The 56,899-nt window shown below is 60.8% G+C and carries 37 protein-coding genes (1 of these 37 cut by a window edge); 17 read left to right on the top strand and 20 right to left on the bottom strand.

Annotated elements, in window-relative coordinates; all coding sequences use genetic code 11:
- Positions 1–294: 294 nt before the first annotated feature.
- Both NML54_RS01035 and NML54_RS01030 read right to left on the bottom strand, forming a co-directional pair.
- Entirely contained in the window at positions 295–3,447 is a 3,153-nt protein-coding gene (locus NML54_RS01035; RefSeq protein WP_254755435.1) for a UPF0182 family membrane protein, read from the bottom strand.
- Positions 3,448–3,654: 207 nt separating this feature from the next.
- The gene (locus NML54_RS01030; RefSeq protein ID WP_254755434.1) at positions 3,655–4,878 is read right to left on the bottom strand and encodes a YlbL family protein; all 1,224 of its coding nucleotides are present in this window, start codon (positions 4,876–4,878) and stop codon (positions 3,655–3,657) included.
- 297 nt (positions 4,879–5,175) lie between these two features.
- Between NML54_RS01030 and NML54_RS01025 the strand changes: the two genes are divergently transcribed.
- Positions 5,176–6,639: a zinc-dependent metalloprotease gene (locus NML54_RS01025; RefSeq protein ID WP_254755432.1), complete on the top strand. Its 1,464-nt coding sequence runs from the start codon at positions 5,176–5,178 to the stop codon at positions 6,637–6,639.
- 162 nt (positions 6,640–6,801) lie between these two features.
- Here NML54_RS01025 and NML54_RS01020 read toward each other — a convergent pair whose 3' ends face one another.
- Entirely contained in the window at positions 6,802–7,455 is a 654-nt protein-coding gene (locus NML54_RS01020; RefSeq protein WP_254755430.1) for a M48 metallopeptidase family protein, read from the bottom strand.
- On the bottom strand, positions 7,439–9,403 hold the full coding sequence (locus NML54_RS01015) for an ATP-dependent helicase (RefSeq protein ID WP_254755428.1): 1,965 nt from the start codon (positions 9,401–9,403) through the stop codon (positions 7,439–7,441). Before NML54_RS01015 ends, NML54_RS01020 begins: the two co-directional genes overlap by 17 nt.
- 327 nt (positions 9,404–9,730) lie before the next feature.
- On the opposite strand from NML54_RS01015, the gene NML54_RS01010 reads away from it, so the two are divergent.
- Entirely contained in the window at positions 9,731–10,732 is a 1,002-nt protein-coding gene (locus NML54_RS01010) for a phosphotransferase (RefSeq protein ID WP_254755427.1), read from the top strand.
- Positions 10,733–11,841: 1,109 nt separating this feature from the next.
- On the opposite strand, the gene NML54_RS01005 is transcribed toward NML54_RS01010, so the two are convergent.
- The 5 genes from NML54_RS01005 to NML54_RS00985 form a co-directional block, all read right to left on the bottom strand.
- Entirely contained in the window at positions 11,842–16,644 is a 4,803-nt protein-coding gene (locus tag NML54_RS01005; RefSeq protein ID WP_254755425.1) for an ATP-dependent DNA helicase, read from the bottom strand.
- 79 nt (positions 16,645–16,723) lie between these two features.
- Positions 16,724–20,611, bottom strand: a complete 3,888-nt coding sequence (locus NML54_RS01000) for a UrvD/REP family ATP-dependent DNA helicase (RefSeq protein ID WP_254755423.1) — start codon at positions 20,609–20,611, stop codon at positions 16,724–16,726.
- Between the two features lie 215 nt (positions 20,612–20,826).
- Positions 20,827–22,521: an SIR2 family NAD-dependent protein deacylase gene (locus tag NML54_RS00995; protein ID WP_254755421.1), complete on the bottom strand. Its 1,695-nt coding sequence runs from the start codon at positions 22,519–22,521 to the stop codon at positions 20,827–20,829.
- Between the two features lie 10 nt (positions 22,522–22,531).
- Complete coding sequence (locus NML54_RS00990) at positions 22,532–24,106, bottom strand: restriction endonuclease FokI C-terminal domain-containing protein (protein WP_254755419.1); 1,575 nt, start codon at positions 24,104–24,106, stop codon at positions 22,532–22,534.
- Between the two features lie 30 nt (positions 24,107–24,136).
- Positions 24,137–25,192, bottom strand: coding sequence for a DNA cytosine methyltransferase (locus NML54_RS00985; RefSeq protein ID WP_254755417.1), 1,056 nt, complete (start codon positions 25,190–25,192; stop codon positions 24,137–24,139).
- A 304-nt stretch (positions 25,193–25,496) separates the two neighbouring features.
- On the opposite strand from NML54_RS00985, the gene NML54_RS00980 reads away from it, so the two are divergent.
- The 7 genes from NML54_RS00980 to NML54_RS00950 all read left to right on the top strand — a co-directional run bounded on the left by NML54_RS00980 (position 25,497) and on the right by NML54_RS00950 (position 33,068).
- Positions 25,497–26,192 carry a 3'-5' exonuclease gene (locus tag NML54_RS00980; protein WP_254755416.1) on the top strand — a complete coding sequence of 232 codons (696 nt, stop codon included), beginning with the start codon at positions 25,497–25,499 and terminating at the stop codon, positions 26,190–26,192.
- Between the two features lie 161 nt (positions 26,193–26,353).
- Positions 26,354–27,721 (top strand): threonine/serine exporter family protein, encoded by a 1,368-nt coding sequence (locus tag NML54_RS00975; protein ID WP_254755414.1) that lies wholly within the window; start codon positions 26,354–26,356, stop codon positions 27,719–27,721.
- 209 nt (positions 27,722–27,930) lie between these two features.
- A complete protein-coding gene (hemL, locus tag NML54_RS00970; protein ID WP_254755413.1) occupies positions 27,931–29,280 on the top strand; it encodes a glutamate-1-semialdehyde 2,1-aminomutase in 1,350 nt (449 codons plus the stop codon).
- A 32-nt stretch (positions 29,281–29,312) separates the two neighbouring features.
- Positions 29,313–30,494, top strand: coding sequence for a sugar dehydrogenase (locus tag NML54_RS00965; protein WP_254755412.1), 1,182 nt, complete (start codon positions 29,313–29,315; stop codon positions 30,492–30,494).
- 143 nt (positions 30,495–30,637) lie between these two features.
- Positions 30,638–31,831 (top strand): carboxylate transporter, encoded by a 1,194-nt coding sequence (locus NML54_RS00960; protein ID WP_254755410.1) that lies wholly within the window; start codon positions 30,638–30,640, stop codon positions 31,829–31,831.
- Positions 31,832–31,883: 52 nt separating this feature from the next.
- On the top strand, positions 31,884–32,777 hold the full coding sequence (locus NML54_RS00955; RefSeq protein WP_254755408.1) for a transcriptional regulator: 894 nt from the start codon (positions 31,884–31,886) through the stop codon (positions 32,775–32,777).
- 48 nt (positions 32,778–32,825) lie between these two features.
- On the top strand, positions 32,826–33,068 hold the full coding sequence (locus tag NML54_RS00950; RefSeq protein ID WP_254755407.1) for a hypothetical protein: 243 nt from the start codon (positions 32,826–32,828) through the stop codon (positions 33,066–33,068).
- Positions 33,069–33,159: 91 nt separating this feature from the next.
- Here the strand turns inward: NML54_RS00950 and hemB are convergent, their stop codons facing one another.
- The 7 genes from hemB to hemE all read right to left on the bottom strand — a co-directional run bounded on the left by hemB (position 33,160) and on the right by hemE (position 41,750).
- Entirely contained in the window at positions 33,160–34,161 is a 1,002-nt protein-coding gene (gene hemB / locus NML54_RS00945) for a porphobilinogen synthase (protein ID WP_070666183.1), read from the bottom strand.
- Between the two features lie 55 nt (positions 34,162–34,216).
- Positions 34,217–35,152, bottom strand: a complete 936-nt coding sequence (locus NML54_RS00940; protein WP_254755406.1) for a uroporphyrinogen-III synthase — start codon at positions 35,150–35,152, stop codon at positions 34,217–34,219.
- A gap of 5 nt (positions 35,153–35,157) precedes the next feature.
- The gene (locus NML54_RS00935; protein WP_254755405.1) at positions 35,158–36,291 is read right to left on the bottom strand and encodes a hydroxymethylbilane synthase; all 1,134 of its coding nucleotides are present in this window, start codon (positions 36,289–36,291) and stop codon (positions 35,158–35,160) included.
- A 184-nt stretch (positions 36,292–36,475) separates the two neighbouring features.
- Positions 36,476–37,915, bottom strand: coding sequence for a ferrochelatase (locus tag NML54_RS00930; RefSeq protein WP_254755404.1), 1,440 nt, complete (start codon positions 37,913–37,915; stop codon positions 36,476–36,478).
- Positions 37,912–38,733: a hydrogen peroxide-dependent heme synthase gene (gene hemQ / locus NML54_RS00925; RefSeq protein WP_254755403.1), complete on the bottom strand. Its 822-nt coding sequence runs from the start codon at positions 38,731–38,733 to the stop codon at positions 37,912–37,914. Before hemQ ends, NML54_RS00930 begins: the two co-directional genes overlap by 4 nt.
- Before the next feature lie 137 nt (positions 38,734–38,870).
- Positions 38,871–40,418, bottom strand: a complete 1,548-nt coding sequence (hemG, locus tag NML54_RS00920; RefSeq protein ID WP_254755402.1) for a protoporphyrinogen oxidase — start codon at positions 40,416–40,418, stop codon at positions 38,871–38,873.
- Between the two features lie 138 nt (positions 40,419–40,556).
- Positions 40,557–41,750 (bottom strand): uroporphyrinogen decarboxylase, encoded by a 1,194-nt coding sequence (hemE, locus tag NML54_RS00915; protein WP_254755401.1) that lies wholly within the window; start codon positions 41,748–41,750, stop codon positions 40,557–40,559.
- 221 nt (positions 41,751–41,971) lie between these two features.
- Here hemE and NML54_RS00910 point away from each other — a divergent pair, with 221 nt between their 5' ends.
- The 4 genes from NML54_RS00910 (at position 41,972) to NML54_RS00895 (ending at position 47,259) form a co-directional block, all read left to right on the top strand.
- Positions 41,972–43,234 carry a glutamyl-tRNA reductase gene (locus NML54_RS00910; RefSeq protein WP_254755400.1) on the top strand — a complete coding sequence of 421 codons (1,263 nt, stop codon included), beginning with the start codon at positions 41,972–41,974 and terminating at the stop codon, positions 43,232–43,234.
- Between the two features lie 285 nt (positions 43,235–43,519).
- Entirely contained in the window at positions 43,520–43,747 is a 228-nt protein-coding gene (locus tag NML54_RS00905; RefSeq protein ID WP_254755399.1) for a DUF3107 domain-containing protein, read from the top strand.
- A 489-nt stretch (positions 43,748–44,236) separates the two neighbouring features.
- Positions 44,237–45,985: a DEAD/DEAH box helicase gene (locus NML54_RS00900; RefSeq protein ID WP_254755398.1), complete on the top strand. Its 1,749-nt coding sequence runs from the start codon at positions 44,237–44,239 to the stop codon at positions 45,983–45,985.
- Between the two features lie 8 nt (positions 45,986–45,993).
- On the top strand, positions 45,994–47,259 hold the full coding sequence (locus NML54_RS00895; protein ID WP_254755397.1) for a DNA-methyltransferase: 1,266 nt from the start codon (positions 45,994–45,996) through the stop codon (positions 47,257–47,259).
- Positions 47,260–47,364: 105 nt separating this feature from the next.
- On the opposite strand, the gene NML54_RS00890 is transcribed toward NML54_RS00895, so the two are convergent.
- Positions 47,365–48,339, bottom strand: coding sequence for a PHP domain-containing protein (locus NML54_RS00890; protein ID WP_254755396.1), 975 nt, complete (start codon positions 48,337–48,339; stop codon positions 47,365–47,367).
- Positions 48,340–48,555: 216 nt separating this feature from the next.
- Between NML54_RS00890 and NML54_RS00885 the strand changes: the two genes are divergently transcribed.
- Positions 48,556–50,085: an aminopeptidase P family protein gene (locus tag NML54_RS00885; RefSeq protein ID WP_254755395.1), complete on the top strand. Its 1,530-nt coding sequence runs from the start codon at positions 48,556–48,558 to the stop codon at positions 50,083–50,085.
- A 154-nt stretch (positions 50,086–50,239) separates the two neighbouring features.
- On the opposite strand, the gene NML54_RS00880 is transcribed toward NML54_RS00885, so the two are convergent.
- On the bottom strand, positions 50,240–51,232 hold the full coding sequence (locus NML54_RS00880) for a hypothetical protein (protein WP_254755394.1): 993 nt from the start codon (positions 51,230–51,232) through the stop codon (positions 50,240–50,242).
- Positions 51,233–51,362: 130 nt separating this feature from the next.
- Here NML54_RS00880 and NML54_RS00875 point away from each other — a divergent pair, with 130 nt between their 5' ends.
- From NML54_RS00875 to NML54_RS00865, 3 genes are read left to right on the top strand one after another with little or no spacing between them, the layout of a single operon-like run.
- On the top strand, positions 51,363–52,691 hold the full coding sequence (locus NML54_RS00875; RefSeq protein ID WP_254755393.1) for a magnesium transporter MgtE N-terminal domain-containing protein: 1,329 nt from the start codon (positions 51,363–51,365) through the stop codon (positions 52,689–52,691).
- A complete protein-coding gene (locus NML54_RS00870; protein ID WP_371925773.1) occupies positions 52,684–53,643 on the top strand; it encodes a DUF1003 domain-containing protein in 960 nt (319 codons plus the stop codon). Before NML54_RS00875 ends, NML54_RS00870 begins: the two co-directional genes overlap by 8 nt.
- A complete protein-coding gene (locus NML54_RS00865; RefSeq protein WP_254755392.1) occupies positions 53,633–54,835 on the top strand; it encodes a P-loop NTPase in 1,203 nt (400 codons plus the stop codon). The genes NML54_RS00870 and NML54_RS00865 overlap by 11 nt, the downstream gene beginning before the upstream one ends.
- A 93-nt stretch (positions 54,836–54,928) precedes the next feature.
- Here NML54_RS00865 and NML54_RS00860 read toward each other — a convergent pair whose 3' ends face one another.
- Positions 54,929–55,306, bottom strand: a complete 378-nt coding sequence (locus NML54_RS00860; protein ID WP_070846865.1) for a twin-arginine translocase TatA/TatE family subunit — start codon at positions 55,304–55,306, stop codon at positions 54,929–54,931.
- Positions 55,307–55,733: 427 nt separating this feature from the next.
- A protein-coding gene (locus NML54_RS00855) for a hypothetical protein (RefSeq protein WP_254755391.1) crosses the window boundary here: on the bottom strand, positions 55,734–56,899 show its 3' portion. The gene runs 190 nt beyond the window's last position; only the last 1,166 of its 1,356 coding nucleotides appear in the window; the start codon falls outside the window, past its right edge; the stop codon is at positions 55,734–55,736.

The raw sequence follows: 56,899 nt of genomic DNA, 5'->3' as shown, positions 1-56,899 counted from the left end.
AGTTGGGTAGAAAGCAGTTGGGTAGAAAGCAGTTGGGTAGAAAGCAGTTGGGTAGAAAGCAGTTGGGTAGGAATAGGGGCTACGGGGCAGTGCCAGGGGTAGAACATACAGGAACGGGGTGGAAGTGAATCACTTCCACCCCGTTCCCGCAGAGATGTTCCCGCAGAGACCGCTAGAGCTAGTCGGTAGGAGCCGTATCCAGTGCAGGCCCCGGATCTAGAGCGAGGACGCTAGACCCGTGAGCATCCGGTATGGGCTACTCCCCCGCTGTCTCTTAGGCTTAGCCTCTTAGTCTTAGCGAGAAGCCGAGGCGCTGGCGCTGGGCTTCGCGCTTGCGGGGGCGCTTGCAGAAGCCGCGGCACTGGGAGCTGCAGAGGCGCTCGGAGCCGCAGAGGCACTGGGCGCTGCCGAAGCCTTAGCGGAAGCCGCGCTCTGCGCCTCCTCAGCCTCCAGAGCCTTCTTCACGGCTGCTTCCAGACGCTTCTGAGCCTCACCGTAGGCAGCCCAGTCGCCCTTCTTCATTGCCGCATCAGCATCGGTCATCGCCTTCGAGGCATCCGTCAGAGCCTGCTTCAGCTCCGAAGACTGCGAAGCCGACGAACCGCCGGTCGAAGCGCCCGAAGAACCAGAAGTACCAGAGGAGCCAGAGGCAGAAGCCGAGGGGCTAGCCGCCGAACCGTCCAGCTTCGCACCCGAAGAGCCACCGAACACCTGGTTCAGCGCCTCCTCCAGAGTCGGAGCAAAACCAACCTTATCGCCGAAGCTCACCAGCACACGCTGCAGACGCGGGTACTTAGCGTCACCGCTCGACTGCACGTACACCGGCTGAACGTACAGCATGCCGCCGCCCACCGGCAAAGTCAGCATATTGCCGTTAATAACCTCAGACGAACCGCGGCGCAGCAGGTTCAGCTGGTTCGACACCTCAGCATCAGAGTTGAAAATGTTCTGAGCCTGGCCCGGACCCGGAACCACCGAAGAACGCGGCAACTCCAGCAGACGCAACTTGCCGTAATCGGGGCTACGCTCGCCGTCCTTACCGGTACCGGCATCACCATTAGCAGCGAGGAAGCCGTACATCACGTTACGAGAGTTCGAATCGCTCTGCTGAGGAATGAACGTGGTCGTCAACGAGAAGTGCGCACGAGAATCCCCGGGCATCTGCAAGGACAGGTAGTAGGGCGAAATCGGCTGGTTACGATCATTAGTCGGGTCATTCGGAATCGACCAGACATCGTCACCGGCGTAGAAGCTATTCGCATTCGTCACGTGGTACTTATTCAGCATGGTGCGCTGAATATTGAACATGTCAGTCGGATAACGCACATGGCTCATCAGCGAAGCGTTCATCTCACGGTAGCTCTTCACCGTGCCAGGGAAAACACTCTGCCATGCCTTCAGCACCGGATCCTCCTCATCCCACGAGTACAGGGTCACCGAACCGTCGTACGCATCCACGGTAGCCTTCACCGAGTTACGGATGTAGTTCACCGAGTTAGAACGCTGAGCACCCGCAGCAGTTGCCGCATCCTGGGAGCTACCCTGCGCATAGGGGAACTGATCGCTCGTAGTGTAGGCATCCACAATCCACTGCACGCGGTTATTCACAATCGCCGGGTACGGCTTAGAATCCACGCTCAGGTACGGCGCCACCTTACGCACACGATCCAGCGGGTTGCGTTCGTACAGAATCTGCGAACCCTCACGCACCGCATCCGAAAGCAGAATGTCAGAGGACTGGAACTTAATCGCGTAGGACAGGCGAGCCAGCAGCGAATCAACGCGAGGACCGCCGTAACCGGCAAAAGTGTACTTCGCGTCGGAGGTGTTGGTTTCCTCAGCAGAAAGCGGACGGTCCAGCTCCAGGGTGTCGCCCTTACCGCCCACAATCGAATACTCCGGCGAGCTCATGCCAAAGTAAATACGCGGCTCATAATCCTCGCTCAGGGAACCGGTCGCCTTAATACCGGACTGCAAGAACTTCGGGTTACCCGCAGAATCCACCTGGTTACCGTACGCGGCAATCACGCCGTAACCGTGGGTGTACACCACGTGGCGGTTATACCAAGAATCGCCGCTCGTCTGCGCCGGGTTCAGCTCACGAGCCGCCAACACCGTATCCTGCGTAGTGTTACCCACCGAATAGCGGTCCACCGACAACTGCGAATCAAAACGGTAGTACGGACGGAACTGCTGCATCTGAGCAAACGCCGAGGACACAACATTCGGATCCAACAGACGAATATTCGCAATGGTCGCGCTCGAAGAGCTCAACGCACCGGCACGGGTATCAATCGTCGCGTCATACGGGGTGGTCTCTATCTTGTCCAGACCGTACGCGTAACGGGTCGCATCAATATTGCGCTGAATGAACTTCGACTGAGCACCCTGCTCATTCGGAACAACCTGGAAACGCTGAACAATCCACGGGTACAGGCCGCCAGCAACCACAGCGACAATCACCAGCATCGCGGTGCTAATCAGAGGTAGACGCCAACGATTCATCGAAGCCGCCACCACAAACATGATCGCCACCAGCAGAGCAGAAATCGCCAAAATAGCATTCACCGGGATCGACGAGTTCACATCCGTGTACATTGCGCCAGCCCAGCGGCCCACCTGCTGCTGAGTCGACGAATAACGATCCAGCCAGAAACTCACCGCACGAGTCAGCAAGAACGCAGCCGCCACAATCGCAGCGTGACGGCGGAATGCCGACGTGGTACTCACCCCACCGGGCTGCACCTTAATACCGCCGTAGAAGTAGTGCATGAACAAACCCGCGAGCGCCGACAGCACCACAGCGGAGGTCACCAAAGTCACCACCATGCGGAAGAACGGCAACGCAAACAGGAAGAAACCGTAATCCAGACCGAACTCCGGGTCAGTCTTACCGAAGGACTGCTGGTTGAAGAACAGCGCGACGGTGCTCCACTGAGTCATCGTCGCCGCAGCAATGAACAGACCCAACAGCAACGGAACCACAATCAGCAGAACCTTACGAGCCTTATCCACGCTCTCGTGGTAGCGGCGCATGCTCTCCTCAGCACGCTGCTGGCCAAACACGTCACGCAGCATCTGCTCGGCAGCATCCGTGCCGCTCGTCGGCACGCTCTGATTCGAGTTCGGCCCCTCCTGCTGCTCCTTCTCGGACGCCCGCGCCACATCAGCATGACGGACCGCGTAGGACATCGAAGCCCACAGCGGCACAGCAATCACCACGGCAGCCACCACAAAAACGGCTACCTTCAACAAAATCTGGGTAGTGAACACGGTGCTATAACCCAGCTGATCAAACCACAGCCAGTCCGTGTACACCTGGGACGCACCCACAAAAGCAGCAATGAGCACCGCCACCACAGCAATCGTCACCCTCAGGGGGCTACGACGCTTAGGCGTTGACTTCTTCGGCTTGGGATGCGCGGTGTTATTGGTCGACTCAGACACAATTCCTCGCTCATCATACGTTCAGAGAAAATAACTGCCTTTAAGTATCTCAGAGGTACAGCAGAAGGGCAGAACCTCGTAGAAGCTCGCGGCGAAATACGGCAGATAAAAGAGGTAAGGAAGGCACAGAACAGCCCCAGTACCGTAAAGTACCGGGGCTGACTTCTACTCTATACGGGTGAGAACCTTGCAGAGAGAAACGTTATGTTAGGAACCGCAGCGGGGCAGGGAATCATCCGGGGTGCCGGACTTAATCGCCTCCACCGTCTTGACCGCCTCATCCAGGGTCGACACCGGCACAACCACCATCGTGCCTCGCACCTGACCGGCGTGATAGTAATTGAACAGGTCGGGGTCCTGCGCCTGCATCTTCACGATTGAATCGCAGTTCTCCTTAGGCGCCAAGAAGTAGCGCGCACCGTAACGGCCCGTCGCCAAAATCTTGTACTTGATGCCGCCAATTGCGCCGACCTTGCCGTTCGCATCAATCGTGCCGGTACCCGAAATGTAGCTGCGGTACGGGTCGCCTCCGGCGTCCTCATCGGCCAGCAGAGTACCCTCGCTCAGCTTATCGACCGTGCCCAGCGCCAGCATCAGACCGGCACTCGGGCCACCCACACCGTCCAGGTTGTACTGCACGTGCGCTGGCAGGTCATAGCTCTGCTTCAAACCCGCGCCCAGAATCCAGCGGCTATCGTCACTGGCACGAACCGGGGTCAGTTTAAACGTCTGCTGCGTGCCGCCACGTTCCACGGTCACATCAATCGGCGAACCATTCGAGGCGTTTACCGCCTTCGGAACATCAGTGAGAGTCTCAATCTGCTTCTCCCCCACCTTCACGATGCGGTCATCGCCCTTCAGCACGCTCGCCGCCGGGGAACCCTCCACTGTGGAAAGCACCTGCACCTTCTCGGTCACCGCCATCTTCAGCTGACGCATTGCCGCAACCTTCGCCTGAGTCTGCGAATCAGCCATCTGCGCGCCGGTAGCCGCCGTCGCCTGCTCATGGCTCACATGCGGGTACAGGGCATCGGTCGGCACCACGAGGCTGCGGTTACCGTCAAACGCCAACCAGCCGTAGAACGCCTCCGCGCCGGACAGCTCCGTGTACGGGCCGCCCGAAACCGACACCGTCGTCATGTTCATCTTGCCGAACGTCTTATAGCTGGGCGCGCCAGAAACCTCAATGACGTCCTTCTCCTGATAGGTTCCGAGCACGTCAAAGAGCGGGCCGGGGCCCTCCTTCACATAGGAACTGGGCAGAACAAAAGCACCAGCCAGCAGAGCGCACGTCGCCACAGCACTCACCGAACGCAAGTTCACGCGGCGCGGCGCAAAACGCGAACGGCGCTTGGTCGCCTTCTCAATACTCTTCACGCTCGCGGAGGCGGCGTTCGGCTGCTGCTCAGCATCTAAGGTGGACTTAGTCATGGTTTCTACAGTACCGGATAAACCTGCTTTTCAACACGCGCGCGGGCACCGTCACCCCGCTAAAAATAGAGCAACCAGGAGGCGTTCACGCTCTGACCCGCGCCGCGCTGTGTCAGCACCCCGCTGTGACAGCGGCACGAAAAAGCTCCCAAACCCCGGCGCCAGAGACAAGCTTGTGAGCCCTCAGCTGATTAACCCGCCTCCACAGAGTCAGTACGGGAAATTCTCAGCAAAAATCGGTAGGCTGGACAGCGAGCGAGCCAGCTACGCCCACCCCCGGATTACGAAAGGCTTCACATGTCTGAGAACCCCACCGGCGGCGCCTCCAACGAGCGCGACCCCCTCGAAGAATTCATTAAGAAGATGCAGGAGCAGGGCTTCGACCCCTCCGCAGGGGCAACCGGCCAGGGCGGTAAGGGCGCCTCCTCCAACGCACAGAACCCCTTCGGCGCGCTCTTCGGCGAAGGCGGCCAGAACCCCTTCGGCATCAGCATCGACCCCGAAGACCTGAAGAACATGGGCATGGGCTTTGACCCCGCCATGATGCAGAGCATGTTCGCGCAAGTGCAGGCAATGTTCTCCGGCGCGGGCGCATCCGACAGCCCCAGCGGCGTGAACTGGGACAACGTGAAGAACCAGACCCGCCAGATGCTCGCATCCATGGGCGAAGACCCCTCCGTACCCGAAAACCTCAAGCGCGCAGTAGAAGACGCGGCGAACCTCGCAGACCTCTGGCTGGATGCGGTGACCACCATTGAACGCCACAACCACCCGGTACAGGCGTGGTCCAAAGCGGAATGGGTTGAGCATTCGTTCGACTCCTGGCGTGAAATGGTCGAGCCGGTCGCAGCCGAAGTCACCCAGTCCATGGTCATGCCCGGCGCACCCGAAGACGTACCCGAAGAAATCTCGCAGATTCTCAACAGCGGCTTTTTGAACAACATTGGTTCCGTGATTTTTGGTGCGCAGATGGCTCAGGCGCTTGCGCAGCTCGCCGGTGAAGTATACTCCTCCACCGACGTGGGCTTCCCCCTCGCGCCCGGCTCCTCCGCACTGCTACCCAACGGCTACCAGCAGCTCGCCGACACCATCGAGGTGCCCCCACAGGAGGTCCTGCTCTACCTTGCCGTACGTGAATCGGCGCTGATCCGCCTGCACAAAGCAAACCCCTGGCTACGTGAAGACCTGGTTCAGCTCGTGGCGCGCTACGCCCGCGGCATCCGCGTGGACATGAACCGCATGCAGGACGCCGCATCCCAGGTGGATATGAGCAACCCCGACGCCGTACAGGAAGCATTCGAAGGCGGCATGTTCAGCCCCCAGCGCACCGAAGACCAGGAACTGGCGGTACAGCGTCTGGAGGGTCTGCTCGCCCTCATCGAAGGCTGGGTATCCGTCGTAACCGAGGATGCAACCCGCAACCTGCCCAAGGCACCGCAGCTGACCGAAATCATGGCGCGCCGCCGCATCGACGGCGGTCCCAGCGAGCAGGTCTTCGAGAACCTGGTCGGCCTGGAACTGCGCCCGCGCCTGGTGCGTGAAGCACAGCAGTTCTGGCGCTGGTACGAAAACTCCCACGGCATTGAGGCCCGCGACGGCCTCTGGGACACCCCGGAGACTCTGCCCACCCCCGCCGAGCTGGAAGACTTCACCGCATACGATGCGCGCATGAACGAAATCAGCATGGACGACGTGGACTTCGACTCGGAGCTGCAGAAGCTGCTGGACGGCGGCTTCGGTGACGCGCCCGAAGAAAAGTAGCGCTGAGTGAAATAAAACTGAGTGAAGTAAAGCTGAGCGGCGAAAGTAAATAGCTGACACTCGAGCGGGGGTGGCTTGTGAATGTACAAGCCACCCCCGCTCGAGTGTTTCGTTTGGTTTTTGCTTCTTTGATTTTCGGGAAGCGCTTTAGTCGGCTGGATTTTAGCCGGTGCTGTTTTCGCCGCGCTCACCCTCAGCATGTTCGCTCTCAGCCCGTTCACTTTCAGCACGCGAGCGCCCCAGCGCGTACCCCTCCAGGTAGGCCTGCGCCCGCAGCAGCTGCAGGTAGCGCGCCTCCAGGGCACGGAACGCCGCCGAATGATTCGGCTGCAGCAGGTGGCAAAGCTCGTGGTGAATCACCGAATCCAGCACGTACTCGGGTATGCCCTGCAGCTCCGAGGAGATTCGGATTTGCATGTTCGCGTAGGTTGCCGAGCCCCAGCGCTGACGCTGGTTGCTCACCCAGCGAATCGACAGCTTCTCGAGCCTGCCCGAGGCAACCAGCTCCGGCAGGTTCTTCTGCGCCAGGTGCAGGGCGCGGGAGCGCAGGTACTCGTCCGTGACCGTCAGTTGCGCGACACGCTCACGGCGGGCGGTACGACGCTGAATGCGCGGCAGCAGGCGGACGATATGCTCGTCAATCTCTTCACTCGTGCTGGCGGCGGGAATGAGCAGACGGTAGGCGGGGTTGCCGTGCTCGTCCACGCCGTCGCGCTGCATACTGATGGTGCGGGTGCGGCGCGCCGAGCGGACCAGCTCAATCTGCGGGCGGTCCTCGGTGGCGGGCAGAATCTCACGCTTAAAACGCTGAGCCATAATTTCCTCTTCCCTTCGACGAACGGCGGGGCTGTACGGCACGGGGCTGAGTCGGACGAGACTGTGCCGAGCGAGCCTGGGCCACGTGAGCCTGGCTATACGAGGAGCCGGCGCTCTCAGTCCTGCGGCGGCGCTTCGCCGGATCAATATCGTCCAGGAAACGCGAACGCTTACGCTGACCGCGACCACCCACGGTGCGGGTCATCGTCCAGGTCAGCCACAGGTACTTGCGGGCGCGTGTAATACCCACGTACAGCAGGCGGCGCTCCTCGTCCACCTCGTCCGGAGTGGTCGCAAAAGTAATGGGTATGAGGCCCTCGTTCAGGCCGCACAGGAACACGGCGTCCCACTCCAGGCCCTTAGCCGCGTGCAGGGAGGCGAGAGTTACGCCGTTGACCTGCGGTGCGTCGTTGAATTCGCTGCGGTGGTTCAGGGTCGCCACGACCTCGTGCATGGTCAAAGGTAGCGGCTCGGGCACGCCCGGTCGCGGGTTCGCACGGTACTCCTGAAACTGCTCTTGGCGGTGCTGCGCCATCAGGTCCACCATGTGTACCAGGGCGGCGAGAGACTCCCACTTCTGGCGGGTGGCCCCTCCCGAAAGGGGGCCTTCCTCCTTATAGCCGAGACCGCCGAGAACATCGCGGGTGTAGCGGGTGACGTCCTCGGTACCGTCCGTGGACTTCGCCGAACCGCGCAGGGCAAGCATCGCCTGCTTGACCTCGGGGCGCTCAAAGAAACGCTCCGCGCCGCGCAGCTGGTACGGAATATGGGCGGCAGCCAGCGCAGACTCAATCGCCGCCGACTGCGCGTTCGTGCGGAACAGCACCGCAATCTCCGAAGGCGGCACGCCGTCCTTCTCAATAAGGTCGCGAATATCCTCGGCAATACCGGCGGCCTCCTGCTCATCATCCGCGTAGCCGAACCACTCCACATCCACGCCGGGCCCGCGCTGAGACATCAGCTCCAGCGGCGGCGCCCACGAATGCCGGCTCGAATCCGGATGCGGACGACGCGCCGCCAACAGACGGTTCGCCAACTCCACCACCTGCGAATGGGAACGGTAGTCGCGGGTCAATTTCACCGTGTGCGCACCACGGTACCGGCGCGCAAAATCCAGCAGGTAACGGCTAGTCGCACCGGTGAAAGAGTAAATCGTCTGGGAAGCGTCGCCCACCACGCAAATATCGTCGCGGCCACCCAGCCACACATCCAGCAGACGCTGCTGTAGCGGGGACACATCCTGGTACTCGTCCACCACAAAATGGCGGTACTGGTTGTGGACGGTCGCGGCGAGCTTCTCGTCTTCCTCCAGCATGGCGATGGTCAGCAGCAGCACGTCCTCAAAGTCGATGAGGTTACGCTCATCCTTCAAATCTTCATACGCCTGGAAAATACGCTGCATATTCTGCGGGGTAACCGCCGAGGGCAGCTGCTTCTCACTCAGACGCTGCATGATGGTATCCGGGGTGAGCAGCTGAACCTTCGCCCACTCAATCAGCGACGCCAAATCACGCAGCAGGGAACGGTCCGTGCTGATGCGCAGACGGTTCGCCGCCTCCGTAATGAGCGTTGCTTTATTCTGCACGATGGACGGGAACGTGCCGCCCACCACCTGCGGCCAGAAATACGCCAGCTGACGTAGCGCCGCCGAGTGGAAGGTACGCGCCTGCACACCGTGCGCACCCAGCTGGTGCAGGCGGGTACGCATCTCCTCCGCCGCGCGCAGGGTGAAGGTCAGGGCGAGCACGCGCGGTCCCTGGTATCGGCCAATCGCAATACCGTAGGCGATGCGGTGCGTAATCGCGCGGGTCTTACCGGTACCGGCACCCGCCAGCACGCGCATGGGGCCGTCCAGCTCGGTGGCGACCGCACGCTGATCAGGGTCAAGCCCGGCAAGGATATCATCTGCGGAGATCATATGCTGAGGCTGCTGAGGTGTGGCGATCATAATGCTCCATCAGTAAGGCGGGCGGTACGGGCAGTCGGCGTGCGCTCGCGCAGGCATACGGGCATGTGTGTATGCGTGTATGCGAGGCGGTGATAGCCGGTCTTCCATTGTATTCTCCCAGGCTGTGTTCTCCAGACCCGCCGCGGCTTCTTGGCTGTTGCTTTCATTCAGGGCGTGAGGAACCCGCCTCTTTTGGAGTGGGCTAGTAGAAGCTCGACAGGCCGCGCAGGCGAGCACGTTGAGGCTTGCCCACGAGTATCTTCCCCACTGGGCATAAAGATCCTAAAAACTACTAAACGGCACACATTGGTTTGGTAACCTTAACCCGTGACTTTATCTCCCCTTCAGCTAGCAGCCATCGTCTCCGCCGGAGTGCCCGGGATTTACCCCGTCGGCGCCGAACCGGTCCGCGAAGACAGCGACGACTTCGACTCTGCAATCATCGCCGACTCCACCGGTCGCCGCTGGCGAGTGCGCGCCCCGCGCCGCCCCGACGCCAGCATGCGCCTGGAAGCTGAACACCTCATCCTGCAGTCGTTCAGCCCCGGTCTGCGCGCCCGACTGCCCTTCGCCGTACCCACCGTCGCCAGCACCGTACCCTACGCGGGCGGCAACGTGTTCGTGTACACGCACATCCCCGGCACCATCTACGACGTGGACCAGCTCGCCGAGCTGAGCCGCCGCGAAGTTGCGGCGAACCGCCCCTCCCTGGCGCCCATCATCGCCAAGGACATCGCGACCCTGCACGTGATGCCCGAAGACATCATTTACGAAGCCGACCTGCCCTCTTACTCTTCGGAGCAGATTCGCCTGCGCAAGAACGCCGAGCTCGAGCGTGCCGCCGCAACCGGCAAGGTGCCCGCCGACTTGCTCGCGCACTGGCGTACCGTGCTCTCTCCCGGACCCATGTGGCAGTTCCGCCCGCGTGTGGTTCACGGTGACATGGGTGCAGAGAACCTCGTACTGCACGTAACGCCCTCGACGGTGCGCATCGTGGAGGTCACCGGCTGGTCCGAGGTGCACGTGGGCGACCCCGCGCAGGACTTCGCGTGGCTGTACTCCTGCCTGGACATCGACTTCACTGACGAGGCAATCGAGGTGTACCGCCAGCAGATGCCTCAGCTGCCCGACGCCTACCTGGCGCAGCGCGCGAACTTCTACGCAGAGTTCGCGATCGCCCAGTGGCTCACCCACACCGTGGAGGTTGGCGACCGCGACGGCGCAACCCACGCGGTGTCCATGCTCCTGGACATTCAGGACGACCTGCGTGCCTCCGGCGAACTACTCGGACAGGAGGAGGTCGACCCACTGGTCGGCCCCGCCGAATAGATATTGGTCGGCCCCGCCGAGTAGCTCATAGGGTAAGTAGCCGCCAGGCTGTCGCCAGCCAGGGTATCACCTGCCGCATAGGTTTTCGGTTCAGCTAGGTTTTCAATTCAGCCCCGCAGTACTGCACTGCGGGGCTGAACTATATCATCTACTGGGCTGTATATCCGCTGCCTCGCGCGCCCGGTGAAACCTGCTCTCCTGACTGTCTGTTAAACCGACGGGATGATGCCTATAAGGACTAGTGGAGGGGCTTTAGTGGGCTTTTGCCAAAATTTTTTTATATGTTTCCCCTCACCTTTTGAGCATCGGTTTTGCATTTTTGTGCATGAATGACTCAGATTAAGGTTGAGACTTGAAGGTGTGCTAAAGGAGCCATTCATAATATTTCCCGGACGCAAATACGCCACAAACCCACATGAACCAACCTTTGACCCCAAGAGTCCACAGAACCTCAACCTCACCTTGAACAATGCTCAAAATAGTGCATTTTAGGGCAAAAACTTTCCTTATAGATTTTTTCAAAAACTCCTGGAATACTTTTGTTGTGCCGCGAGAACACCAGCGGAAACACTCCCCATAGCGCACTGACCAGCGCTGATATCGTGGCAGCGATAAAGTGGGGAGAAAGATTGGACGGGACCCTGACCGGTCATGTCAGACCCGAGCCGGATTCATGCACCGCGCAACCAATCACCGATGGCAGAAATCTATAGAGTTACTTTCGAGGTTGTGTTTGAGAGTAAAGACGCACGCAAACCCCATGGGGCGCCGGCGGCGCGAGTGAGGCCGCGAGAGCGGCAGTCGTTCGGCGCGATTCTTTCCCGGAGCGTGCGAGGGCACGAAGTACCTCTATAGTTCTTCAGCGGCTGAGGACGCCTCTTCACCCCCCAACGCAGTGGGGTGAAGAGCCGTCCTCTGCCATTAACCACAGAAGTCCACACAGAAAAGCAGCTCACGAGGCGCAATGTCTCCGTGAGCTGCTCTTCTATATTCAGTTACGGCGGGCGGGCGCATTGCACTGCGCTCCGCAGACTGGCACTGGCCTGTGCAGACTGGCACTGGCACGGTCTAGTACGCGAGCGCATGTCTCCGCCGATTAGCCTTGCTGCCTAGCCTTTGCGCGCCTCACGGATCACCTTCGCCAGCTGCGCCTCGGTGGGCAGGCCGCCGCGGATCTGGTGATCCCACACCTCCGCAACGCCCTTGCCGCCCAGGTACACGAACACGGTGCTGATACGCTCCGGGTCCACGCCCATAATGCGGGAGAACGCGATACGGTACAGGCCCAGCTGGAAGCGTCGAGACTGCATGGTCGCCATCTTCGGGCGGGAACCGCTCTTCCAATCCACCAGCACCCAGCGTTCGCCGTCTTCATCCTCGGTGCGGAACACCGCGTCGATACGGCCGCGCAGGCTTACGCCCTCGATGTGGGTTTCGACCGGGTACTCGACCGCCCAGATGCGATCCTTCCACTCATCGCTGCCCCACTCGCTGGTGGCGAAGCGCTCCCAGAGGCGCTGAACGGAGGCGTCCAGTTCGCTCTCGGACTCCTCGAAGTCGTCCTCGAAGGTGAACTCGTCCTGTTCCTGCAGGTCAGCGGGGTCTGCAGAATCAGAGGACTCTGCAGGCTCAGCGGGCGCGGCGGAGGTGGAGGCAGCTGAGGTGGCAGCAGAACCAGGCAGGTCAACGCCCACCGTGTCCTCCGCATCGGGTGCCTCCAGCGGGTCGGCACTCGGCGCCACCCCGAAGTGCTCCTCAATTAGAGCGTGCACCGCCGTACCAATCGTTGCCGCGCGCGAGGGACGCTCAGGCACCGGGCGCATCAGCTGATGCACCGTGCCCTGCGGGTCCTCACTCAGGCGAATGAACGTGGATGCGGACAAGTGCCCGGGCAGCTGATCGCTCAGCACCGGGTCGGTCTGACCCATCATGAGCAGTAGCAGGTCTGCTTCGCGTTCCCAGTCCACCGCCTGCTGGCGCAGGGATTCGGGAATGGCGGACTCGCCGTGTGCAGCTGATGCAGCGGTTGCAGGATGGCTTGCGCTCTCCCCCGCTACATCCCCACTCTGGTGTAGGTCATCCTCCCCCGCGCCGACGGCGAGCTCCACCGCCAGGGCGGCACGCTCCACCGCCTCGCGACGGCTCAAGGAGTTAATCGCAATCTCACGTTCCAGCTGCTCATGCTGGCCGCGGCGAAGCACCGCTTTCGTACCCTGCGTGAGAGCATCATCAGAAGCCCAACGCCAAATCACGGGGCGCTCCAGCGGGTCAAAAGGCCACATGGCGGTCAGCACCGCACCCAGGTTCGGGTTCCTCTCCTCGTAGTTCTTCTGGGCGAACTGACCGCGCACCTCAATCGGCAGCGCCGCCGCCACCGTGGGCGAGAAACCGGGCTGAGGCGGTTGCGCCTCACGCCATTTCTCCCGCTCGGTGGCTTCGATAATCCATTCGGGTACCGGCAGGTTCAGGCGGGTACAGTTCTCCGCCACCGTGCGTGCTCGTACGGAAGGAGCCGCCAGCTGCCAATCCTGCGCGAGGGCGGGAGCCATGGCCTCAACCAGCGCCCATGCGTAGCGTTGCACCTGCTCGGCGTAGGTTGCCCGAGCGTTCGCGCGCGCCTCCGCCTGTACGGGGGTAAGCTCGTCAGCGTCTACGGGGTAGAGTTCCAGCTCCTTCAGCAGCGCCGCCTCATCGGGGGCGGGCGGCAGGTTCGAAGGATCCACGACCGTGCCGTACACCAGGGTCACAGGCTCCACCAGGCGGTACTTCGACTCAGCCAGCTGCTCAGCCCAGCGGCGCACATGGTTCAGATGCACCTTCTTGCGCTTATCGGCGGGGTTCGGCATTGTGTACGACAGGCCCATACCCACCAGCTGCGGTGCCGCCCAGGGGGTATCCATTGTCTCTTCGAAACGCACAGAGGGCGCGTCTACCGTGGGGGTGCCCATGCCGAAGAGCGACTTGAAAAGCATCTCCATCAGCTCCTCCCAGAAGGGCTGCACCGGCAGGGGAAGCATGGCGGTGCTCTTCCAGCGGTAAGCGCTCAACGCCAGCAGGTTACGGGCACGGGTCATCGCCACGTACATGAGGCGGCGGTCCTCCATGCCGGCATGCTCGGCGGCATCATCCTTATGCTCGCCCAGGTAGTCTTCCAGGTCCTTCGCCTTCTCGAAGGCGGTAATCTCCTCCGGGGTCTCAAGGATTGAGGGAAGGTACTCACGGTCGCCACGCAGCGGCCAGGGCAGAGCCGTATTAGCCGACACCTGCCACAGGTTCGGGGTCTGCCCGCCGGTCGCACTACCGCACAGGCCCGGCAGAAGCACATGATCCCACTCCAGGCCCTTCGCCGCGTGCATGGTCATCAGCTGCACCGCATTCGGGTCAGGCTCCACAGCGCCCAGCGCCAGGCCCTTCTCCTCATCATCGGCGCGTTCAAGCCACGCCAAAAAGCCCATCACGTAGCTCACGCCGCCCGAAGACAGCAGGAAGCGGCGCGCACCCGGGTCGCCCTCCTCCACGCTCACGCCGTCAGAGCCAGCGTAAATCATCGCGTTAATACGAGGTGCCGACATGCCGTAGGCGGCCGCCACCTCGTGGAAAGCGTCCAGGTTCGCGCGTGAACCCAGCGGGTCGGTACCCGGGCGGACCGCCAGCTCAATATCGAGCAGCATGGTGCGCTCAATCTCGTACAGAAGCGTGCCTAAATCCTCGCTCAAACCGGCACGTAGCACGCGCATCTGCTCGGCAAAAGCACGCAGACGCTCCAGCGCCACCGGGGAGAAACGGCGGCCGCGGTACTGCTCACCGTAGAGCGGTTCGCCATCTGCGCCGTCCTGCGGCAGGTTCTCCACCGCCTCAATCAGGGAGGCGTAGCCGGAGGAGTCCTCCACCGCTCCCTTGAGGGTTTCGTCCAGACGCTCCTGGGCGGCACGCAGGTGCTCTGCCTGCAGGTTGATAGCAGCAGCGTCGTCGGCGTCTTCAGCCTCGGCGAGCATACGCAACGCCATCTGCTCGCGCAGGGCACGTTCACGCTCACGCACCAGCGACTGCGCCCAATCACCCAGCGCCAACATATCCGCCGCACCCAGGCGCCAACGCGCACCCGTCAGCAGGCGCGCCAGGGCATCCGAACGGTTCGGATCAGCCAGCACACGCAACGCCGACACCAAATCCACAACTTCCGGCTGGGAGAGCAAACCGCCCAAACCCACCTGCTGCACCGGAATACCCAGGCGCTCGCACTCCACACGAATCGGGTCCAGCTGACCGTGTACACGCGCCAACACCGCAATCTCAGGCATCTTCAGACGCGGACGCGCCGAACCATCACCGGAACGATGCGCCGCGTAGGCGCTCTCATACTCGCGCACCGCCTGCGCACGCATCGCCGCAATACGTTCAGCAATAGCCACAGCCTCCTCGCGGTCAGAGTCGTGGTACGTCAAATCAACGCGCCCCACCATGCCCGCGGCAGCCTGCTCAAAGGCGGGTGAGCCAGGCTCCCCCACCAGGGCGCAGCGCGGGCGCAGGTCAGGAACCTGAGCGGCGGTAATATCGCCGTCGGCGGCGCGCACCCACTCGGGAACCTCCTTCAGCTTCTCCGCCACGTGGTTCGCCGCGTTCAGCACCGAAATGTCGTTACGCCACGCGATAGACAGGAACAGCGGCTGCACATGCTTGGTCGGGAAGTGACGGTAGAAACTGAACATCTGACCGTCCGAAGCACCACGGAAACCGTAAATCGACTGCTTCGGGTCACCCACAGCCATCACCGGATGCGCCGGAATACCCGCCGCCTCATCGGCACCGTAAATTGAGGAGAACAAGCTCATCTGCGCGTGCGAAGTGTCCTGGAACTCGTCCAGCAGAACCACCTTGAAGCGGGCACGCTCACCCTCGCGGATCGCCGGGTCTGCCTCCGCAATGCGGGCGGCAAAACGCATCAGGTCGCCAAAATCCAGCACCTGCATGCGCGCCTTCACGCGGGCGTAGCTCATCACCATGCGCGCGTACACTCGACGGTTACGCAGCAGACGCTGAACCTTCAGAACGTCCTTCTCAGTCTTCGTCTCACGGCGAGGCTCGGGCACCGCCGCATACGCCGTCAACTGCTCGGTGCAGAAGTCAATAACCTGTTGCGGCTCCACCAGGTGCTCCGCGCACTCGTCAGAAAGCTGCAGCATCTGGTTAATCATGGTCGCCGCAGACACCGGCACGCCGTCCTTATCGAGGGGAAGCTCCCCCTCCCAGTACTGCACAATCTGTGCGGCAAGCTGCCACTTCTGCGCATCGCCAAGCATCTGCGCGTCCTGCTCCACGCCCAGGCGCAGACCGTACTCCTTGACGAGGTTATTCGCGTAAGAGTGGTAGGTGAGCACGGTCGGGTCAGCAATGCCTTCGCGCAGCTCCTCATCGGTCGGGGCGACGCGGCGGCTACGGCGTAGCGTGTTCAGACCGGCACGCATACGGCTACGCAGCTCGGTTGCCGCCTTGCGGGTGAAGGTCACGCCGAGTACCTCTTCAGGGCGCACAAACCCGTTATCGACCAGCCAAATCACGCGGTCAACCATGGTCGCGGTCTTACCCGAACCGGCGCCCGCAATGACGAGGGTCGGGGCGGGGCCCGCCTCAATCATGCGGACCTGCTCGGGGGTCGGCTTCTTACCGTCGGCGCCGTTGAGCATCTCGGCAATGTCGAGGGCGCTACGGTAGTCGGCAGGCTTCAGAACGGGGTCGTTCGCGGCGGATTCAGCAGAGAAGAGCACGCCGTTGGGCAGCTGCCAACTATTGTGCTCGCACCACTGGGCGGGGGTGAGCATACCGGTGCCAGAACCGGGGCGAGTGCCCGGGTTAGTAGCGCCGGGGGTAGCAGTGCCCTGCATATCAGCGCTATATGCGCCAGAGTCAGTCATGATTCCTCTTCCTCATGGATCATTCTCATGGGAGGTTCGGGGTGAGTGATATCGAAAGTAAACGTAGGGTACGCGGCTACTAGGGCTGTGTCACCTGGCGGCCGCGCGTACAAATCGGGCAGATCTCCGGCAGACGGCACCCATAGCCGCCCTCACGGTGACGAGCCTGCACCTGCGAGCCAGCAATCAGCTCCGCGGCGTGCTGCACCAGTTCAGCCGCCCACGAATCGTGCTCCGTCAGAGCCGGCTGAACCTGCAGACGAGTCTTGCTCTCATCGTTCACGCCCGAGGCGCCCAACTGCACGAGCGCCGCGCCTGCGGAATGACCCGTATAGCCGTTGTATTCCAGTTCCTGGGGGCGGGCATCCGGTAGCGGCTCGCCTGCCTCCAAGGCGGCGGCTTCGGCGCGGTAGCGTTCCTCCAGCTGCTCACCCACACCAGCCTCCACCGCAATCTGGTAGGCGGCAAGCTGCGGATGCGTCTCCATCTCCGATCCGGTCGGCTTAGACTTGCCGGTTTTCAGGTCAACAATGGCGTAGCGTCGGGTGCCGTCCTCCGCCGGGGCGGTACCCTCGAGGCGGTCCACACGACCGGTGAGCAGCGCATCCAGCTCGCCGACCTCACCGGCGGGATCGAAGGGCACGGGCACACGCACCGCGAAGGAGCCTTCAACGCCGAGGTTCTGCCAGCCGGCATCCCCCATGTGCTGCCGGTAGTAGTAGCTCAGACGCAGAATCATGCGCCTGGCGCGCTCGTAGAGGGCATAGGATTCCCAAGGCACGCGCTCGCGGTACTCTTCGTCGGTTTCGTCGTCCTTGCGGGCGGGCACGCCGAGGGAGCTAATGCGCTCGTCGAGGGCGGTTTGGAGCTCTTCGAGGGTGCCGGTCGGGTACTCCTCGGCGATGGCGTGAACGAGCGTTCCGAGGGAGCGGGACAGGTCGGTCTGGGCTTCCGCGCGGGCGGCGGAAACCAGCCAGTCCAGCGGGGAGCTGTGGATGGTTTCCAGGCGCGAGGGCGAGAGCGTAATCGTGCGGCGGCCGGGGTTTTCGGCGGGGTTTTCGGCAGGGTTTTCAGCCTGTTCTTCGCCATGTTCTTCGCCGTGGTTTTCGTCCAGCTCAGCGTGGTCTACCGGGCGGTGCGCAAAAAGCAGCTCCGTGCTAGAAAGCGGTAGCAGGCCCCACCAGTCGTCGGGTGCGGCGCCGGGTGCCTGCGCATTCGCCAGGCGCGCCAGAGTGCGGGAGGCGGCATTGAGTCGGTATGCGGAAGCCTCCGGGGTGAGAGCCTCATCCTCCGGTACGTTGTGCATCGGCGCGCCGTCCTGAGCGTCTTCGGCGCGCATCGCGTTCATCGATTCCTCAACGAGGGTGCGGCGAAGCTCCGCCACCAGGGAACGCAGGGTGGCGGGGCGGCGCACGCGGGTGATGGGTACGTCCGTAGAGTCGCCGACAGCGTCGGTGGGTAGCACGAAGTCGAAGAACTCACCGGGTGCCTGATCGTCGTTGCGCACGGCGGTGAGCACGAGGCGGGTGCTGGCTCGGGTGGCGGCGACGGCGAACATGCGCAGCTCGTCGTGGCGGGTGTCGCGCACGCGTTCGGGGTAACTGCGGATGCGGGCGGGCGGTACCGGCTGCTCACTCTCGCCCGGCTGCTGTTCTGCCTGTTGTGCGCGCTGGCGGAGGCGCGCATCGCACAGATCAACGAGGTCGCCGGTGCTCAGCAGGGAGCCGCGCACGGTGGTGTTGGGCCAGGTGCCTTCCTGCAGGCCGCATACATATACGGTGCGCCAGGATTGACCTGCGGCGAGTGCGGGGGTGAGAATCTCGACCGCGTCTTGGCGTACGCCGCGGGCGGCGAGGGTGTCCATGGGTAGGTCCTGCGCGTCGATGAAGTCGAGGAACTGCTCGGCACCGGCGCCGCGCATCTGCTCGTCGAATCGGTCGGCGGCTTCGAAGAGACCGATCATGGCGTCGAGGTTTCGGTGGGCTGCGTCGGCGTCGGGGCCTGCGCCGCGCGACTGGGCGACCCAGGTTTTTTCGAGGCCGCTGGCTTCCCAGAGTGCCCAGAGCACTTCGGTGCTGGTGGATTCGGGGGGGGCGAGTGCTTTACGTCCGGCGGAGAGCACGGCTGCGATGCGGTGCACGGCGCGTCCTACGCCCTCTTCGGGGAGGGTTTCGGGGTGTAGCAGAGCGCCGAGGAGCAGGTCGTCGCTGGGGCGGTGGCCGCCGCTTTGCAGTTCGATGGATCGCAACTGCTGGCGGAGTCGTCGCACGTCCATGCTGGATGCGCCGCCGAGTCGGGAGGTGAGCAGGGTGATGGCGCTCTGCGCACCGCCGAGGGGGTTGGCGCGGCTTTCTTCGGCGATGACGTCGTCGAGGCTTCGGCGCATGAGCTCTTCAGCTTCGGAGGCGCTGAGGGATTCGTAGCCACCACGCTCCGCCGCCTCCGTACCTTCTGCGCCTTCTGCAACGGGCATGTGCACGGCGGGGTTGAGCGCCTTCTCACCGCGCTTACGGGCGTAGACGAGCAGGCTGAGCGCGTCGAGGAAGGGGCGTACGGCGGGCTCGTCACGCACCGGCACGAGCGCCGCGGAGGTACGCGTGGGAATACCGTTCGAGGAGAGCACGCGGCGGATGCGCGCCACGTCCGCGCTGCTACGCACGATGATGGCGGACTCGCGGTAGGGGTGGTTGCCGTAGATGCGTTCTTCGAGCAGCATTTGGGCGATGAGGTTCGCCTCGTCCTGAGAGCTGGAGAGCGCATACTTATACACGCCGGCGGGTGCGGTGCGGTAGTGGGCGGGGTCGAGGATTTTGCCGTCGGCGCCCAGATGCAGCAGCGGTTCGTCGGCTGCACCCCAGGTGAGGGCTTCGTCGGCGGGGGTGGTGTTGATGCGTCCAAAGGTTGCGGGCGCACTGTTCTTTGCGCTGTCCTTCACCCCCTCCTGCGCGCCGTTCTTTACCCCTTCCTGCTCGGCGGTGAGCGGTACGAACCGGGTGTAGCGTGGCAGGCGGCGGCGAATGTCCGCCACGAGCGACATCATGAGTGCGGGCAGGCGGTACGAGGTGGTGAGCGTGCGGGTGCGCATGCTGGGGAAGCTTGCCTGCAGGGTGGTGACGAGGTCGGGGCGGGCGCCTCGGAAGCCCTGGACGACGGTTTCGTCGCTGTAGGTCATGACAACCTGGGGGCCTTCAGCGAAGAGGTCGGGGTGGGTTTCGGTCAGGTGCGCGGCGTCTGCGGGGGCGACTTCTGCGGCGATGAGGCGCAGCAGTCGGTAGATGGAGGGGCTGAGTTCCTGCACGTCGTCGATGAGGATCAGGTCGTAGCGGCGGCGTTCTTCGGCGAGGAATTCGGGGGCGCGCAGCAGTAGCCGGCAGGCGTCGTTGATGAGTACTGCCGGGTCGTAGGCGTTTTTGGCGCGGAGGGCTCGCACGGCACGGTATTCGGTGTGCAGTTGGGCGAGGGCGTGCCAGGCGGGCTGGTTGTGTTCGGTGGCGAGGGCGTGTACGTCTTCGGCGGTGAGGTCGTATTCTGCCATGCGGTCGAAGAAGTCGCGGATTTCGTGGCGGAATCCGCGGGTTGCGAGGGCGTCGCGGAGTACGTCGGGCCAGGCGGGTCCGGGTGCGATGCCTTCGGCGTGGTTGGCGAGTAGTTCGCCGATGATGATGTCTTGTTCGGGGCCGGAGAGGAGTTTGAGGTTGCCTTCTACGCCGCTGAGTAGCCCGCGGGTTTGGGCTCGTTTGAGCAGGTCGAAGGCGTATGCGGCCCAGGCGCGGGTGGGTGCTACGGAGAGGCTGCGGTTGCTGGATGCGGCGATGGTGTCTCGCATGCGGGTCGCGGCGGTGCGGGTGGGTGCGAGGATGAGCAGCCGGGCGGGGTCGTTGCCGTCGGCGAGGTAGCGCAGGGCGCGTTCGGTGAGGTGGTGGGTTTTACCGGTTCCGGGGATGCCGGTGAGAAGTTGGGTTGTCATGGTTTCAGTCTATCGGGTGGGCGGCGGGTACGCCCCGCCGCCCGTCATAAAATATTTCAATAATATCTACAAATATCAAAGAATAAATGCATCTAATTTCGACACTCCCAAAAAAGAACACCCATTTGGAATATAACAATTTTATCCACAATCATGCGCTGCATGATAGAATTGCGAATAAAAATTAATGGAGTGAAAAAACCTAATTAAATACTTTACAGTTTTAATACATGTTTAGACACAGGATTGTCCGCATATTTAATATAATCATATAAGCAGATGATTTTCGGATAGACCAACTTATATTTCTTCAATTTATCCTTATTTCCTGATATGAATTTAAATAAATCAGCTTCAGAAATCTTTGATTCATTCATCTTGAGAATTATACTTCCCATATGCCCAACCGTCACACCCTTCTCCTTACCAGATTTATCTTTATATTTATGAGTACCAAGATTTACAACTTGATTGATACTCTGATATTCTCCATCCAACGGAGCAGGAACGCTAATCTGCGCAGATTTAATCTTATCTACTGTTACCTTTTTAACTTCCGCAGACAGCATACTAGCTTCTTCTGTCGATATATTAGATTTAAAATCCTTCAACGAAATATTATTAAGATAACGATGTATCGGCAACCACTTACCACTGTTCGATGTCGAAAAATACCTTATATATTCATAGACATTCCAGTTTGAGTCCTGACCCGATATAAATGCATCCCGGACAGTATTCGCACCCATTCTCTGGAAGCCTGACCCGAAACCTGTGCCTTGTGGAGCACTAAAAGTCAACCCAGCAATAAGCTTTTCACCGTTTCCTTTATTAACTTCCTCCACAATTTCATCTATAGACCTCAAAAGAATATTACTTAACTTTTGAGGATCACTAAAGGTGTCGTACAGATTTTCCACAAAGAATTTCAGAGTTTTAGCAGGAACCTGCAATTTCACGTTATTTGCCAAAACATCAAATAAATCAAGATAATTATTTAGATAAACCTTCCGTGCTTTAAATATAATTCCATCAAGGGAGATTTCACATGGTTCAATCCTTGGATACGAGTCGCCCCGAGGCCTATCAACAATATATATACGACTAGAAAATGAATTATACTTTTCTTGATTTCCCCCAATACAATCAACAATACCTCGGATAATCTCTTGAATATTTTTATCACTAAGGCTGTACCCTAGGAATACAATCGGGTTTTCGGCAAAAATTGTAAGAATTTTTGCGTGCAAGTATTTATCATGCGCTTTAAATCTATCGTAGTCACTTTTAGTTAAAACAATTGAATTCGGAACATTTATATCGCCATGAATTTTATAAATTTCACCGACACCCTGAGTGTGGGACAGAATAAGGTCATCCTGCCCCACAAAAACATCATATTCCAGAAGTTTTTCAATCAAAGAATCATAGTTAGTTGTAATTAGGCACGGAGAATTAATTTTCTGGAATAATTCAAGCTCATCAGACAAAACTTTTTGCGTCTCATATCTTAGGGCAGTTTCAGGAAAATCTCCATTCAAAATATCAGGAAATGACAAATCCTGACTAATGACATGACATGCAACTTGTTTTAATGGACCATAGTCTCCAGCTGCAATTTTTCGGTTTTCATTATCCCCGTAGATATACGAATACCTATCAGAATTCCACCATAAATTTTTAATATCATCTGCCATTTTTTCAGCATAACCCGGCAAATCTGGTGGAGTTACCTTGGGGTCAATATATTTCTCTTGCGGATATGAATCCCCTAAAGTTGCCCGAATCTTCTCTAACAGCTCGCCCCAGGAAGGTGAAGCTAGATATCGTTTTGAAAAACCAGAACCGACGAAAAGGTACGGAGGGTTTTGCCCTTCAAAAGCTTTTTTAAGCTCTTCTTTAAAAGACATGACAGCCTTCCTATCCAATATCTTCAAAAGTAATTGCGCGGTTCAACGAGAAAATTTCACGAATCTCCGCATGGGTATATGGCTTCTTCTTGTGGCGTTCCACCATACGCACAATATCGCGTGCAGTAATCACAGATCCAGGAACTCCAGATTTCTCTGAGATAAGACGAATCTGAGGAGTTACCGAGTTCTTGTAGTCAGACACCACGTACGAGAAGAAGGCAAGAGCCGCAAAATCAGGCCCGTACTCCGAGTATCGCTCAATGTACTCAACCATACGGTTACGGTGGTCATGCCCGATGCTATATCCCTTGGCATATGCTTTACTGTCCAAGATGCCTGACCATCCCTCTTCACGAGAGGCAATAACCACGTCAGGAACAATGCCCTTCTGTCCGATATGTTCAGCGTAAAGACCAAAAATATCGGCAAAAATCGAAGTCGTTGCTTTCTCAAACTCCGTAGCCTTATCTCGAGATTCAAAAGCCATCTGAACATACTCAGAGAGGAAGGAATCGACAAGACCCTTCGGATACTTAGCAGAAAGGATACGTTCAGTATCCTTAAGCGATACACCCGTTTCGAGAGAAATATCAGAGATAAGTTGCTCATCTACACCGTTGATAAAACGCTGAGCAACATACTTCTCAGCAGCAAGAAGAACATTCTTCTCCTCAATCATCTTCGAAGAGACGCTACCCGAGCTTTCAAGACGACGGGTATCTTTCAACTTGCCAGGTCGCAGACCATACCTGCGTTGGAAGTATTCCTCGTCTTCCGGCTTAGCAATCAAAGGCTTAGAAACGTATTTCTCAACAATTTCTCGTGCTTCGTCCTCAGCTCCAGGAGCGATAGACCAAACACCGTCATACCTTTCAATGAGCTGCGTATAGCCCAGCCAGTTACCAAAGGTATTTGCAATATCCCCATGATTCAAGAAAATTTTCTTGATATCAGGTACAGCACGTGTCGTCACGTACAAGTCAACATAGTTGTCTTCCAGAGATGCGTCACCGATGCGACGATGCTTCAGGATACGATTTACAACATCATCAACGCACGATTCTTTATTTGATACACCGTGCGCAATGACAATCTTTCCAATCTCGTTCTTCTCGTGGAGATAGCCTTCCAGACGCTCGTCTAGTAGAAGTTGCAGAAGGAAGATAAAGGGACGAACTTTAAAACGAGTATCAACAGATGACATTCCCTTATGCGCAAAAGCACTAGGGAATTGATACTCCAAAACCTGCTTTTTAAGGACAGCAAGAGGAGACGCCTCCTTCTGGACAAGCGCCTCCCCTGCATCAGTCAACCAAAGTTTTCCGCCCTTATCCATGAAGATAAGACCGAGGCTTTTCAACCAGGCTCGATACGTGCGGGCTCCGCCGCCCGTCTGATCTCGACGTGTGCCCTTTGTCTTGAGACCGGCCAATTCAAGGTTCTTCTCAATAGTGAGTTCCATTGTTTTATTGGCTGATTTCCAGACCTTGCCCTGAGCTTCATAGGCAATTGCCATCAGGCAACGAGGAACAGGGGGCAGAGCACGCTTGGGCCTAGTAACCCACCACGTATTACGAGCCATAAAAACTACTCCTTTGCAGTTTCTTTAGGTTTAGAAAGAAGCTTCCTGATAAGGATATTCTTCACCCTTAAAAGTCTTCAAAATCGCTTCAAATATAACACGGGCTCCCTCAGCAGGAACTGCCATGCCAATCTGCTTACGAACAGACTCTTTACTACCTGCAAAATTGTAGTCATCGGGGAACGTCTGCAAACGCGCACGCTCACGGTTAGTGAGCGCTCGGTTCTCTTCCCAGTGGTACATGTGAGTACCGCCGCCGCCAGAGCCAGTTACGGTATAAGCGGGCTTCTCGGGATGAAGACGTTTATAAATCTGAGAGATTTTCGCGCCCTTAACCTTCAGCTGAAGATGCTCAGGAATATCCGCAGTAAAAGCGTTCTGTCCCGGCTTGATGTATGACAAACGCTCCTGAACGACCTGCGACTGCTTAGTCAGTTCGGTACCAGTCATCTCAGCTGTGATAGGTGGCTGTTCCAATGCGGTACGAGCCGACACATCGTGATTGCGATAAGGCTCAGTAGAAGGAACCTTGAACTCTACATCTTGGTCATTACGAATGCCCACGATAATAATGCGGTGGCGAGCCTGGGGAACTCCGTATTCCTCAAACTTATAGAGATTGGTCACGAGCTTGTAACCAGCCTTCTCAAAGGTCTCAAGAATCTGGTTAAAAGCTTTACCCTCATTAGCGCTACGAAGGCCGCCGACATTCTCAGCAAGGAACCACAGAGGCTGGAACATTTCCAGGGCCTTAGCTCCATAGGTATAAAGCGGACCGTAAGTACCGTCCAGGCCCTTCTGCTCACCCACAGTAGAGAAGTCATTGCAGGGGAAGCCGAAGGCTAGACCATCAATATCGCCCAGCTCTTTCAGCACGGAGTAGTCTAGCTCTCGGATGTCTGCATGTACTACAGATTCGGGGCGATCCGGGCAGATATTTTGGCGGTAAGTATTGCAAGTATCTTCGTCGTAGTCAGTCGCCCACTGGTGAACAATCTTCCAGTCGGGGTCAGAGATAGAAGCGCGAGTTGCGCCAATGGCAAGGCCACCGGGGCCACAAAAAAGTTCACCTAGCTTAAATTCCATGCCCACAACTATACACTAATATATTCGAAAATATAACTATGAGCTGCACATATTTTCGAATATTGCAAATATCAAAGTACTTAAAAATATATTTAATTGAATCGAAAATCACATTCTCACCATCCTCTTAGTATTCGAATGCACAAGCAACCACATGTATAGCCTCCCCTTCGTTCCGATAAGCACCCTACTTACAAGCTCTTGCTGGATGTCCCATATCTATATCCAGCTTCCAGCTCACCGGTCGGGGAGCCGCGTGACGACCGGGCGCGCGCCTACACCGCCGCTGGGTTAGTCTTATAGCATGACCTGGATGAACGGCCTGCGCGCCACTTTTGACCTTGAAACCACCGGTGTGGACGTCACCACCGCCCGCATCGTGACTGCTTCCCTGATCCTGCTGGACCCTCAGGGTAATGTGGTGCGCCGTGGCGAGTGGCTTGCCGACCCTGGCGTTGAGATTCCCGCCGGTGCCGCCGCCGTGCACGGTATTACGACCGAGTACGCGCGTGAGCACGGCCGTCCCGCCCGTGAGGTCGTGTGGGAGCTCGCCGGCGCGATTGGTGCGCTGAACCTTGACGGTGTGCCGATTATTGCGTTCAATGCCGCCTACGACTTTTCGGTGCTGCACCACGAGATGCTGCGCCACAATATTGCCAATGGTGAGCTGCCGCCCGGTGTGGTGCTCGACCCGTACGTTCTGCATAAACACGTGATTCCGCGTAAGCGCGGCAAGCGCACTCTTGAGGTTCTTGCCGCCGAGTACGGTGTCTCCCTGGAGAATGCGCACACCTCCGCTGATGATGCCCTGGCGGCGGAGCGTCTGCTGGTGAAGCTGACCGAGCAATTCCCCGAGGTCCTCAACGTGGATGCGCGCCAGCTGCACGAGCAGCAGATTCAGTGGGCGGCGGAGCAGGCGGCGAGCTTCCAGGCGTGGTTGCGTACGCAGCCGGGTAAGGAATCTGAGGTCATTGACGGCCGCTGGCCCCTGCGCCGATAAAACTGCGCCGCTAAACTCACCCCGGCCTCCCAACATATCTCTCCTTTACTGACGGGCTGACGCTATCCCCGCAGGGGCTTCTCCCCTATGCTAGAAGGTAACCGCACCTACACGAATAGCACGTGAATAGCACGTGAATAGCACGACCCGGAAGGCCTCTCATGGATGATCAGCCCCGCACTACCGAGCCGTACCCTGACACTAATACGCGCAGTATCTATCTGGGGTCTACCCGTCTGGCGCATGAGCATCTGGTGGCGCAGTCTCAGGTGGTGCTCCGCCTGGGCCGTATCCTGATGAAGTCGGGTGCGAGCGCGTACCGTATTAAGGCGTCGATGGCGCGTTTGGCGAAGGCTGTGGGGTTGAAGGAGCATCACGCGCAGGTGACCTTCACCGAAATTTCGACCTCTTCGTACACGGAGGGTAATTTCCGTACCGAGGTCGCTGAGCAGCGCACGATGGGCATTAACGCTCATAAGCTGGATCAGTTGGGTAAGTTCATTTCTGAGCTTCCTGAAAAGATCACCCCTGCGGAGGCGAACGCCGAGCTGGACCGTATCGATTCGGCGAAGCCGCTGTACACCCCGTGGATGCTGGCGTTGGCGTCAGCTGTGGCGTGTGTCGGGTTCGCGTTCCTGAACCGTGGCGGTCTAGTGGAGTGCTCGGTCGTGTTCTTGGCGGCGGGTGCCGGCCAGTATTTGCGTTCGACCCTGCTCAAGCGCGGTGTGAGCCACATGGCGACGTGGATGGCGTGTGGTTTCCTGGCGGCGGGCCTGTACATTGCGGTTGTTAATGTACTGGTTGCGGCGGGTCTGGTTAGCCCGAACCATATGGTTGGTTTTATTTCGTCGGTGCTGTTCCTGGTGCCGGGCTTCCCCATGGTGACGGGTATGCTCGATATTTCTCGCATGGACTTTTTGGCGGGTATTTCGCGCCTTACCTATGTGGGTTTGCTGCTGCTGAGCGCGTCGTTTGCGGTGTGGCTGTTGGGTTCACTGTTCCATTTGCCGTTGACGACTCCGGCGCCTCTTAACCTGGATCCGACCCTGTATTTGGTGTTGCAGGTGCTTTCCTCGGGTGTTGCGGCAGCTGGCTTCGCGATGCTTTTTGCCGCATCCCCGGTGGCGTGCCTGTGGGGTGGTGTGATTGCGGCGGTGGCGAACCCCGCCCGTATTTACATGGTTGAGGCTGGTATGCCCGCGCATATGGCGGCGACAATTGCCGTATTTGGTGTGGGCATTTTGGCTGAGGTTGTGGCGCCGCTGCATCAGCGTAAGTACACGCGTATTTCCCTGTCGGTTCCAGCGGTGGTGACGATGGTTCCGGGTGTGCTGTTCTACCGTTCCATGTCATATTTTGCTAGCGGTGACATGTATTCGGCGACGACCGGTTTTGTGCAGTCCATGCTGATTTTCATGGCGTTGGGTATGGGCCTGGCGTTTGTGCGTCTGCTCTTTGATAAGAACTGGCTGTTCGATCAGGACACTCAGGTGTTGAACCGTCTGGACACTGACCGGCACCTGCGTTAGCGCGTTGCACATCCTCTCTGTTGCCTAACTTGTCTGTTGTGTTTTATCGTCACCTTTCGGTACGTTCAGGTGCTCGTCACCTGCGGTTCCTCTGTAGCGCCTATGATGGTTAGGTACGGGACGCTAGTAGCGTGCGGGCTCCGTTGCCCGTTGCACGTCGTCCCTTGTAATTCTTTAGTTCGCCGTCCCTGTTGAAAGGCACCGATACGATGACTCCTTCCTCTACCCACCCGCTGCACCACGAAGCCAGCGAGAAGCTGTTTGAGCGTTCTCGCGCGGTGATTCCCGGCGGCGTGAATTCCCCGGTGCGTGCTTTCAATTCTGTGGGCGGCACCCCCGCATTTGCCGCGAAGGCTAAGGGCGCTTACCTGTACGATGCAGACGGCAACGAGTACGTTGACCTGGTCTGCTCGTGGGGCCCGTCGATTCTGGGTCACGCGCATCCGCAGGTGGTTGAGGCGGTTCAGCAGGCGGCTGAGCGCGGCCTGTCTTTTGGTGCGGCGAGCGCGCCGGAGGCTGAGCTGGCTGAGCTGGTGGTCAACCGTATTAACGCGGCGATTCCCGGTGCTATTGATCAGGTGCGTATGGTGTCCACCGGCACTGAGGCGACGATGACTGCGATTCGTCTGGCGCGCGGTGTGACCGGTCGCGACAAGATTATTAAGTTCGCGGGCTGCTACCACGGTCACGTGGATGCGCTGCTCTCCGAGGCCGGTTCGGGTGTGGCTACCCTGGCGCTGCCCGGTTCTGCTGGCGTAACTGCCGCAACCGCCGCGGAGACCATCGTTCTGCCCTATAACGACCTGGACGCTGTACGTGAGGCGTTCGCGAACCATGAGGGTCAGATTGCCGCAATTATTACTGAGGCGGCGCCCTGCAACATGGGTGTGGTGACCCCCGAGCCCGGTTTCAACCGTGGCCTGCACGAGATTGCTCACGCGAACGGTGCGCTCGTCATTTTTGATGAGGTGCTGACCGGTTTCCGTGTGTCTTCGGCTGGTTACTGGGGTTACGCTGCTCCCGAGGATGGCGGCTGGGTTCCCGATATTTTCACGTTCGGCAAGGTCATTGGTGGCGGTATGCCCATCGCGGCGCTGGCCGGTAAGCGTGAGGTCATGGAGCACCTGGCGCCGGTCGGCCCCGTCTACCAGGCGGGTACCCTCTCCGGTAACCCGCTGTCCGTTGCGGCGGGCATTACGACCCTGACCCTGGCTGATGCCGCTGTCTATACGCACCTGGATTCGCGTAGCGCCCAGCTGCAGCAGGCTCTGACCGAGGCGTTCAACGCCGCCGGCGTGGACCACTCCATCCAGAGCGCCGGTAACCTCTTCTCGGTCGCGTTCGGCACCTCTCAGGAGGGCGTGCACAACTACGCCGATATCAAGGCCTCGGCAACCAGCCGCTACAACGCGTTCTTCCACTCCATGCTCGAATCCGGCGTGTACCTGCCGCCGAGCGCATTCGAGGCCTGGTTCGTTTCTGCCGCACACGACGATGAGGCGATGGACCGTATCATCTCAGCTCTTCCGGCTGCCGCTGCTGCTGCCGCGTCCGCTTAAGGGTTCGAGAGACGTAAGGAGGTGAGCCGCTCATGGATCTAAGCGCTCTGGGACTGCCCATGGAGCAGCTACGCGACGTGTGGCTGATCTCCTTCATGGTGTACCTGGGCTTGTGCCTGTTGGTGGATATCGCCTACCCGGTGCCGATTAAGCAGGAAAAAGCTCAGGAACTGTACCTTGAGGTGTCCGGTTCGCCCGTTGATGGTGCGCGCCGCGCCACCGCGGAACGCACCGCGATGGGTGCGCCGCTGAGCTCCTCCCGTAAGGGTAGCGCCACGAAGAAGGCGAAGAAGAAGCTGGATTCTATTGAGGGCGCCGGCGTGTTTAGCGGCTGGTTCCACGTGGTCATGTACCTGTGGGGCTGGATTGTGGCGGTCTCCATCTTCACCCTGTACTGGGACATCGTGTATGACGGTGTTGTGTTGCCTGCGTTGCTTCTGCCGTTCCTCATGGTGTACCTGGGTGCGCGTATTGGCCGCCGTCACTGGCGTGCAGTTCGTGGTTACAGCAAGGACGACCGTGTGCTGGGCATGCCGCGCATCTACTCGGCGACGCTGGGTAAGCTGAGCGCCCCGTTCCGTGTGCGTAGCACCGTGCCGGGTGTGGAGCCGATTCGTGACGACCGCACCGTCTACTGGGTGCTCAACGGTATTGCGTTCCTGCTCGCCGCGGTCTTCCTGACTTCGCTGGCGGGTTGGAGCATCGATGAGGATTGGGAAGCAATCTATATCGGTCACGCATCCTGGTTCTTGCTGGCGGCGGGCGTTCTGCTGATCATCATACTGCTGATGCGTAGCCGCGATTACGTGCTGTACAACCCGGATTCGTTCCAGGCTGGGCGTCTGCTCCTTCCGGCGAAGTCCCGCCCCTACTCTGAGGTACGCGCGTTCCGTGTGTACCCGAAGAACCCGGACGCTATCAAGCTGAACCCGAAGGATGCGAGCCAGTGGACGCTGGAGATTCTGCTCCCCGGCGGCCGCAAGCACGACTATTCGCTGAATGATCACCAGATTGATTGTTTGGTGGCGCAGATTGCGTTCAATATTGAGCAGGGACGCTGGGCGCAACTGGATTCGCCGGCAGACCGTGAAATGTTGGCGAAGTACTTCGTGGACGGCCGCGTCATCTGCACGACCATGGGGTACAAGCCTGCCGGTAAGCATGCGGAGGAGGCGGCACGCCGCGCGTCCTTCCAGAAGGCGCAGTACAAGTAAACCGGTACGCTCTTATACCGCTCTTATACCGCGAGAAGCCACATGTGTTTCGAGAAGCCACCAAAGACGTGGCTTTTCGAAACACATGTGGCTTCTGAGCATCACAGACACACCATCACCGATACCCGTAGAGAGGACAATTCATGGACCTTGCAGCCCTGGGCCTGCCCCTGGAGCAGGTGCGCAACATATGGCTGGTGGCGTTCTTCATCTACCTGGCGTGCTGCCTGCTGGTGGAGGTCGCCTACCCGACGCTCATTGGCGCTGAGCGCGCCCGCAAAGTTTATATCTCGGTCATGGGTTCCCCCATCGAGGATGTGAAGGAGGCAATTACAGAGCTCGCGGATGCTGGCACTCACCTCACGCCCGAGCAGGAAGAAGCGGCATTCCGCAGGGCTGAAGCCCAACTGGAAAGCATTAAGGGCTCGAACATCATTATGGATTTCGGGCATATTCTCGTATACGGCTGGGCGTGTGTCATCGTCTATTCGACGTTCGTTCTGTACTGGGATATGGCGTACGACGGAATCCTAATTCCGGGGCTGCTTCTGCCGTTCCTCATGGTGTATTGGGCGGCGCGCTGGGGTCGCCGCGGCTGGCGCGTCGCACGCAGTTTCAGCCCCAATGAACGTCACCTGGGCATGCCCACTATTTACACCAGGACACTGGGTCGGCTTAGTGCCCCGTTCCGCGGCACGGTCGCCATGCCCAGTAATGAGCCCATTCAAGTTGATTGGAAGGGGCAGGGAATCTTCCTCTTTGTAGCTCTTCCCGTTGGTGGTTTCTTCCTGCTCTGCTACCTTCATTCGCTCGCGAACACTGAGCTGCTCGAGTATGTACCCACCTACATCGGTAAGACGTCAATAGCGTTTCTTGTCGTCTATGTGCTGGCCATTCCGTACCTGTGGTGTACGGTGCGTTCGTACTACCAGTTCACGCCGACCGTGGTGAAGCGTGGGCGGTTTTTCCGTTCGCCCAAGGTCTGCCAGTACTCCGATATTGAGCGGTTCAAGGTTTACCCGTGGTACACGGGCGATCCCGAGGATATAGACCCTGATCAGCAGATGCCCAGTGATTGGCGTCTTGCCGTCACCTTCTCCAATGGTTCCCAGCAGACTTTTGGGTTCGGGGATTACCGCATCGATTGTTTGGTGGCGCATATTGCGTTCAAGCTGGAGCAGGAACGCTGGGCAGATGTGGATTCCCCGGCGGACCGCGAGAAGCTTCCCCTGTATTTTGTGGAGGGGCGCGCTATCTGCCTCACGCTGGGCTACAAGCCGGCGAATGAGCTGACGAAGAAGGCGGCGCGTATCGCCTCCTTCCGTACCGTGAATTAATGCCCGGCACGAAGCCACGCACCATCACCGATACCCGTAGAGAGGACAACTCATGGAGCTAAGCGCTTTGGGGATACCCCTAGAGCCGTTGCGCTACATATGGCTCATCGCCTTCTTGCTGTACCTGGTGGTGTGCGTAGCAGTCGATATCGCCTACTCCTCAACCATGAGCAAGGAAGAAGCGAGGCGGCTGCACGTTTTCTACAAGGGCTCCCCCGTAGACAAAGCGATGAGGTACGCCGAACGCCGTTCCCTGGACGGCGACCCGCTCCCCAAACATAAGCTGCGTTCCAACCTCACCCGCGCCCGGAAAGAACTCGATAGCATTTCTGGCGTATCTAAGTTTGAGGCGTGGATGCACGCCGTCATGTACGTGTGGGCTTGCGTTATCGCGCGGTCCATCTTTCTGCTGTACAAGGACATTGCCCGTGACGGCATCCTGCTACCGGCACTAGTCCTGCCGTTCTACATGGTCTATCTGGGTGCATGCTGGAGCCGCTTCATTTGGCGTAGCTCCCGCTACTTCAACCTCGATAACCACACCGCGGGTATGCCCCAAGTCCTGGGCGAAATGCTGAACCGTATTGACGCGTTCTTTACTCCGCGGGACGCACATCCCCAAGCTAAACCGGTGCGTTCGACGCCTAGACTCTATCTGGGGCTCTGCGTGACCGTGGTGGTTGCACTGGTGCTAGCGATCATCGTCTTCCTCTACTCCCTGGTCGGCTGGACAATTTTGTACACCCCGCCAATGCCTATTGGTGGTGCCTCAATCATGTTGGCGGTTACAGCCTCAGCGGCGCTAGCGCTACGTTGGCATTATTTGAAGGTCTACTTGCTGTTCAACCCCGATTCGTTCTACGTCGGGCGGCTCTTCCTGCCCGCGAAGAAGTACCGTTACCCCGACATTGAGGAGTTCTGCGTCTTCCCGAAGAACCCCGAATAGATCAAGCCGACCTTCTACGAGCCCTCGCAATGGCAGATAGAAATCAAGGTGCCGTCCAAGATCCCGCCGAACCTCGCTCAGCGCATGCCGTGGCTGCGCAGGCACATTGTGGCGGTGCACGATGAGCGGGTCGTCTGCCTAACCTCCCAGGTTGCGTTCTACCTGGAGCAGGAACGCTGGGCGGACCTGCGCTCCCCCGCCGACCGAGAGAAGCTCGCGGAATACTTCACCAACGGCAACATTGTGTGCACCTCCCTCGGGTACAAACCTATCAACGAAGAACAACCATAAACGGCGAAAAGCCACATGTGTTTCGAGAAGCCACCAAAGACGTGGCTTTTCGAAACACATGTGGCTTCTCGGCATCCAAAGAGGGGGGGTGTTAGGCGTCCAGCTCGCGCAGCCAGCCTGCCGCCTCCGTACCGTAATAGGTCAGAATAACGTCCGCACCGGCGCGGTGAATCGAGCGCAGCGACTCCAACACCACAGCCTTACGGTCAATCCAGCCGTTCGCAGCAGCAGCCTCAATCATCGCGTACTCACCCGACACCTGATACGCCGCCACCGGCACCGGCGAAAACTCCGCCACCTCACGCACAATATCCAGGTAGCTGCCGGCAGGCTTCACCATCACCATATCCGCGCCCTCCTCCAGGTCAGCGCGCACCTCCAGCAGCGACTCGCGGCGGTTCGCCGGGTCCTGCTGATACGTCTTACGGTCACCCTTAAACGTCGACTCCACCGCGTCACGGAACGGGCCGAAGAACGCCGAAGCGTACTTCGCCGAATACGCCAGAATCGACACATCCTCAAAGCCAGCCTCGTCCAGGGCGGCACGCATCGCCGCAATCTGGCCGTCCATCATGCCCGACGGGGACACCGTGTGCGCACCCGCGCGCGCCTGCGAAACCGCCATCTTGCAGTACAGCTCCACGGTCTGGTCGTTATCCACCACGAGCGTGCCGTGGCCGTCATCGACCAGCACGCCGCAGTGGCCGTGGCTCGTGAACTCGTCCAGGCAGGTGTCGGCCATGACCACCAGGTCGTCGCCGAACTCCTCACGGCACACAGCAATCGCACGGTTCAGGATGCCCTGCGGATCCCACGCGGTCGAGCCGACCTCGTCCTTATCCTCATCGCGGGGAATGCCGAACAGGTCAATGCAGCGGATGCCCGCCTCGTACGCCTCACGCACGGCGGGAATGATGCTCTCCAGGGTGTGCTGGTACTGGCCGGGCATCGAGCGAATCGGCTGCGGTTCGTCGATACCGTCGCGAACGAAGAACACCTGAATCAGCTGCGCGGGGCGCAGGGTGGTCTCAGCAACGAGGGAGCGCATGGCTGCGGTGGTGCGCAGGCGGCGCGGGCGGCGGGTGAGGTTCATGATCTCTCCTGAAAATTCTTGCGAAATAATGTGAAGTCTTAGATGAAGGACGCGCCTAAATGAAGGACGCGGCGGCGCGCGCCAAATCCTGCGGTGACGGCGAATCGGCCTGCACGTAGCGCAGGTTCAGGGCGCGGCATGCGGAGGCGGTACTCGCCCCAATCGCCACAACCGGCGCCACGGATTCGGGCGGTAGCGCGGGGGTGCCGTCCAGCAGGGCGTGCAGGCGGGAGGGGGCGGTCACCACCAGCACATCCGGCGCGGGGGTTTCCGGGGCGGTGATTTCCGGGTTGGTGGCATCTACGGCATTCCCCTGCACAAATGCGCGGGCGGCGGCAAGGCTCAGCTCGCCGGGTGCCACCTGCTCGGCGGGCACCATGTCGTAGAGCACGCAGCGGTGGCTGTCCCAGCCCAGGTTTTTGAGGCCTTCGCGCAGGGTCGGGCGGGCGTTGGAGCCTTCCAGAACCAGCACTGCAGCTGAATCAGTCGCGGCGGAATCAGCTGCGGGGGCTACGGGGGCGGGGCTCTCGAACTCTGTGAGCATACCGGCGGCGCTCTGCACCTGCGGTTGAAAATCCGTGCCCAGCCCCAGCTGGGCGTGTACGGCGCGGGCGGTTGCTGCACCCACGCAGGCGATGCGCACTCCCCCGCTTGCACAGGCGCGGGCAAACTCCGCACCCCACAGCTCGGCGCAGGCGCGAACCGTGTTGGCGCTCGTGAAGCTCACCCAAGCATAGTGACCGGAGGCGAGCGCCTCCAGCGCGGCGGCGTGATCTGCGCCCGGTTTGACGGTGCGTGCCTGCTGTAGCGGGGCGAAGAGTACCCGGGGCTCCCCTAACCCGTTCTGCGCGCTTTCCTCGGCGAGGGCGCGGGCGAAGGCGGCTCCCTGGGCGGCGGAGCGGGTCAGCAGAACCGTGCGCGGGACATCAGCCTGCGGGGCATCAACCTGCCGGGATTCAGAACGCGAGGTATCAGAAGGCGGGGCAGACATGGCGCCTACTTCAGGTCCAATCCGGCCAGTGCGGCGGCGCCCATCTGTAGCAGGTCTTCTGCCACGCGCACGCCCAGGCGTTCGGCGCCGGGCACATCCAGTTCGGCGGTTGCCGAGGTGTGGCGCAGCATGTCGGTGCCGTCCGGGGACGCCACCACAACGTTAAGCACCAGGTCGCCTTCAACCATGTGCGCGTACGCGCCGATGGGCGCGGCGCATCCGGCTTCGAGGCGGCGCAGCAGGGCACGTTCGGCGCTGACCGCGAGGCGGGTTTCGTAGTGGTTTGCGGCGAGCAGAGCACGGCCGAGGGCACGCACCGGGCGCGCCACCTCGGGGTCGGCGAGCACGGCGGGGTCCGGGTTCTCGAATTCGCTTTCGCGCACTTCCAGGGCGAGCGCACCCTGGCCGGGGGCGGGCAGCATGCGGGTGGGGTCAAGGTACTCGGTGATGAGTTCTTCCTTGCCCAGGCGCTTCAGTCCGGAGACGGCGAGCACCACGGCGTCGCAGTCGCCGTTGCGTTCGGTGCCTACACCGTGGTCGGCGCGTTCGGAGGTTTCAGCGTTCTGGCGGAGTACGACCTGCTTGCCGGCGTGCTCTTCAAAGCCTTTCACGCGGCCGATGCGGGTGCCCACGTTACCGCGAATGTCCACGATTTCAAGATCGGGGCGCAGTGCACGCAGCTGGGCGGCGCGGCGGGGTGAGCCGGTGCCCACGCGGGAGCCTTTGGGCAGGGTGTCGACGGTCAGACCGTCGCGTGCCACGAGGGCGTCGCGGGGGTCTTCACGTTTGAGGGTTGCGGCGATGACCAGGCCGGGGCAGGGTGCGGAGGGCAGGTCCTTGAGGGAGTGTACCGCCATGTCCACGCGGTTTTCTTCGGAGGCGTTCTCGCCGTCGAGCAGACGCTGGCGCAGTGCCGCAGCGAATACGCCGGTACCACCGAGGGTTGCCAGGGGGCCGGTGAGCACGTCCCCTTCGGTTTTGACGGTGCGCAGGGTGAAGTCCACAACCTCGGCATCTGCGGCGCCGTGGTGTGCCTGGTGTTCGGTGTAGAGGGAGATGACGGTTTCAGCGGCAATACGGCTTTGGGTTAGGGCGAGAGCAGACCCGCGGGTGCCCAAGATGTACTCGTGATGGCTCATATCTCTCCTTTTCGGGGATGTGTGTGATAGCCCGTAGGGGTGTGTGTTTCCCCCAGAGGCTGTGTGTTTGCGACGCTGTGTGTTTGTCTAACTTCTGGGGGTAGCTTGTAGGCACGTGCGCTCCGACCCGCCCGCACGCCCCGGTCAGGGGTGTTGGGGGCGAGCCGGAGCTACAGGGGTGGGGTTAGTGGGAGCAACATCCGCCGGAGCCGCATCCATTGGAGCGGCTGACGGGTGCGTTCTCAGAAGCGCTGTCCTCAGCGCTGGCTGCGTACTCAGCGATGACCGGCTTCGGAGCACCTCGGCCGGGCTTGCAACAGCCGGGTTCGCACTCGTCGAACCAGCCGTACTGACCGCTCGCGCTCGGGGCGAGGACGCTCTCACGTTCGGGGCGCAGGTCGGCTGAAACGCCGTTCTCCACGCGCTCCTCAATGAGGCGGCGCAGCGACTCCACGTACGCCGGATGCGTGCCGGGGGTGGGGGTGCGGACGGCAACCACGCCCAGGCGTTTGCAGGTGTCCAGCGCCTCGGTGTCCAAATCCCACTTGACTTCCATGTGGTCGGAGACGAAGCCGAGGGGCACCAGCACGACGCCTTCCACGGGGGCTTCGCCGTCCTCCGCCGGGTTGGCGGGGGTGGGTAGCGCCTCCAGGGCGTCATTGACGTCCGGTTCCAGCCACGGCATGGACGGCGGGCCGGAACGGGACTGGTACACCAGCTCCCATTCGACGTTCTGCAGAAGCTGCGGGGCCTCATCGTGAACCAGCGAAAGCACGGCGCGAGCGACCTGCAGGTGCTTCTCCACATAGGCGGAGCCGCCCTCGTAGTTCACACCGCGCGGGCCTGCCTCATTCGCCGCGGAGGTCGGCACCGAGTGGGTGCAGAACATGATGCGCAGGCGCGGGTTCAGCGAACCACTATCGCGTGCGGCAAGCTGCTCACGCACCGTGACGAGGCCGTCCTTCAGCCCGTCAGCGAAAGCGCGAGAGAAGCCGGGCACGTCAAAGAACTGACGTATCTTGCCCACGTGCACGCGACCTTCCAGGCCGAGCTGCTCGATCGCCATGCCGTAGTCTTCACGGTACTGGCGGCAGCTCGAGTAGCCGGGGTAGGCGCTGGTCGCCAGCACGAGCACGTTGCGGTGGCCGTTCTCGTAGGCTTCGGCGAGCACGTCCTTCACGTAGGGCTTCCAGTTGCGGTTCGCCCAGGTGATCGGGATGTGCGGGCCACGCTCGGCGAGCGCCTGCTGCAGTGCGGCGAGCAGGGCACGGTTCTGCTCGTTAATGGGCGAGACGCCGCCGTTGGCGCGGTAGTGGGTGGCGACCTCTTCGAGGCGCTCATCCGGGATGCCGCGGCCAGCAGTCACGTTGCGCAGGAACGGGATGACGTCCTCCTGCCCCTCGGGGCCACCGAAGGAGGAGAGAATCACCAGGTCGTAGGGGCGCACCTCTTCGGCGCGCTCACGGGTGATGCTGCGTTCGCTTCGGTAGTCGCCGAGGGTCTGCTCGTTGAGCCCGGCGGGGCCGTTGGAGGCGGTGTTCGCCGGGTCGGTGCGGTTGGGTACCACATCGTCCGGCAGGAGCGTGCCGTTGAGGGTTACGCCGTTGTGCGGCTGATGGCTCACGCCAGAACCTCTGCTACTTCGTCTGCGCCAATGCGGCGGCCGGTGTAGAAGGGGGTTTCCTCGCGCACGTGCAGGCGTGCTTCGGTGTTGCGGAAGTGGCGCATCATGTCGACGAGGTCAACGAGCTGGGGTGCTTCAAGGGCGAGAACCCACTCGTAGTCGTTCATGCCGAAGGTTGCGACGGTGTTTGCCAGAATCTGCGGGAAGTCGATTGCCTTCATACCGTGGTTCTTGAGCATTTCTGCGCGGCGTTCGGGGTTCATGTAGTACCAGTCGTAGGAGCGTACGAAGGGGTAGACGCAGACCCATGCTTCGGGTGCCTTGCCGCGTGCGTAGGCGGGTGCGTGGTTGCGGGTAAATTCTGCTTCGCGGTGTACGCCCATGGTGGACCAGACGATGGTGGTGCCTGCGAAGAGTGCGGTGCGGCGGATCTTGCGGACTGCTGCCTGCAGCTTTTCGGGGGTTTCTCCGTGGGTCCAGATCATGACGTCTGCGTTGTCGCGCATTGCGGAGACGTCGTAGATGCCGCGCAGGGTCACGCCGTCTGCTGCGAGCTGTTCTGCGACCTTCTCGAATTCGGCGCGTGCTTCGTCGGTGTTGGACTCTGCGGGGCGTGCTCCGGAGCGTGCGAACACGGTGTACAGGGCGTAGTGCAGGGTTTCGCCTTCTTCGCGGCCGCGGCGGTTCTCGTCAGCTGCGGAGTGCTGGACTGCGTAGCCCTTGGGTACGCCGCCGTAGCCGTGGCCTGCGTGGGTGTAGCCGCCCTGACCTGCGCCGTGTGCGCCGCCGTGGCCGTGTGCTGCGTGATCGTGAGACATTGTGTATTCCTTTCTTCAGCGAGGGTTCGCTGTGTTGGAGGCGCGGCTTCCGTAGCTGCGCGTTTTCTCAATTTTTTGGTCTTGTTACTGGCTGGGCTGAGTTATTGGCTGAGCTTCTGCCGCCGCTGCGCCGTCTACTAGGCGGTTGCGGCTTTCGGGGAGGTGACGCCTTCCCAGTCCTGTGCCGCGTGGTAGATGAGGCGGTCCATCTGCTCGTAGGTGTCTTTGACGGTTACGACCAGGCCGGAGCCTGCCGCCCAGGAGCCGACGGTCCTGAGGGTTCCGAGTTCGCTGGCGCGGTCACGGAATTCCTTGACTCGGTCGCGGTGGCCGGGGGTGGAGGCGGGCAGGACGCCGCGCCAACGCACCACGTCCGCGTCGATGAGGTTGTTGCGGGTAAGGGCTACGTCCATCATGCGGGTGGCGTCGCGCAGGGCGAGGGTGATGAGTTGTTCGTCGGCGAGTGCCACTTCTGAGAAGCGGGCGTCTTCGCCGCCGCGGCCGTAGGAGAGGCGCACGACATGGCGTCCGGGGCCTGCGGCCTCGGCGACCCACTGCCATTTGGCGGTGGCGTGAGTGAGTGCCTTGGCGCGTACGGCGGTGGCTTCTTCGGAGACGAGCAGGCCGGTGCCGCGGGGGTGCTTGTCCAGGGCGGGAGCATCGACGACGAGCGTGACGAGGGCGACTTCGGGGCCGGGTTCCACGGCGGGCAGGGCGGTGGAGACGTGCGGGCCGATGAGTCGTGCCACGGTCGGGCCGTCGGTAGCGAGCACCAGGTAGTCGGCGTAGAGGGGGGTGTTTTCGCCGTCGGTGGTGTGGCGCTGGATGATGAACCACTGGCCGGTGGATTCGTCGCGGTCTACGGCGATGACGTCGAATCCGGTGACGATGCGAACGCCGGCGGCGTAGAGGTCTTCGACGAGACGTTCGGATAGCTGGTTCATGCCGCCCACGATACCGGCGACCTGTGAGCCTGCGGGGGCTGCCGAGCGGAAAGCGTGCGCTGCGGCGGAGAGGGAGCGGTGCTTGCGGAAGGCTTCGCGCAGACCGGGGATGGTCGCATCGACGTCGAGCTTGTCGGGGTGGGTGGAGTACACGCCGGAGACTACGGGTGCAACGAGGTTGTCGAGCACTTGCTGGCCCATGCGGATGCGCACGAGCTCACCGAGGGTCTTCGCGTTCTCGCCTGCGGAGACGGGCAGGAACTTATCCACCTGGGCGCGGCGCAGACCGTTCTTACCGATGACGGGGATCAGCGACTTATCGTTCACATTGCCGGGGATACCCATGATGCCGGTGCTGGGGGTTCGACGGGCGCCCTGCGGCAGGTACAGCCAGGAGCCGTAGGAGTTGGGGGTGACGATCTGGTCGCCCAGGCCGAGTTCTTTGACGAGGTCGCTGACAATGGGGCTGCGGGTTGCGAAGGATTCTGCGCCGGAGTCCAGCAGAAGGCCGCCAACTTCGTGGGCACCAACGGCACCGCCGAGGTGGTGGCGCTGTTCGAGCAGGGTGACGCGCATACCGGCTGCGGCGAGGCGGCGTGCGGAGATTAGGCCGGAGGGGCCGCCGCCGATGACGATGACGGTGGGTGCCTTCTCGTTGCGGGTGAAAGCTCGTGCGTTCTGGGGTGCGGCGGAGGAACTGACCTGTGCGGTGCGGTACGGTGCCTGGTTGGTGTGGCCCATGGTGGTTCTCCTTCGGTCTGTCTGCGGTGGAGTTGCCCGTTGCGGTAACGGGTGTGGTGGTTGGTTCGGGGTGCAGATGTTCGGTGCAGATGTCGGAGGGTGTCCGGCATCTGCGCCGTCTATTTATCGTTTTTTATCCTATGCTTGCGCGGTGCGTTCGTGGATATACGCCACGAGGTCGGTGAGCACCTGCGGGTCGGTGGTCGGGGGTACGCCGTGGCCGAGGTTGACCACGTGCGAGGGGGCGGCGTTGCCTTCTGCGAGCACTTCGTCTACGTGTGCGTAGAGGTTTTTACTGCCTGCGGCGAGCAGTGCCGGGTCGATGTTGCCCTGCAGGGGTACGGCGCCGTTGAGCAGGGTGTTTGCTGCGGACAGCGGCAGGCGGTAGTCCACACCGATGACGTCTGCGCCGGCTTCGTGCATGGCGGGCAGCAGGGCGGTGGTGCCGGTGCCGAAGTGGATGCGCGGCACCCCGTATTCGCGCACCGCGTCGAGGGTGGTTGCGGAGTGTGCCTGCACGTAGCGGCGGTAGTCGCTTTCGCTGAGGGAGCCTGCCCAGGAGTCGAAGAGCTGCACGGCGGATGCACCCGCCTCGATCTGTGCGCGCAGGAACTGGCCTGCGGTGCGGGCTGCCCAGGCGGCGAGTTCGTGCCAGGCGGCAGGGTCGGCGTGCATCATGGTGCGCGGGCGCAGGTGGTCGCGGGAGGGGCCGCCTTCGACCATGTAGGCGGCGACGGTGAAGGGGGCTCCGGCGAAGCCGATGAGCGGGGTGTCGCCGAGCATTTCTACGGTTGCGGCGACGGCTTCGCGGATGGGGTCGAGGGCGCTGTCTTTGAGTTCGGGCAGGGCGCGCACCTCGTCGAGGGTGCGTACAGGCTGGTCGAGTACGGGGCCCTTACCGGGCACGATGTCGACGTTGACGCCCGCGAGCTTCATGGGGATGACGATGTCGGAGAAGAAGATGCCGGCATCGACCTTGTGGCGGCGGACGGGCTGCACGGTGATTTCTGCGGCGAGGTCGGGGGTGAGGCATGCGTCCAGCATGGGGATGCCTTCGCGTACCTGGCGGTATTCGGGCAGGGAGCGGCCTGCCTGGCGCATGAACCAGACGGGTCGATGGCTGGAGGGGCGGCCGGTGAGGGCGCGGAGCATAGGCGAGTCGGCGGTGGTGCCTACCCGCAGGGGGTGGTTGGCGGGTAGGTGTGCGAGCTGCTCGTCGGTGAGCAGGGGTCGCTGGGCGTCGGTGGGGTGTGCGGGCAGGGCAGGTGCCTGTGCGGCAGCCGATGCGGAGCCCTTTTCCGATGCGGGGGTAGTGTGCTGGTTTTCGCTCATAGTGTCTAGTGTGACAGGTTTATGTGAGCATTTTTGCGACACTATGTCATAGCGAATCTTACCTAATACTGGCTTTCTTAGTGGTGAGGGATACCTTAGTTCGCACCCACTCTTCGTACCCACTCCCCCACCGTGCAGATTTTCTTGCCCCCTACAATGATGAAACTTAGGTTCTGTGAGCTTTACAGGGGCTTAGTCGGCGTGGTTATGATTAGTCTCTAGTGAGTACTTATGCATTTGTGGCATCGCACCACACCGTTGATCTGACCACCGTCGCTGCGTTGAGCGCCGGTGCCTCCGGCGTACCCGATGTTCTGGCGGGCGATATGGCACGCCAGCTGGGCGTGAAGGGTGCAGTCGTTCTTGCCACCTGTAACCGTCTTGAAATGTATGTTGAGCTACACGTATCCGCTCATGTAAACATGGTTCGTGAGCTGATTGCTGATTCGATCGCGCGCACCTACGGCTTGGATAAAGAACTGATCAATTCCAGCTTCGATGTGTACTCAGATGATGAGGCTGCACGCCACCTGCTGACGGTCGCCTCCGGCCTGGAATCTGCCGTGGTCGGCGAGCGCGAAATCACCGGTCAGGTGCGCCGCGCCCTGGCTGCCGCGCAGGCGAAGGCGCAAGAGGACGGCGTGGCCCTTCCCGGTGAGCTGGTTCAGCTGTTTGAGCATGCGACGCATACGGCTCGTCAGGTGGGTCAGCATACGGCGCTTGGCGCCCAGGGCCGCTCCATTGTGTCTGTTGCCCTGGATCTTGCGGACGAGGTTGCCGAGAAGGATTGGTCGACCCGCCGCGCCCTGATTTTTGGTACGGGTGCTTACGCGGGCGCGACCATTGCGGCACTGCGCGAGCGCGGTTGCACCGATATTTGGGTCAGTTCCCGTTCTGGTCGTGCCGCCGAGTTCGCGGCAAAGCGTGAGGTTTCTGCGGTGCCGGTGGACGGCATGGAGCAGGCCATGGCTTCTGCCGACGTCATTATTGGCTGCTCCGGCGGCTCCGACCCGTTGCTTCCCGAGCAGATTCCGGGGGGCCACCATACAATCCTCGACCTGGCGCTTTCGCGTGACTTTGACCCCTCGGTCGCTGACCTGCCGAACGTTGAACTGATTACCCTCGAATCGGTGCGCCTTGCCGCCCCCGAGGAAACCGAGGAGTCCGTGGCGACGGCTACGCGCATCGTGGAGTCTGAGCTGGCGGCGTTCCTGTCCCGTCAGCGTTCCCGCACGATTGACTCCGCGATTGTTGCGCTTCGCTCGCACACTATGGATGTGCTGGATTCCGAGCTGGAGAAGGTGCGTAGCCAGTTTGGTTGCGGTGCGGCGACGGAGCAGTTTGAGCTGGCGATGCGCCGCATGGTGAAGTCCCTGCTGCACACTCCGACAGTGCGCGCCAAGAAGCTTGCGGCGGAGGGCCGCACGGAGGATTACGTGCAGGCGCTGGAGACTCTCTACGGTATTCAGGTGGAGGACTCTTAAGAGTCTCCTCTCCCCCGCTCTTTCGGTATTTTTCGGTATTTTTCCGGCGTTTTCGCATGACCACCCCCGTTTTCGCACGGGTTTTACGTGTGTTTCACACGGGTTTCGCGCGGGTTTTCACGTAGGTTTGCGCGCATCCGGCGGCGAGTATTTTATTAGCCCCCGGCGAAGTACCGCCCGTTCACGGTGCCGATCGGCTCGTTCACGCTAGAGTAGATGCTAGATAAGACAGTTCCCATACCCGGCGCCCGTTTGGCTGCGCCGGACTATTCTGCGAGGAGACTCATGGAAATCAAGATTGGCGTTCGCCACATCGCCCGCGAAATCGTTGTTGAGACCAGCGAAGCCCAGGACGTTATCACCGAGAAGGTCGCTAAGGCTATTGAGGACGGCTCCCTGCTGCAGATCACTGACGATAAGGGCAACACCACCCTGATTTCTGGCGCTCAGATTGGCTACGTTGAGCTGGGTTCTGACGCTAAGCGTCACGTTGGTTTCGGTATCGGCGCCTAATTAGTTCGGTAGCTGTTTACCTTTTAGCTTGAGCTTTCCCCGCATCCGCCACGATGCGTAACCGCGCTTTATGCGCCGTGTGCGTGCGCTTTATGCGCCACGTGGTTACGCCGTGCCGAATGCGGGGTTTTGCGTTTTAAACCGCCCGCACAAAAACCTCGCGGTACCCGGTTTTGGGGTGGTATATCGCCCGTCACGGGTGCACACCACAACCGGTCGAGGGTGCGCCAGAAGCAAATCCGGGTTAATATTGAGGGGTTAAGTGAATGACCGGTCGTACCCCTTTCAAAACCCCGAGGCTGCACCGCCTTCTCATCATGAATGAACCATGCGTGCAGGCGGCGTCTCGGTAAGAATTTCCCGCGTAAGAATTTCCCGCGGCCGGCTTTCGACGCCCGCCCGTCACCGCCTCCACTACCGAGGTGCTGGCTGGTACACCCCGTTTCGGGGAGAAACACACCCCGAACAGGGGTAGAAAGATACGGTCCAGTGACTGAAACGAATACGCAGGAAACCACTCAGGCTGCAAAGTCCTTCGCCGACTTCGGCGTTCGCCAGGATATTAGCGACGCCCTCGCGGCGGTTGGCATTACCTCCCCCTTCCCCATCCAGGAGCTGACTCTTCCCGTGGCTCTGTCTGGCCAGGACATCATTGGTCAGGCGAAGACCGGTACCGGTAAGACCCTCGGCTTCGGTCTGCCCACCATTCAGCGTGTGGTCGGCCGCGACGATGAGGGTTGGGCTGATTTGGAGTACCCCGGCGCACTTCAGGCGCTGATTCTGGTTCCGACCCGCGAGCTTGCTATTCAGGTGGGCGAGGACCTAGCGATTGCTGCGAAGCTGCGCAACGCCCGCGTCACCACCCTGTACGGTGGTGTGCCGATTGAGCCTCAGGCTGAGCTGCTGCGCCGCGGCCTGGAGGTTGCTGTGGGAACCCCCGGCCGCATTATCGACCTGTACCAACAGGGCTTCCTGAACCTGAAGCAGGTTAAGATTGTGGTCCTCGATGAGGCGGACGAGATGCTGGATTTGGGTTTCCAGCCGTCGGTTGAGAAGATCCTCAGCTACCTGCCTGAGGACCGCCAGAGCATGCTGTTCTCCGCAACCATGCCCGGCCCGGTCATTGCGATGGCACGCCAGTACATGACCAAGCCCATGCGCATTAGCGCCGCTGACCCCGAGGACGCCTCGAAGACTAAGGCGTCGATCCGCCAGGTCGTCTACCGTGCGCACCACCTGGACAAGGACGAAATGATTGGCCGCATTCTGCGCGCTACCGGCCGCGGCCGCACCGTCATCTTCACCAAGACCAAGCGTGACGCTGCCCGCGTGGCGGAGGAACTGGTGAACCGTGGCTTCGCTGCCGCTCCCCTGCACGGTGACCTGAACCAGGTTGCGCGTGAACAAGCGCTGAAGGCGTTCCGCACCGGCAAGGTCGACATTCTGGTCGCGACCGACGTGGCGGCTCGCGGTATTGACGTTGAAGACGTGACCCACGTGATTAACCACCGCGTGCCCGAGGATGAGAAGACTTACCTGCACCGTACCGGCCGTACCGGTCGTGCAGGCAATGAGGGTACCGCTGTGACCCTGGTTGACTGGGATGACCTGCCGCGCTGGAAGGTCATTAACGACGCCCTGGAGCTGGGTGTTCCTGAGCCGGTTGAGACGTACTCTTCCTCTGAACACCTGTTCTACGACCTGAACATTCCTGCTGGCACTAAGGGCCGCCTGCCGCGCGAGGAGCGTGTGGCGGAGGGCATGGGCGACGAGTTCTTTGAGAGCGCCCGCGACTCGCGTGATGGCCGTCCGGCTCGTTCTCGCGGTGGCCGCGACGGTTCCCGTGAGGGTGCCCGTTCTGGCGGTCGTGATGGAGAGAAGGGTTCGCGCCGTTCCCGCGGCGGTCGTGACGGTGGCCGTGAGGGTCGTTCCGGTGAGGGCCGTAGCCGCTCTGAGGGCCGCAAGCGCACTGAGCGTTCCGAGCGTTCCGAGCAGGGCGCATCCGAGCGTACCGAACGTTCTTCGGAGCGTTCTGAGCGTGTGCCTCGTCAGCGTCGCCGTACCCGCCGTGTTGAGGGTCAGCCCGTGGAGGGTGAGGGCCGCCGCCGTACCCGCCGCCGTTCTGAAGGCTCGCGTGCTGAAGGTTCTCGTGCTGAGGGTTCTCGTGCTGAGGGTTCTCGTGCTGAGGGTTCTCGCGGTAAGGGCCGTGGCGCTGACCGTGCTGGTTCTGAAGGCTAGGGCCGGGGTTGGGTATTTCAGCATCCACGGCACCCGCCGCGCCCTCCCCTGCCGCTGAGGCGAACTCCGCGGATTCGACTGTTTTCGATCCGCAGGGCCCGTCGCTGCTGGTGCAGGCAGATAACCTGGAGTATCTGCGTGAGCTGCCCGACGGTGCGTTCACCGTGATTTACATTGACCCGCCGTTCAATACGGGTAAGAAGCAGACGCGCCGCACGTTGAGCGCGGAGGCTTCTGAGAAGGGTGACCGCACCGGTTTTAAGGGCAAGAGCTATTCGAGCACCCTGCAGACTCTGGCGAGCTATAACGACTCGTTCGAGGATTATTGGGCGTTCCTAGCACCGCGTATTGAGCAGGCGCATCGTCTGCTTGCGCAAGACGGCACCCTGTACCTGCACCTGGATTGGCGTGAGGTTCATTATGTGAAGATTATGTGCGACATGATTTTTGGTCGTGAGAACTTCATTAATGAGCTGATTTGGGCTTATGACTACGGTGCGAAGTCTACTCGCCGCTGGCCGACGAAGCACGACAATATTTTGGTGTACGCGAAGGATCACCGCAGCTATTACTTCAATACTGCGGAGGTTGATCGTGAACCGTATATGGCTCCCGGTTTGGTGACTGAGGAGAAGGCTTCTCGCGGTAAGCTCCCTACGGATGTGTGGTGGCATACTATTGTGTCGCCGACGGGTAAGGAGAAGACGGGTTATCCCACGCAGAAGCCTACGGGTTTGTTGCGTCGTATGATTGCGGCGAGTTCCCGCCCGGGTGATTGGGTGTTGGATTTCTTCGCTGGTTCTGGTTCTACGGGTGCGGCGGCAGCTCAGCTGGGTCGTAAGTTCGTGTGTGTGGATCAGAATCCGCCGGCTATTGAGGTGATGGCTAAGCGCCTGGGTGTGGATCCGGTGTCGTTCGCTGAGTATCGCGGTGTGCCGCGTGGGGCGAGTGTGTTGTTCACGCCGAAGCGTACGGTGGGTGTTCGTGGCGGTACGAGTCGTGATGCATTGACGGCGGCGAGCCGTCATGCGTTGAAGGCTGTGTTGGATACGCTCACGGAGACTACGCAGCCGGTTGAGGGTGCCTCGTGCCGGTTTGTGCGTCACCGGTCGATGGATGCGGTGGACAAGAAGATGCGTATTGATAGTCGTGATGAGTTGCGTCGTCAGCGTCAGCATCAGGCGCGGGCTAAGGCTCGTGCGGCGCGGGCTCAGCGGGATGCGGTTGCTGCGGGTGCGGTGTTGCAGCATCATGCTTCGCGTGAGAGCGTCTAGGCTGTCTTGTCTGCGCGTTTGTGAGGGCACGTGTTATTAAGAGTGTGGGGCCGGTTCCTAATCAAGGAACCGCCCCACGCTCTTTCGTCTTACTACTGGGTCTTACTACTGGGCTGCCAGCTGCTCACGGATACGCGCCACCGTCACCGCATCCGTCGTATTCTCACCCAGCAGATTCGGCTTACCCGCACCGTGATAATCGCTCGAACCCGTCACCAGCACCTCACTGCCCGCCGCACGCTGACCCTCAATGAATTCCAGCAGACGCGCCCGGTCCTCCGGGGAATTCTCGCGGTGATACACTTCCACGCCCGCCAGGCCAGCATCCACCATCAAACCCAGATACTCCAGGCTCAACGCAGGCCCACGCATCGTACTCATTGGATGCGCAATCACCGGCACACCCCCAGCCTCACGCACCAGACGCACCGCCTCCAACGGATCCAGCGCATCCTGCGGCACATAGTAGGGGCTGCCCGTGTACAGCAGCTTCGCAAAAGCCTCAGAACGATCAGCAACCACACCGGCAGCAACCAGCGCATCAGCAATATGGGGGCGGCCCACCGCTGTGTTCCCCTCCCCCACCTGCGCCAACACGTCATCCCAGGTCAGCGGGTAGTCAGCGGCAAGACGACCCACAATAGCCTGCGCACGACCCTCACGGCTGGCGCGAATCGCCTCCACACGGCGCGCTAACTCCGACTCCACCGGGTCAAAACCATAAGCGAGCAGATGAATAGTCTTCGTGCGCACGCGGCCCTCACCATCGGTGTACCGGTAACGGCAAGAGAACTCGGCACCCGGCAGAAAATCTAGACCGTACTCACCCGCCAGCTGAGCCGCCTGCGCCCAACCAGCCGTCGTATCGTGATCAGTGAGCGCGAAACCCGCCAACCCGGCGCGAGCAATCAGCGGCACCAGCTCGGTCAGGCTCTGCGTGCCGTCAGAAATAGCGGAGTGAATATGCAGATCATAGCGCCCGGCATGGTTCAGGTTTTCAGGCGTGCCCGATTCAGCGGGCTGCGGTGCCTGCTGCGCATTATTGTGCGGTGCACTATTTCGGTGTTCTGTCTGCGTCATATTCTCTCCTTCCCCGCCCCCGCTAGTTCGTCGCCATCTCAGCGGGGTTTTAAGGCATGTCATCTACTCTTCTGATTCAACCCTACCAATATCGGCGGCGCAATATCAGGCACCCGGTCGTAGGTCAAAGATATATTCTGTCCCACCGCACCCCCTCTAATGGTCAAAAGCGCTAAAACACCTGCCCACCTGCAATGAAGAAGCTATGATTAACCCATGACTGAGAACAACGAGAAGAGCACCGAAGCTCAGAAGACTGACCACCGCAGCACCCCTAAGGCGTCTGCGTTCACCGAATTCATTGCCGCAAACTGGGCACCTGCTGAAGATGACGGCTACACCCGCGAGCCCGTAGCAGACTACGCAGCTGAGCGCCGCGCCAAGATCTCCAAGGCATTCCCCGGCGAGCGCCTCGTCCTGCCCGCAGGCCCGCTGAAGGTCCGTTCCAACGACTGCGACTACCGCTTCCGCCCCCACTCCGCGTTTGCACACCAGACCGGCCTGGGCATCGACCACGAGCCCGACGCCGTGCTGATCTTCGAGCCCGTCGAAGAGGGTACCGGCGACAACGGCTCCAACCACGAGGTCACCCTGTACTTCCGCCCGCTGGCTGGCCGCGACACCGCAGAGTTCTACGCGGATGCACGCTACGGCGAGTTCTGGGTTGGCCCCCGCCCCACCCTGAAGGAGTTCTCCGAACGTTACGGTCTGCGTACCCGCGACCTGTCCGAGCTTGAGGTTGCTATCACCAAGAACGCCGGCAACCAGAGCCTGGGCGGCGTGAACATCCGCCTGGTCCGCAACGTTGACCCGGCTGTTGACGCGCTGGTTGACACCTCCCGCTACAACACCGGCGTGGAGCTGGAGCAGGCTGACAAGCTGGACTCCGAACTGAACGTGGCTCTCTCCGAGGCTCGCCTGATTAAGGACGCTATCGAGGTTGAGAACCTGCAGCGCTCCGTTGACCTGACCGTCAAGGGCTTCGAAGAAGTTGTTCGTGCGCTGCCGAGGGCTGTTGCGCACCACCGCGGTGAGCGCGTCGTTGAGACTGCGTTCTTCTCCGTGGCACGTACCGACGGTAACGACCTGGGCTACGACACCATCGCAGCTTGCGGTAACAACGCAACCATCCTGCACTGGATCCGTAACAACGGCACCGTCGATGACGGCAAGCTGCTGCTGCTGGACGCAGGCGTTGAGGACGACACCCTGTACACCGCAGACGTGACCCGCACCTTCCCCGTGAACGGTAAGTTCACCGAGGTTCAGGCGAAGGTCTACAACGCTGTACTGGAGGCTGCTGACGCCGCATTCGCTGTGGCTAAGCCGGGCCGTAAGTTCCACGAACTTCACGACGCCGCTATGGAGGTTCTGGCTCACCGTCTGGAAGAGTGGGGCCTGCTACCGGTTTCTGCCGAGGTTTCCCTCACCATTGAGGGCGGTCAGCACCGCCGCTGGATGCCGCACGGCACCAGCCACCACCTGGGCCTGGACGTGCATGACTGCGCGCAGGCGAAGGCTGAACTGTACATGTGGGCTGAGCTGGAGCCGGGCATGGTCTTCACCATTGAGCCGGCACTGTACTTCAAGGAAGAGGACATGTCTATCCCCGAGGAGTACCGCGGTATCGGTATCCGCCTTGAGGACGACGTGCTCTGCACCGAGGACGGCAACGTGAACCTCTCCGCTGCGCTGCCGCGCACCGTTGAGGGCATTGAGGAATGGATGGCGAAGCTGGCGAAGTAACGCCTAACACCCCCTCACAGTTACGTAGTAACGTTTTATAGGGAAAGCCCCTCACCGAGTGAATCGGTGAGGGGCTTTCGCGTGTCTTCTAAGTGCTGTCTTCTATGCCTGCCGTATGAGCCACTACGGGCGGCTACCGCCGTTGCAGGTTCGGTTATTCGGAGTCCTGCGAGGACTTATCGTGTGAGGACTTATCGTGCAGGCCCTGCGGACGCGGGGTCGGACGCTGCGGCTTGGGCTGAATCAGCTTCGCGTATTCTTCCGGGTCGTCCACACGCAGACCGTACCGCTGCGCCGGGCGCTTCTGCGTATCTGGCTTCTGAGCGGTCGCCTGGTCAGTACTTACCTGGTCCTGTTCGGAAGGCTGTGCGGACTGAGCGGGCTGAGCGGGGACAACCGGTGCAGGCATGTTCTGCGCCGCTCTCTGAGCCACCGCGTTCTGCGCGGTCGCATCACGCTCGGGAAGGTTCTGGTTCGGCGCCGGCTGGCTACCTGCCTGCGCACGGTACGAGGGAGCCTTCGGGGCACCGGTCGGAACCGGTGCACCATTCATCGAGACGGTGCTCTGAGCGGCACGCGACTGCGAAGCCTCCGGGGCTGCCGCCTCACGCGCAGCCGCAACCGCCGCCGAGAAGCGAGGGTGCGCACCCAGCACGCGACGCGCATCCTGAGCACACTCCGGCAGAGCGTACATCACGGTACGCGAGGGAATCGCCTCGGTACGCACCGGGTAACGAACACCGCGATTACGACGAAGAATATACATCTGCCACAGCACAAACACAGCCACCGACAGCGGCACGTACCTTAGCGCCACCGACGTAAAAGAGTCACCGGTCAGAGTCAACAGCACCGAAAACACCAGGCCCATCGACGCACCCTGAATCACCGCAGAAATCAGGGCACGACCATAACCGGACTGCACCGGGTACTCCACCTGGCGGATACCGTCATTGACCAGGTACAGCGCCGTGACCGGATAATCCTGCTCGCTGAGCACATCGAAAGCGGCGAGCGCATCATCGTGACGAACGAAGGAGGCAACCGCCTCACCGGCAGGCAAGGGCTTGCCCTGAGCCTGCGCCAGGCGCGAGGCCACGTATGAAGAAGGCGGGGTCGAGGGAATATTCGGCGGGTTAGAAGTCATGGCTCCTATTCTACCGCCCGCTCTAACCCTGGACCCGGTGGGCAGTCAGCTCCTCTACGAGCGTAGCAAACACCTGTTCAATTAGGCTTCTCAAAGTGCGAATCACCGCGGCGGGGCGTACCCTAGAGAAGTGAGCAATTCGAAGTTCAGCGCCCCCAGCAAGATTTACATTGCCCGCCTTTTGGGCCTCGACGTTTTTGACCCTTTCGGTGACCGCCTCGGCCGTCTCCGAGATGTCGTCGTGCTCAAACGTGGCCTGGGCGCATCCATTGCGGGCGCGCGCCCCGCCAAGAGCAGCGAACCTATTGTTGTCGGCATCATCGTTGAGGTGCTCGGCAAGAAACGCGTGTTCATGCCCATGACCCGTGTGCGAAGTATCGACGCTTCACAGATTATTTCAACCGGCCTGGTGAACCTGCGCCGCTTTGAACAGCGCAACTCTGAGACTCTCATCGTGGGTGAGCTCTTTGACCGCCGCATGCGTCTGCTCGACGGCAGCGGCGATGCCGTCATTGAGGACGTCGCCATTGAGCAACGCCGCAACGGCGACTGGGGCGTGACCGAACTGTTTGTTTCGCGCGTCAGCTCCTCCTCCAGCACGTGGCGCCGCCGCTCCAAGGAGACCCTCATCGTCGACTGGGACGAGGCGGTGCTCTCCACCGACGTGGAACCGCAGGCCGCAACCGCGTTCGTGGCAAACCACGAGAACTCCAAGCCCGCCGACCTTGCGGACGCCATCCACGAGATGAGCGATAAGCGCATGGTCGAAATCGCAGCCGAACTGCAGGATGAACGCCTCGCGGACGTTCTGCAGGAGCTGCCCGCCGAGGACCAGGTGCAGATTCTGTCGCACCTGGACGACGAGCGTGCCGCGCAGGTCCTCGAAGAGATGGAACCGGACGACGCCGCCGACCTGCTCATCGAACTGGACGACGCCCAGCGTGAAAAGCTGCTCGAGCTCATGGAACCCGACGAAGCAGACGACGTCCGTCGACTGCTCGAATACGACGAGGGTACCGCCGGTTCGCTCATGAACCCGGTGCCAATCATCCTCTCCCCGGAGGCGACCGTTGCGGAGGCGCTCGCGCACATCCGCGCCGAGGAGATCCCTCCGGCGATGGCAGCGGCCGTCATGGTGACCCGCCCGCCCCTGGAAACGCCGACCGGTAAGTACCTGGGTCTGGTACACATGCAGAAGCTACTGCGTGTGCCGCCGAGTGAGCCGATTGGTCACATCCTCGATACCGACACTGAGCCTGTCTCTGACCAGGCAAGTTTGGAAGAGCTGGCACGCGTGCTGGCAACCTATGACCTGACCATCGTTCCCATTGTGAACGAATCGCACCGCCTGGTAGGTGCAGTGACCATCGACGACGTGCTCGATGCGCTCCTGCCCGAAGACTGGCGCACTTACGATGATGGAACTCCCGTACGAAAGGTAGGACGACGCTTTGCCTGAATCGAACCGCCGCGACGCAAACCGTACCGAGGAGAACCCCCGCATCGATAAGGCGCGTATCCTCAAGGACCGCTTGGAGAAGAAGTACGCTGAACGCAACCGCGAGCGCGGCGACTCCCGCCCGCAGCGTAGCGACTCGCAGCTGAGCACCCCCGGCACCCGCAAGCCGAAGCTGTTCTCGAGCCCCAACCCGGACGCTTTCGGCCGCATGACCGAGGGTTTCGCACGCTACATGGGTACCCCGCAGTTCCTGATGTGGATGACCATTTTCTGTGGCGTATGGCTAGCGTGGAACTCCCTGGCGCCGGAGGAGATGCAGTTCGACCCGCGTAGCCTGAACTTCACCCTGTTGACCCTGATGCTGTCCCTGCAGGCTTCTTACGCTGCTCCCCTGCTACTGTTGGCGCAGAACCGTCAGGATGACCGCGACCGCGTGGTGGCCTCTGAGGACCGTAAGCGTGACCAGCAGAACCTGGAGGAGACCCAGTACCTGACCCGCGAGATTGCTTCGCTGCGTATTGCTCTGCGTGAGGTTGCGACCCGTGACTTCGTTCGTAGCGAGCTGCGTGACATTCTTGAGGAGCTGCAGAACATTGCGCAGGAGCAGGAGCGTCACGCCGAGCAGCTGCAGGACATCAGTGAGGACATTGAGGACCTGGAGGAGGCTATCGACGATATCGATATCTCCGAGGGCGAGGAAAAGGACGCTGAGGAGAAGGAGACTGAGGAGCAGGGCGCTGAGGGTAAGAACTTTGGGGCCAAGAACTCTGGGGGCACCGAGAACGGTACCGAGCAGGCTTCTGACAAGGATGAACGCTCTGCGAAGGACTCCGCGCAGGAATCAAATCAGGATCCCCACCGAGGCGATTTGAGCCAGCCTCAGAGCCGCGAATCCCAGCAGGCACAGCAGCAGGCAGAGCGCACCCGTGAGGGAGGCTCCCGTGACCGCTAATTCGCCCCTGCAGGATGCGCTCTACGCGGCACTCGCCCGCGTCGAGGACCCCGAACTGCGCCGCCCCATTACGGAGCTGGGCATGGTTGAGACTGCGCTCGTGCATCCTGAACTGGATGAGCACGGTGAGCCGATTCCCGGCCGCCACTGGGCTGAGGTCACGGTGCTACTCACCATTGAGGGTTGCCCGCTGAAGAACACCATCGAGCAGCAGGTTCGAGAGGCCGCGACCACCGTTGAGGGTGTTGAGCGTGTGCAGCTACAGGTGGGTGCGATGAACCCGCAGCAGCGTTCCGCCCTGCGTTCGATGCTCAAGCCGGAGCGTTCCAACCCGTTTACCGCGCCCGGTTCGCTGACCCGTGTGTTCGGTGTAGTGTCCGGTAAGGGCGGCGTGGGTAAGTCCTCCATGACCGCGAATCTTGCCGCAGCGTTCGCTTCTCGCGGGCTTGCGGTGGGCATTATTGACGCGGATGTGCACGGCTTCTCCATTCCGGGTCTGCTGGGTATTACCGACGCCCCGACCCGCCTGGATGACCTGATTCTTCCGCCGACCGTGGACGTTCCCGCCCCCGCCCAGTGTTGGGGTGAGCAGAAGGTCAGCGGCGGCTTTATTCGAGTGATTTCTATCGGCATGTTCCTCAAGGGCAACGAGCCGGTGGCGTGGCGCGGCCCCATGCTGCACCGTGCCCTGGAGCAGTTCATCATGGACGTTCACTTCGGCGCCCTAGATGTGCTGCTACTCGATTTGCCGCCCGGCACCGGCGATATTGCCATCTCCATGGCTCAGTTGCTGCCGAATGCGGAGCTGGTACTCATTTCCACCCCGCAGCACGCCGCGGTGGATGTGGCGGAACGTGCCGGCACCCTGAGCTTGCAGACCGGTCAGAAGGTCGTGGGTGTGGTGGAGAACATGGCTGCCATGACCCTGCCGGACGGTACCGTGCTCGACATGTTCGGTTCTGGCGGCGGTCAGGTGCTCGCTGAGCGTCTTTCGGAGGCGCTCTCCTACCCGGTACCGTTGCTCGGTTCTGTCCCGTTGGATGTGAACCTGCGTACCGGCGGCGACGAGGGTACACCGGTGGTCTGGAGCCACCCGAACTCCCCCACCGCTGAAGAGATTCAGTCCATCGCCTCGCAGCTGCTGCAGTCGGGCGAGTCGCGGGCGGGTCAGAGCCTGCCGCTCTTTGTCTAGAGATATAGCATCTAGAAGCTGAGGGTCAGACAGCTGAAAACAGAAAGAACCCCGCACCATCACACGGTGCGGGGTTCTTTCCGTTTCAAAATCTTAGGTTGCGTCCACGTCGAAGGGGGCGTATGCGCCTCGCGGAAGAGCACGGCTCTCAGCCTTTTCCTTCTCCTTCAGTAGCGCCTCTTCACGTTCCTTCGCCTCACGCTCACGCTCGGCGTCATCCTCAGCGAACGCCTGCTTCACAATCACGCGCGGATCGTACTGGCGGGGGTCGTACTGGCGCCAGTTAATATCTTCCAGGCCCGTCTCGCCCAGGGCTTCCTTGAAGTCGTCCTTCGCGTCGAACGCCATGCGGCGCACAGTCTTGACGAATTCACGGATCTGTCGGGCGTATTCGGGCATGCGTTCGGGACCGATCACAAAGAACGTGATAACGGCCAAAATAATAAACTCGGTGCCACTAATACCAAACACAGAATATAGATTATCAGTTCCGAGCCAGCACCGCCGAACCCCCGGCGCTTTCTGGACGTGTCTTTAAGCTCTGGACAAGCAGAAGGCGTACGCTACAGCACCGCGGAAGGGCATTGCGCCCACGGCTAAGAGCGCAAAAGACCGCCGGCAGCACACCGGCGGTCTCAAGTCACGACATTCAGTTTACGGCGGATAATCTCCACCACCGGGTTAAAACGCTGCGGCTCCAACCGCAGGCACGCCCGCCTCCCGAACGCAAAAGACCGCCGGCAGCACCCCGGCGGTCTCAAGTCACGACATTCAGTTTACGGCGGATAATCTCCACCACCGGGTTAAAACGCTGCGGCTCCAACCGCAGGCACGCCCGCCTCCCGAACGCAAAAGACCGCCGGCAGCACCCCGGCGGTCTCAAGTCACGACATTCAGTTTACGGCGGATAATCTCCACCGCCGGGGAGCTGCTTCCAATGCCACAGCCAGCCAACCCAGCCCCACTGCGCACACGCGCCCGCCACCAGCAACGCCCAACGATACGCCCGCGAACGGCTCGCCGCCGCCACCACAATCACCAGCGGAAACAACGGCAACAACAGGCGGAACGTCGACGACTGCGGATTCAAAAACAGAATCAAATACGCAAAATAGCTCAGGCACCACAGGTTCAACGGAGCCGCCAAAACCCTACGCGCCAGAGGGCTCAAACACAGAGCAATAAAACCCAAAATCAGCACAGTCAACAGCACCGGAGCCGCATCCCCAAAATACAGGTACCCCTGCGAAAGCCACGGCTGAATCGGCGCCAAGTGGGTACCGCGCCACGCCGTCTCCGTGGCGGTGTACGCATCCACACGGCCCGTAGCCCACCACGCAATCGCAGGCCACACCAGCGCACACGCACACACCACCAAGGCGCTGACCAGCTGCCCCAGATGGCGCACAAACGCCGTGCCCATACCCGACTGGCGGCTCGAACGCACCCAGCACACAAACCACCACAGGCCGGCAGCCGCGCCCAGGGGCACACCCACCGGGCGGGACAGGCACGCCAAAACCGCCGCAGGAACCAACAGGCCGTAGCGTCCTTGAACCAGGCACAGCAGCGCACCGGCAAGGAACACCAGGTTCAGCGACTCCGCATACGGAACCTGAAGCACCGGCGCCACCGGCAAGAACGACACCAACGCCACAGCCCACATGGACAGCGTAGAAGGCGACTGCTCGCTCTTGAAACCGGTCGCCTTCAACGACGCTTCAAACAGCAGGTAAATCACCCACGCCGCCGCGAAACCAGCAAGCAGAGCAACCGTCGCCGCCACCGGGTAGTACCCGATGCCCGTCGCATGGCTAATAGCACCGGAAAGCTGCGGGAAAATCGGGTAAAAAGCCCACTGATTCTGCTGCACCACGCCAGCCGCGTTCACCGGCAGCTCACTCGGGTAGCCCTGTACCGCGATCTGCTCATACCAGCCGGCATCCCAGATGCTAATGAACGACAAATAATCCAGGTGCTGACCCCACGGGCCGCGCAGCTGCTGCTGGCCAACGACGGCAAACACGATGAAGCCCCACACGCGGGACAGACCGTAAATCAGCA

Origin of the sequence: Rothia gullae (assembly GCF_024294905.1) — a bacterium.
Lineage (GTDB): Bacteria > Actinomycetota > Actinomycetes > Actinomycetales > Micrococcaceae > Rothia.
The sequence above is the reverse complement of the archived record's forward strand: the minus strand, read 5'-3'. Positions and strand labels throughout refer to the sequence as shown.

Bases quoted from the DNA above. Each gene is read 5' to 3' on its own strand.
- NML54_RS00880 (WP_254755394.1), bottom strand. From the start codon at position 51,232: ATGACTTCTAACCCGCCGAATATTCCCTCGACCCCGCCTTCTTCATAC.
- NML54_RS01030 (WP_254755434.1), bottom strand. From the start codon at position 4,878: ATGACTAAGTCCACCTTAGATGCTGAGCAGCAGCCGAACGCCGCCTCC.
- hemE (WP_254755401.1), bottom strand. From the start codon at position 41,750: ATGAGCGAAAACCAGCACACTACCCCCGCATCGGAAAAGGGCTCCGCA.
- NML54_RS00985 (WP_254755417.1), bottom strand. From the start codon at position 25,192: ATGGAATTTAAGCTAGGTGAACTTTTTTGTGGCCCCGGTGGCCTTGCC.
- hemQ (WP_254755403.1), bottom strand. From the start codon at position 38,733: ATGTCTCACGATCACGCAGCACACGGCCACGGCGGCGCACACGGCGCA.
- hemG (WP_254755402.1), bottom strand. From the start codon at position 40,418: ATGGGCCACACCAACCAGGCACCGTACCGCACCGCACAGGTCAGTTCC.
- NML54_RS00965 (WP_254755412.1), top strand. From the start codon at position 29,313: ATGGATCTAAGCGCTCTGGGACTGCCCATGGAGCAGCTACGCGACGTG.
- NML54_RS00885 (WP_254755395.1), top strand. From the start codon at position 48,556: ATGACTGAGAACAACGAGAAGAGCACCGAAGCTCAGAAGACTGACCAC.
- NML54_RS00935 (WP_254755405.1), bottom strand. From the start codon at position 36,291: ATGAGCCATCACGAGTACATCTTGGGCACCCGCGGGTCTGCTCTCGCC.
- hemL (WP_254755413.1), top strand. From the start codon at position 27,931: ATGACTCCTTCCTCTACCCACCCGCTGCACCACGAAGCCAGCGAGAAG.
- NML54_RS01000 (WP_254755423.1), bottom strand. From the start codon at position 20,611: ATGACAACCCAACTTCTCACCGGCATCCCCGGAACCGGTAAAACCCAC.
- NML54_RS00980 (WP_254755416.1), top strand. From the start codon at position 25,497: ATGACCTGGATGAACGGCCTGCGCGCCACTTTTGACCTTGAAACCACC.
- NML54_RS01025 (WP_254755432.1), top strand. From the start codon at position 5,176: ATGTCTGAGAACCCCACCGGCGGCGCCTCCAACGAGCGCGACCCCCTC.
- NML54_RS00995 (WP_254755421.1), bottom strand. From the start codon at position 22,521: ATGTCTTTTAAAGAAGAGCTTAAAAAAGCTTTTGAAGGGCAAAACCCT.
- NML54_RS00955 (WP_254755408.1), top strand. From the start codon at position 31,884: ATGGAGCTAAGCGCTTTGGGGATACCCCTAGAGCCGTTGCGCTACATA.
- NML54_RS00905 (WP_254755399.1), top strand. From the start codon at position 43,520: ATGGAAATCAAGATTGGCGTTCGCCACATCGCCCGCGAAATCGTTGTT.
- NML54_RS00940 (WP_254755406.1), bottom strand. From the start codon at position 35,152: ATGTCTGCCCCGCCTTCTGATACCTCGCGTTCTGAATCCCGGCAGGTT.
- NML54_RS01005 (WP_254755425.1), bottom strand. From the start codon at position 16,644: ATGACTGACTCTGGCGCATATAGCGCTGATATGCAGGGCACTGCTACC.
- NML54_RS00990 (WP_254755419.1), bottom strand. From the start codon at position 24,106: ATGGCTCGTAATACGTGGTGGGTTACTAGGCCCAAGCGTGCTCTGCCC.
- NML54_RS00890 (WP_254755396.1), bottom strand. From the start codon at position 48,339: ATGACGCAGACAGAACACCGAAATAGTGCACCGCACAATAATGCGCAG.
- NML54_RS01020 (WP_254755430.1), bottom strand. From the start codon at position 7,455: ATGGCTCAGCGTTTTAAGCGTGAGATTCTGCCCGCCACCGAGGACCGC.
- NML54_RS00975 (WP_254755414.1), top strand. From the start codon at position 26,354: ATGGATGATCAGCCCCGCACTACCGAGCCGTACCCTGACACTAATACG.
- hemB (WP_070666183.1), bottom strand. From the start codon at position 34,161: ATGAACCTCACCCGCCGCCCGCGCCGCCTGCGCACCACCGCAGCCATG.
- NML54_RS00960 (WP_254755410.1), top strand. From the start codon at position 30,638: ATGGACCTTGCAGCCCTGGGCCTGCCCCTGGAGCAGGTGCGCAACATA.
- NML54_RS01015 (WP_254755428.1), bottom strand. From the start codon at position 9,403: ATGATCGCCACACCTCAGCAGCCTCAGCATATGATCTCCGCAGATGAT.